The 57671-nt window shown below is 63.1% G+C and carries 49 protein-coding genes and 2 tRNA genes (1 of these 51 cut by a window edge); 35 read left to right on the top strand and 16 right to left on the bottom strand.

All coding sequences use genetic code 11. The features are described 5' to 3' along the window. Positions 1–181 precede the first annotated feature (181 nt). The 6 genes from clpX (at position 182) to EPN80_RS15425 (ending at position 6828) form a co-directional block, all read left to right on the top strand. Positions 182–1462 (top strand): ATP-dependent Clp protease ATP-binding subunit ClpX, encoded by a 1281-nt coding sequence (gene clpX, locus EPN80_RS15450; RefSeq protein ID WP_293029097.1) that lies wholly within the window; start codon positions 182–184, stop codon positions 1460–1462. A 159-nt stretch (positions 1463–1621) separates the two neighbouring features. Further along, positions 1622–4051: an endopeptidase La gene (gene lon / locus EPN80_RS15445; protein ID WP_293029095.1), complete on the top strand. Its 2430-nt coding sequence runs from the start codon at positions 1622–1624 to the stop codon at positions 4049–4051. 280 nt (positions 4052–4331) lie between these two features. Then, positions 4332–4604: an HU family DNA-binding protein gene (locus tag EPN80_RS15440; RefSeq protein WP_047213669.1), complete on the top strand. Its 273-nt coding sequence runs from the start codon at positions 4332–4334 to the stop codon at positions 4602–4604. A 54-nt stretch (positions 4605–4658) separates the two neighbouring features. After that, positions 4659–4734: transfer RNA gene (locus tag EPN80_RS15435), tRNA-Val, on the top strand. A gap of 13 nt (positions 4735–4747) precedes the next feature. Beyond that, positions 4748–4824: transfer RNA gene (locus tag EPN80_RS15430), tRNA-Asp, on the top strand. A 72-nt stretch (positions 4825–4896) separates the two neighbouring features. Beyond that, the gene (locus EPN80_RS15425; protein ID WP_293029091.1) at positions 4897–6828 is read left to right on the top strand and encodes a SurA N-terminal domain-containing protein; all 1932 of its coding nucleotides are present in this window, start codon (positions 4897–4899) and stop codon (positions 6826–6828) included. 103 nt (positions 6829–6931) lie between these two features. Here EPN80_RS15425 and EPN80_RS15420 read toward each other — a convergent pair whose 3' ends face one another. Then, the gene (locus EPN80_RS15420; protein WP_293029088.1) at positions 6932–7600 is read right to left on the bottom strand and encodes an arylesterase; all 669 of its coding nucleotides are present in this window, start codon (positions 7598–7600) and stop codon (positions 6932–6934) included. Here EPN80_RS15420 and EPN80_RS15415 point away from each other — a divergent pair. After that, on the top strand, positions 7599–8300 hold the full coding sequence (locus EPN80_RS15415) for an ABC transporter ATP-binding protein (RefSeq protein WP_293029085.1): 702 nt from the start codon (positions 7599–7601) through the stop codon (positions 8298–8300). The two genes, EPN80_RS15420 and EPN80_RS15415, sit on opposite strands and share 2 nt — an antisense overlap. Positions 8301–8411: 111 nt before the next feature. Here EPN80_RS15415 and EPN80_RS15410 read toward each other — a convergent pair whose 3' ends face one another. Continuing rightward, positions 8412–9956: an NAD(P)H-hydrate dehydratase gene (locus EPN80_RS15410; protein ID WP_293029082.1), complete on the bottom strand. Its 1545-nt coding sequence runs from the start codon at positions 9954–9956 to the stop codon at positions 8412–8414. A gap of 113 nt (positions 9957–10069) precedes the next feature. Further along, positions 10070–11344, bottom strand: coding sequence for a D-amino acid dehydrogenase (locus EPN80_RS15405; protein WP_293029079.1), 1275 nt, complete (start codon positions 11342–11344; stop codon positions 10070–10072). 196 nt (positions 11345–11540) lie between these two features. Here EPN80_RS15405 and purL point away from each other — a divergent pair, with 196 nt between their 5' ends. Beyond that, on the top strand, positions 11541–15587 hold the full coding sequence (gene purL, locus EPN80_RS15400) for a phosphoribosylformylglycinamidine synthase (protein WP_293029076.1): 4047 nt from the start codon (positions 11541–11543) through the stop codon (positions 15585–15587). A 64-nt stretch (positions 15588–15651) separates the two neighbouring features. Continuing rightward, positions 15652–16080: a F0F1 ATP synthase subunit epsilon gene (locus EPN80_RS15395; RefSeq protein ID WP_293029073.1), complete on the top strand. Its 429-nt coding sequence runs from the start codon at positions 15652–15654 to the stop codon at positions 16078–16080. Positions 16081–16136: 56 nt separating this feature from the next. Here EPN80_RS15395 and EPN80_RS15390 read toward each other — a convergent pair whose 3' ends face one another. The 5 genes from EPN80_RS15390 to EPN80_RS15370 are packed head-to-tail and all read right to left on the bottom strand — an operon-like array spanning position 16137 to position 19831. Continuing rightward, positions 16137–16925, bottom strand: a complete 789-nt coding sequence (locus tag EPN80_RS15390) for a peptidylprolyl isomerase (protein ID WP_293029071.1) — start codon at positions 16923–16925, stop codon at positions 16137–16139. 27 nt (positions 16926–16952) lie between these two features. Next, positions 16953–17243, bottom strand: a complete 291-nt coding sequence (locus EPN80_RS15385; protein WP_293029068.1) for a BolA family transcriptional regulator — start codon at positions 17241–17243, stop codon at positions 16953–16955. A gap of 2 nt (positions 17244–17245) precedes the next feature. After that, positions 17246–17779 (bottom strand): septation protein A, encoded by a 534-nt coding sequence (locus EPN80_RS15380; RefSeq protein ID WP_293029066.1) that lies wholly within the window; start codon positions 17777–17779, stop codon positions 17246–17248. A 48-nt stretch (positions 17780–17827) separates the two neighbouring features. Continuing rightward, complete coding sequence (msrB, locus tag EPN80_RS15375; RefSeq protein WP_293029063.1) at positions 17828–18289, bottom strand: peptide-methionine (R)-S-oxide reductase MsrB; 462 nt, start codon at positions 18287–18289, stop codon at positions 17828–17830. Between the two features lie 24 nt (positions 18290–18313). Further along, positions 18314–19831: a YdiU family protein gene (locus tag EPN80_RS15370; RefSeq protein ID WP_293029060.1), complete on the bottom strand. Its 1518-nt coding sequence runs from the start codon at positions 19829–19831 to the stop codon at positions 18314–18316. A 121-nt stretch (positions 19832–19952) separates the two neighbouring features. Here EPN80_RS15370 and EPN80_RS15365 point away from each other — a divergent pair, with 121 nt between their 5' ends. Continuing rightward, a complete protein-coding gene (locus EPN80_RS15365; RefSeq protein ID WP_293029057.1) occupies positions 19953–21602 on the top strand; it encodes a 3-(methylthio)propionyl-CoA ligase in 1650 nt (549 codons plus the stop codon). A 129-nt stretch (positions 21603–21731) separates the two neighbouring features. Here EPN80_RS15365 and EPN80_RS15360 read toward each other — a convergent pair whose 3' ends face one another. Beyond that, positions 21732–25016 (bottom strand): hypothetical protein, encoded by a 3285-nt coding sequence (locus EPN80_RS15360; protein ID WP_293029054.1) that lies wholly within the window; start codon positions 25014–25016, stop codon positions 21732–21734. A gap of 853 nt (positions 25017–25869) precedes the next feature. Then, on the bottom strand, positions 25870–29925 hold the full coding sequence (locus tag EPN80_RS15355; RefSeq protein ID WP_293029051.1) for a DUF11 domain-containing protein: 4056 nt from the start codon (positions 29923–29925) through the stop codon (positions 25870–25872). A gap of 363 nt (positions 29926–30288) precedes the next feature. Here EPN80_RS15355 and EPN80_RS15350 point away from each other — a divergent pair, with 363 nt between their 5' ends. The 5 genes from EPN80_RS15350 (at position 30289) to EPN80_RS15330 (ending at position 35568) form a co-directional block, all read left to right on the top strand. Beyond that, entirely contained in the window at positions 30289–32373 is a 2085-nt protein-coding gene (locus EPN80_RS15350) for a 3-hydroxyacyl-CoA dehydrogenase NAD-binding domain-containing protein (protein WP_293029048.1), read from the top strand. Positions 32374–32520: 147 nt separating this feature from the next. After that, positions 32521–33699, top strand: a complete 1179-nt coding sequence (locus EPN80_RS15345) for an acetyl-CoA C-acyltransferase (protein WP_293029045.1) — start codon at positions 32521–32523, stop codon at positions 33697–33699. A 66-nt stretch (positions 33700–33765) separates the two neighbouring features. Next, on the top strand, positions 33766–34068 hold the full coding sequence (locus tag EPN80_RS15340) for a Dabb family protein (protein ID WP_293029042.1): 303 nt from the start codon (positions 33766–33768) through the stop codon (positions 34066–34068). A 51-nt stretch (positions 34069–34119) separates the two neighbouring features. Next, positions 34120–34551 (top strand): PaaI family thioesterase, encoded by a 432-nt coding sequence (locus tag EPN80_RS15335; protein WP_047213699.1) that lies wholly within the window; start codon positions 34120–34122, stop codon positions 34549–34551. A gap of 15 nt (positions 34552–34566) precedes the next feature. Next, positions 34567–35568, top strand: a complete 1002-nt coding sequence (locus EPN80_RS15330) for an NADP-dependent oxidoreductase (protein WP_293029035.1) — start codon at positions 34567–34569, stop codon at positions 35566–35568. A gap of 55 nt (positions 35569–35623) precedes the next feature. Here EPN80_RS15330 and EPN80_RS15325 read toward each other — a convergent pair whose 3' ends face one another. Beyond that, positions 35624–36757 carry an iron-containing alcohol dehydrogenase gene (locus tag EPN80_RS15325; protein WP_293029032.1) on the bottom strand — a complete coding sequence of 378 codons (1134 nt, stop codon included), beginning with the start codon at positions 36755–36757 and terminating at the stop codon, positions 35624–35626. Between the two features lie 110 nt (positions 36758–36867). Between EPN80_RS15325 and EPN80_RS15320 the strand changes: the two genes are divergently transcribed. The 14 genes from EPN80_RS15320 (at position 36868) to EPN80_RS15255 (ending at position 48639) form a co-directional block, all read left to right on the top strand. Continuing rightward, positions 36868–37857, top strand: a complete 990-nt coding sequence (locus EPN80_RS15320; protein ID WP_293029029.1) for an alpha/beta hydrolase — start codon at positions 36868–36870, stop codon at positions 37855–37857. 188 nt (positions 37858–38045) lie between these two features. Beyond that, entirely contained in the window at positions 38046–38468 is a 423-nt protein-coding gene (locus tag EPN80_RS15315) for a rubrerythrin family protein (RefSeq protein WP_047213704.1), read from the top strand. A gap of 90 nt (positions 38469–38558) precedes the next feature. Then, positions 38559–39902, top strand: a complete 1344-nt coding sequence (locus tag EPN80_RS15310; RefSeq protein ID WP_293029023.1) for a heterodisulfide reductase-related iron-sulfur binding cluster — start codon at positions 38559–38561, stop codon at positions 39900–39902. A gap of 12 nt (positions 39903–39914) precedes the next feature. After that, the gene (locus tag EPN80_RS15305; RefSeq protein WP_293029020.1) at positions 39915–40511 is read left to right on the top strand and encodes a DUF3501 family protein; all 597 of its coding nucleotides are present in this window, start codon (positions 39915–39917) and stop codon (positions 40509–40511) included. Positions 40512–40541: 30 nt separating this feature from the next. Then, complete coding sequence (locus tag EPN80_RS15300) at positions 40542–42032, top strand: hypothetical protein (RefSeq protein ID WP_293029017.1); 1491 nt, start codon at positions 40542–40544, stop codon at positions 42030–42032. 191 nt (positions 42033–42223) lie between these two features. Continuing rightward, a complete protein-coding gene (locus EPN80_RS15295) occupies positions 42224–42493 on the top strand; it encodes a phosphopantetheine-binding protein (protein WP_293029014.1) in 270 nt (89 codons plus the stop codon). Between the two features lie 9 nt (positions 42494–42502). After that, a complete protein-coding gene (locus tag EPN80_RS15290; RefSeq protein WP_293029011.1) occupies positions 42503–42838 on the top strand; it encodes a hypothetical protein in 336 nt (111 codons plus the stop codon). Then, positions 42835–44043 carry a beta-ketoacyl-ACP synthase gene (locus tag EPN80_RS15285; RefSeq protein ID WP_293029009.1) on the top strand — a complete coding sequence of 403 codons (1209 nt, stop codon included), beginning with the start codon at positions 42835–42837 and terminating at the stop codon, positions 44041–44043. Before EPN80_RS15290 ends, EPN80_RS15285 begins: the two co-directional genes overlap by 4 nt. Continuing rightward, entirely contained in the window at positions 44040–44843 is an 804-nt protein-coding gene (locus EPN80_RS15280) for a beta-ketoacyl synthase chain length factor (protein WP_293029006.1), read from the top strand. The genes EPN80_RS15285 and EPN80_RS15280 overlap by 4 nt, the downstream gene beginning before the upstream one ends. Continuing rightward, positions 44806–45261 carry a 3-hydroxylacyl-ACP dehydratase gene (locus EPN80_RS15275; RefSeq protein ID WP_293029002.1) on the top strand — a complete coding sequence of 152 codons (456 nt, stop codon included), beginning with the start codon at positions 44806–44808 and terminating at the stop codon, positions 45259–45261. The genes EPN80_RS15280 and EPN80_RS15275 overlap by 38 nt, the downstream gene beginning before the upstream one ends. Beyond that, positions 45258–45989 (top strand): 3-oxoacyl-ACP reductase FabG, encoded by a 732-nt coding sequence (gene fabG / locus EPN80_RS15270; RefSeq protein WP_293028999.1) that lies wholly within the window; start codon positions 45258–45260, stop codon positions 45987–45989. The genes EPN80_RS15275 and fabG overlap by 4 nt, the downstream gene beginning before the upstream one ends. Positions 45990–46011: 22 nt before the next feature. Next, the gene (locus EPN80_RS15265; protein ID WP_293028996.1) at positions 46012–46836 is read left to right on the top strand and encodes a ferritin-like domain-containing protein; all 825 of its coding nucleotides are present in this window, start codon (positions 46012–46014) and stop codon (positions 46834–46836) included. Further along, entirely contained in the window at positions 46826–48214 is a 1389-nt protein-coding gene (locus EPN80_RS15260) for a carotenoid oxygenase family protein (RefSeq protein ID WP_293028993.1), read from the top strand. Before EPN80_RS15265 ends, EPN80_RS15260 begins: the two co-directional genes overlap by 11 nt. Next, positions 48196–48639: a hypothetical protein gene (locus EPN80_RS15255; protein WP_293028991.1), complete on the top strand. Its 444-nt coding sequence runs from the start codon at positions 48196–48198 to the stop codon at positions 48637–48639. Before EPN80_RS15260 ends, EPN80_RS15255 begins: the two co-directional genes overlap by 19 nt. Here the strand turns inward: EPN80_RS15255 and EPN80_RS15250 are convergent. From EPN80_RS15250 to EPN80_RS15235, 4 genes are all read right to left on the bottom strand, one after another. Beyond that, a complete protein-coding gene (locus tag EPN80_RS15250; protein WP_293028988.1) occupies positions 48625–49293 on the bottom strand; it encodes an alpha/beta hydrolase in 669 nt (222 codons plus the stop codon). The genes EPN80_RS15255 and EPN80_RS15250 overlap by 15 nt on opposite strands. 77 nt (positions 49294–49370) lie before the next feature. After that, entirely contained in the window at positions 49371–50177 is an 807-nt protein-coding gene (locus tag EPN80_RS15245; RefSeq protein ID WP_293028985.1) for an NRDE family protein, read from the bottom strand. Then, positions 50147–50464: a DUF4936 family protein gene (locus tag EPN80_RS15240; protein WP_293028983.1), complete on the bottom strand. Its 318-nt coding sequence runs from the start codon at positions 50462–50464 to the stop codon at positions 50147–50149. Before EPN80_RS15240 ends, EPN80_RS15245 begins: the two co-directional genes overlap by 31 nt. 2 nt (positions 50465–50466) lie before the next feature. After that, positions 50467–51492, bottom strand: coding sequence for a folate-binding protein (locus tag EPN80_RS15235; RefSeq protein ID WP_293028980.1), 1026 nt, complete (start codon positions 51490–51492; stop codon positions 50467–50469). Positions 51493–51693: 201 nt separating this feature from the next. Here EPN80_RS15235 and mltG point away from each other — a divergent pair, with 201 nt between their 5' ends. The 6 genes from mltG to EPN80_RS15205 all read left to right on the top strand — a co-directional run bounded on the left by mltG (position 51694) and on the right by EPN80_RS15205 (position 56514). Further along, positions 51694–52689 carry an endolytic transglycosylase MltG gene (gene mltG, locus EPN80_RS15230; RefSeq protein WP_293028977.1) on the top strand — a complete coding sequence of 332 codons (996 nt, stop codon included), beginning with the start codon at positions 51694–51696 and terminating at the stop codon, positions 52687–52689. Beyond that, positions 52686–53327 (top strand): dTMP kinase, encoded by a 642-nt coding sequence (gene tmk, locus EPN80_RS15225; protein ID WP_293028974.1) that lies wholly within the window; start codon positions 52686–52688, stop codon positions 53325–53327. Before mltG ends, tmk begins: the two co-directional genes overlap by 4 nt. 23 nt (positions 53328–53350) lie before the next feature. After that, positions 53351–54373 (top strand): DNA polymerase III subunit delta', encoded by a 1023-nt coding sequence (gene holB, locus EPN80_RS15220; protein ID WP_293028972.1) that lies wholly within the window; start codon positions 53351–53353, stop codon positions 54371–54373. Between the two features lie 11 nt (positions 54374–54384). Further along, positions 54385–54927 carry a GNAT family N-acetyltransferase gene (locus tag EPN80_RS15215; RefSeq protein WP_293028969.1) on the top strand — a complete coding sequence of 181 codons (543 nt, stop codon included), beginning with the start codon at positions 54385–54387 and terminating at the stop codon, positions 54925–54927. Between the two features lie 61 nt (positions 54928–54988). Continuing rightward, a complete protein-coding gene (locus EPN80_RS15210) occupies positions 54989–55768 on the top strand; it encodes a TatD family hydrolase (protein ID WP_293028966.1) in 780 nt (259 codons plus the stop codon). An 89-nt stretch (positions 55769–55857) separates the two neighbouring features. After that, the gene (locus tag EPN80_RS15205; protein WP_293029149.1) at positions 55858–56514 is read left to right on the top strand and encodes an ankyrin repeat domain-containing protein; all 657 of its coding nucleotides are present in this window, start codon (positions 55858–55860) and stop codon (positions 56512–56514) included. A 54-nt stretch (positions 56515–56568) separates the two neighbouring features. Here the strand turns inward: EPN80_RS15205 and otsA are convergent, their stop codons facing one another. Then, positions 56569–57671 carry the 3' portion of an alpha,alpha-trehalose-phosphate synthase (UDP-forming) gene (otsA, locus tag EPN80_RS15200; protein WP_293028963.1) on the bottom strand. It continues 313 nt past the right edge of the window, so the window shows 1103 of its 1416 coding nt (coding positions 314–1416); the start codon falls outside the window, past its right edge; its stop codon occupies positions 56569–56571.

Below are 57671 nucleotides of genomic sequence, written 5' to 3'. Positions count from 1 at the left end.
ATGCGGGGGCAGGCGCCCCCGTTTTGATTTTCGGATCCTCGACCATCTCAGGGATTTCCCCCGCTGTCGTGCTTCAACCACACGCCGGCGCGTCATGGCGCTACAATGGAAACACTTATGCCCACTTGGTGCGCATCCGATCAGGGCGTAACAGGTCGGCTAACGCTTCAGGCTGACAGATATGGTGGATAAAAAAAGTACTTCCAACGGCGAAAAGCTGCTCTATTGCTCGTTTTGTGGCAAGAGTCAGCATGAGGTCAAAAAGCTGATAGCGGGCCCGTCGGTGTTTATATGCGACGAGTGCATCGACTTGTGCAACGAAATCATTCGCGATGAAGCATCCGCTGCCGATGATGATCAATCCGGCGGTAAATCCGACTTACCTGCGCCCCAGGAGATCCGGGATATCCTGGATCAGTACGTGATCGGCCAGGAGCGCGCAAAGAAGATCCTCGCCGTGGCGGTGTATAACCACTACAAGCGGCTGAAGCATCTTGGCGACAAGCGTGACGAAGTCGAACTGTCGAAGAGCAATATCCTGCTGATCGGCCCCACCGGGTCCGGCAAGACGTTGCTCGCGCAAACGCTGGCGCGCCTGCTCAACGTGCCGTTCGTGATTGCGGACGCCACCACCCTGACCGAAGCCGGGTACGTGGGGGAAGACGTCGAGAACATCATCCAGAAGCTGCTGCAGAACTGCAATTACGAGATCGAGCAGGCGCAGCGCGGGATCGTCTATATCGACGAAATCGACAAGATCAGCCGCAAATCAGACAACCCTTCGATTACGCGTGATGTCTCGGGCGAGGGCGTTCAGCAAGCCCTGCTGAAGCTGGTCGAGGGCACGATGGCATCGGTACCGCCGCAAGGCGGGCGCAAGCATCCGAACCAGGATTTCATCCAGGTCGATACGACCAATATCCTGTTCATTTGCGGCGGTGCCTTCGATGGGTTGGAAAAGATCATCATCGATCGTACCGAGAAGACCGGCATCGGCTTCGGGGCCACCGTAAAAAGCGGCGAAGAGCGCGACGTGAGCGAGATGCTGCTCGATGTCGAGCCGGAAGATCTGATCAAGTTCGGGTTGATCCCCGAATTGATCGGTCGTTTGCCGGTCGTTGCGACGTTGGGGAAACTCGACGAAGATGCACTCGTGACGATTCTTATCGAGCCCAAGAATGCCCTGGTCAAGCAATACCAGCGGCTGTTCGCGATGGAAGGGGTCGACCTCGAAATCCGCCCGGCAGCCCTGCACGCGATCGCTCGCAAGGCGATCAAGCGCAAGGCCGGCGCGCGCGGCTTGCGTTCGATCCTGGAACAATCGCTGCTTGACGTGATGTACGAACTTCCGTCGCTCAAGGGTGTCAGCAAGGTTATTCTCGATGAAAACGCTGTCGCCGGGGACGGCAAACCGCTTTTGATTTATCAGGATACGCCGAAGGTCGCCGGATCCTCCAATTGAACGGTAAATTCAGTCCAGGAACCGTTCATGGCAACGTGAACGGTTCTTTTGCTTCATACTTGACCTTAATGCAATGTGTGCCGAATCCGCCGGACTTGCAATTCCGTCCGCTGGCCTCAAGTAGCAGAAACACAACTGTTTGTAATTATGGGGAACGAGATGTCAGGCACTCAAATTCTTCCGTCTGAAGCGATTCAACTGCCGCTGCTGCCGTTGCGCGACGTGGTGGTGTTTCCACACATGGTGATCCCCTTGTTCGTCGGCCGTCCGAAGTCGATCAAGGCGCTCGAAACCGCGATGGAAGGCGGCAAGCACATCATGCTGGTGGCTCAGAAGGCAGCCGCCAAGGATGAACCGACGGCCAAAGATTTGTATGAAATCGGGTGCGTTGCGAACATTCTTCAAATGCTCAAGCTACCCGACGGCACCGTCAAGGTGCTGGTCGAAGGCATTCAACGGGCGCGCACCTTGCGCGTCGACGAGGAAGAGACCCAGTTCACTTCCGAGGTGATGCCGCTCGAGCCGGACAATGGCAATACATCCGAGAGCGAGGCCTTGCGCCGAGCGATCGTCGCGCAGTTCGACCAATACGTCAAACTGAACAAGAAAATTCCACCTGAAATTCTGACTTCGCTCTCGGGCATCGACGATGCCGGCCGCCTGGCCGACACCATCGCGGCGCATCTGCCGCTCAAGCTCGAGCAAAAGCAGAAGATCCTGGAAATGTTCCCTGTGATCGAGCGTCTCGAACACCTGCTAGCGCAACTGGAAAGCGAAATCGACATCCTTCAGGTGGAAAAGCGCATCCGTGGTCGCGTCAAGCGGCAGATGGAGAAAAGCCAGCGCGAATACTATCTGAACGAGCAGGTCAAGGCGATTCAGAAGGAACTCGGTGAGGGCGAGGAGGGCGCGGACCTCGAAGAATTGGAAAAGCGCGTCAAGACGGCCCATATGCCCAAGGACGCGCGCAAGAAGGCCGATGCCGAACTCAAGAAGCTCAAGCTGATGTCGCCGATGTCCGCCGAAGCGACGGTCGTGCGTAACTACATCGACACGCTCGTCGGCTTGCCGTGGCGCAAGAAGAGCAAAGTGAACAACGATTTGTCGAATGCCGAGAAGGTGCTCGATGAAGACCACTTCGGCCTCGAGAAGGTCAAGGAACGGATTCTCGAGTATCTCGCGGTTCAGCAGCGCGTCGACAAGGTCAAGGCGCCGATCCTGTGCCTCGTTGGGCCGCCGGGGGTTGGCAAGACCTCGCTCGGCCAGTCGATCGCGCGAGCGACCAATCGTAAATTCGTTCGCATGGCGCTTGGCGGCGTGCGCGACGAGGCTGAAATTCGCGGTCACCGCCGTACCTATATTGGCTCGATGCCGGGCAAGATCCTGCAAAGTCTGTCCAAAGTAGGCGTGCGCAACCCGCTGTTCCTGTTCGACGAAGTCGACAAAATGGGGATGGATTTCCGCGGAGATCCCAGCTCGGCCTTGCTGGAAGTGCTGGATCCCGAGCAGAACCATACGTTCTCCGATCACTACGTCGAAGTCGATTTCGACTTGTCCGACGTGATGTTCGTCGCCACGTCGAATTCGCTGAACATTCCGGCGCCGTTGCTTGACCGGATGGAAGTGATCCGGCTGGCGGGCTATACCGAAGACGAGAAGGTCAGCATTGCCCAGCGTTACTTGCTGCCGAAGCAGAAAAAGAACAATGGGCTCAAGGACGGCGAGATTGACGTCACCGAGTCGGCGATTCGCGACATCATTCGGTACTACACGCGCGAAGCCGGCGTGCGCTCGCTCGAGCGGGAGATCTCCAAGATCTGCCGAAAGGTTGTCAAGATGCTGCTGCTCAAGCAAACCGACAAACCGATGGTGACCGTCGAGGCCGACAACCTCGATGCCTTCCTCGGCGTACGCAAATTCGACTTCGGACTTGCTGCCAAGGAAAACCAGATCGGGCAAGTTACCGGTCTGGCCTGGACAGAAGTGGGCGGCGATCTGTTGACCATCGAGGCGGCGCTGATGCCGGGCAAGGGCAACATCCTGCGCACGGGTTCACTGGGCGACGTCATGAAAGAATCAGTCGAGGCAGCTCGTTCGGTCGTGCGCTCGCGCGCTCGGCGCCTCGGCTTGACTGACGACCTGTTCGAGAAGAAGGATATCCATATCCACGTGCCCGAAGGCGCCACGCCCAAGGACGGCCCGTCGGCTGGTATCGCGATGACGACGGCACTTGTATCGGTGCTGTCCGGCATTCCGGTGCGGGCCAACGTTGCCATGACTGGCGAGATCACGCTGCGCGGCGAGGTGCTGCCGATCGGCGGTCTGAAGGAAAAGCTTCTGGCGGCTCATCGCGGCGGTATCAAGCTGGTATTGATTCCTGAAGAGAACGTGAAGGACTTGGCCGAGATTCCGGATAACGTGAAGAACAACATGGAGATCATTCCAGTCCGTTGGATCGACAAGGTGCTCGAGTTGGCACTCGAGCGGATGCCGACGCCGCTGCCCGAGGAAGACTCCAAAACAACGGAAGACGCGGCGCTCGCCAAGCCCTCCGACGCCCCGGGTACGCCGGGAGTCATCAAACACTAAGCGTTGCTGCTGCACCAGCACCAATTCAAGCCCGGGACACCCCGGGTTTTTTATTGTTTTGGTGTCTTGCCGGCGATGCCGTGCGGCAGGAAATTCGGTTGTATCGAACTATGACGAGATCGTCACCGGAATACCCCAGACACGCCCGAAACCGCTTGACATAAGGGTTTGCGGCTAGTTAAATGACGAAGCGCAGCTTACGCTGAGCCGAATTCGACGACCGCGGACGAGAACGCGCGGTTTCGACTCAATCGCCATTTGACCTTGTGAGGGGGTTACAGTGAATAAAACCGAACTGATCGACCATATCGCGGACAAAGCAGATATTTCGAAAGCAGCCGCAGGTCGTGCGCTCGACGCTTTGGTAGGTGCAGTGAAAACGACGCTGAAAAAAGGTGGCAGTGTGACGCTCGTGGGATTTGGCACTTTTGCTGTCGGCAAGCGCGCCGCCCGCACGGGCCGCAACCCTCGCACTGGTGCGGCAATCAAGATCAAGGCGGCAAAGGTACCGAAATTTCGCCCTGGCAAAGCCCTGAAAGATGCGTTAAACTGATCGTCTTGCTTGCAATTTGTCAGTGCGAAGCAAAAGAATAACGTGGTTGAGAACGGGTGCTTAGCTCAGCTGGTAGAGCGGCGCCCTTACAAGGCGTAGGTCGGGGGTTCGATCCCCTCAGCACCCACCAGTTCTTGCCGTGAGGAGTGGTAGTTCAGTCGGTTAGAATACCGGCCTGTCACGCCGGGGGTCGCGGGTTCGAGTCCCGTCCACTCCGCCAGTTAAGAAAAGGCGAACCGAGGTTCGCCTTTTTGTTATACCCGCTCCATCAAAACTTATCTGACGCCAACGTATGCTTGATTCGATTCGCCGTCATCAGCGCCTGGTGCTGCTGTTTCTTATGTTGCTCATCGTGCCATCGTTCGTGATTTTCGGCATCCACGGCTGGCAGGATTTTGCTCAAGGCGGGAACAACGTCGCGACGGTGGGAGGTCAACAGATTACCCGCCAGGAGTTCGATAACGCCGTCCAGGATCAGGTCCAACGCATGAGCCAGATGTTCGGCGATTCGATCGACGTCAGCAAGATCAATACACCGACCCTGCGTCAGGCCATACTCGACAATTTGATTCAGCAGCGGTTGTTGACCGAGCAGATGTTGAACAAGCACCTCACCGCCTCCGATGCCCAGGTGCGCGAGGCGATTCTCGCGATCCCCGCGATTCAGCAATTGCGTCGTCCAGACGGCAGCATCGACCTGAAGGCTTATGAACAGTTGCTCGCCGCGCAGCGCCTGACGCCGAATCAGCTCGATGCGCAAATTCGCTATGAACTGGCATCCCGCCAGATCCCTGAAAATATTCAGAGCAGTGCCTGGTTGCCGAAAGCGGTCGCCGAACGCTTCGCGACGCTGCGCGCTCAACAACGCGACATCCAGGAACTGATGCTGCCGGCATCGGCCTATGCGGCGAAAATCAAGCCGACACCGGATCAGCTGAAAGCCTATTATGAGCAGCACAAAGAGGCGTTCAAGACGCCCGAGACAGCACAGATCAGTTATGTCGTCCTTGATCCCAAGAATGTCCAGGCCACGGTTGCCGCACCCGGCGACGATGTCCTCAAGAAGCTTTATGCGCAGCAGATCGACCATTTCAAGGTTCCTGAGCAGCGCCGCGTCAGTCACATCCTGATCGCCGTGCCTCGTGATGCGACGCCGGCGCAACGCGCCGCGGCGAAGGCCAAGGCCCAATCGATTCTCGACGAAGTGCGCAAGCATCCCGACCAATTCGCCAAACTGGCCAAGCAAGACTCGCAGGACCCTGGGTCGGCCGCCAAGGGCGGTGACCTCGGTTACTTCGGTCGCGACGCCATGGTCAAACCGTTCTCGGACGCCGCATTCAGTCTCAAGCTCAACGAAATAAGCAATCTGGTGCAGACCGACTACGGCTACCACATCCTGATGCTCACGGGGATCAAACCCGCCGAGACCCAGCCTTTCGATCAGGTCAAGGAGCAGTTGCTCAAGGAGTATCAGCAGAAGGAGCAGGCAAAGATCTACGCGAAGCAAGCCGATCAACTGACCAATCTGGTGTTCGATCAACCAGACAGTCTGCAGCCGGTGGCTGACAAGCTTCATTTGAAAATTCAGACGGCAGATGTCCAGCGCACGCCCAATCCCGCGTTGGGCGCCGATAGTCCGCTCAACAATCCCAAATTGCTCAAGGCAATCTTTAGCGACGACACGCTCAAGAAAAAGCACAATACGGAAGCCGTGGATGTTGGGCAAGGCGTGCTGGTTTCCGCGCATGTAATGGCGTACCATCCAGCAGCTGTGCCGCCGCTCGATCAGATCGAGACTCAGGTCAGCAGCAAGTACGTGTCGGAACAGGCCACCGCCCAGGCCAAAAAGGATGGTGAAGCCAAGCTGGCGGACTTGCGCAAGAGCGCGTCGGCCGACGGCTTCGGCCCGGAGCAGACGGTCTCGCGAGATAACCCCGGCAAGGTTCCGCCTGCCGCGCTAAGCGAGATATTCAAGGCGGATACGGCCAAGCTGCCGGCCTATGCCGGCGTCGATCTGGGTGATCAGGGTTACGCGATTTACCGCATCAACAAAGTCTCGCAACCAGCCGCCACACCGGCCGACGCATCGCGCACCGCCGCAGAGGCGCAACAGTTGGCACAGATCATCGGGCAGGCGGAATTCGATGCCTACGTCGCCGAGTTGAGGGCGAATACCAAGGTGAAAATCAATCCCAATGCGATTGGCGCAAAGACGAACCAATAGTGCCAGTCACGTGCACTGATTCAGGCCGCAGTACAGGGGCCGAAGAACGCGAGCGAGAGCTCGCGTTTTTTTGAGCATAATCCGGCATCAAACGATCTTGCGATCATTGCGCGACCGGTTTCGTCGGGGCGGGTTTTCCCAGCAACGGCCGCAATGCCGGCCATACATTGCGTAGCAGGTAGGGCTGTGCGACGGCCAGCGGGTGCATCTGATCCTCCTGAAACAGATCGCGGCGACCGGCGATACCATCCAGCAGAAACGGTGTATAGGCAAGCCGTTGGGCTTTAGCGATCGCACCGAACATATTGAAAAAACGTTCCGTATAGTCGGGGCCGTAATTCGGCGGTATGCGCATTCCGATCAGCATCACGCGACTTTGAGCGCGCCGAGCCGCGCTGACCATATCGTGCAAATTGCGCTCCGTCAGTGACAGCGGAATGCCTCGCAGGGCGTCGTTGGCGCCAAGTTCGATCACAGTAATGGCCGGCCGGTAGCGGCTTAGCAGCGCGGGCAAGCGCGCCATGCCATCGCTGGTCGTGTCACCGCTGATGCTGGCATTGACGACGCTATAATCGAAGCCATCCTTTTTCAACGCCTGTTGCAGCAGTGCGACCCAGCCAGTGCCTCTCGCAATCCCGTATTCGGCCGACAGGCTGTCGCCGAGCACCAGCAGCACTGGCGCGCGCGGCGTCTGTGCCGGCGCGGCGCTGGCCAGTGGCGCGGTCAAACCGAAGATGACTGCGAAACCGATACCTCGGATCCATTTCAACATGCTATCTATTCCCGATACTGTGATCGAAGCCCAGGGTTTGGGCAAAACACTGCACGACGCCACCGGTGATCTTGCCATTTTGCAGGATATCAGCCTGCGCGTGGCGCGCGGGCAGAGTGTCGCCATCGTCGGTGCGTCGGGCTCCGGTAAATCGACGCTGCTGGGCCTGCTTGCGGGATTGGATCTGCCGACCCACGGCACCGTTCGGCTGCTCGGACAGTCGCTGCGTGAGCTCGACGAAGAAGGCCGAGCGGCGCTGCGACGCAAACAGGTCGGCTTTGTATTCCAGTCTTTTCAGCTCATGCCCCATTTGACTGCGCTGGAAAACGTCATGTTGCCGCTCGAATTGCTGGGCGATACGCATGATGTCGATGCACGCGCCAGGCAACTGCTCGAGCGCGTCGGGTTGGCCAGCCGGCTATCGCACTACCCCAAGCAGCTCTCGGGGGGGGAACAGCAGCGCGTTGCGCTCGCGCGGGCCTTTGTGACCGAGCCGGCGATACTGTTCGCCGACGAACCGACCGGTAGTCTCGATACCGCGACGGGCGAGAGGGTCATCGACCTGATGTTCGCGATGAATCGCGCCAGCGGCGCCACGCTGGTGCTGGTGACGCACGATCCGGCGATCGCGCAGCGTTGCGACCGCATTTTCACACTGTCGGGCGGGCGTCTGGTCGTGCCCGCTCAAGCTGCCACGTAGCGCGTAACAGGTTCGCGCACCGGCATCATCGCATCCGGCTGCGCACGCTCGACCGACGTGATCGGTCGGGCCCGGATGCGAGGCAGCCGGCCACGCGCCGCATCGCGGTGGCTACGTTGTTTGCAGCCAGCTATTGAATTCGTCACGCGCCGCGCCAGGCAATTCGCCGGCGGTCAACCCCGCCGGGCCGCGGCCGGCATCTGTCAAGCGCTCAGCAGCGCGGCCATGCAAATAGACGCCTACTGCCGCCGCCGACAGCGGCGGCATGCCTTGCGCGAGCAGGGCGCCGATCATTCCGGTCAGGACGTCTCCCGATCCAGCGGTCGCCAGTCCGGCATTGCCGGTCGGATTGATCAACGTATATTCGCCGTCGTCGATGATGGTGCCTGAGCCCTTGAGCACTGCAACCACGCCATAACGCTGCGCCAGGTCACGTGCCGCGCTCAGTCGATTCGCCTGCACCGTGGCAGCGTTGCAACCCAGTAGACGGGCGGCTTCCAGAGGATGCGGCGTGAGGACGGCGGGTACCGCGCGCTGTCGCAACAGCTCGGCGAATTCGGTGCGCGCCGGCAGCAAATTCAATGCGTCGGCGTCAAGTACCAACGAGCTATGCGGATGACCCAGCGCATCGGCCATGCAAGCATGTGCGCTCTCGTCCTGGCCCATGCCCGGGCCTGCCGCCAGCGCCTGCATCTGGGCGTGCTCGATGGCCTGCGCACCCCGAAGCATCAATTCGGGCTGCCAACTGTCATAGGGTGGAAAATCAGGCGCAACGAAGCCAACGTGAACGCGCCCGGCGCCCAATTGAAGTGCGGCGCGTGCGGCCAGAACAGGCGCGCCGAGCATGCCGCGATTGCCGCCCAGCACGGCCAGCGCACCATAGGTGCCCTTGTGACTGGCGTGTCGGCGGCGCGGCAAATGGGCAGCGAACAGCGCCGGCGTATTCAGCCAGGCGCGCGGTGATTCGCCGGCGGTTGCGCCCGATTCGTCGAGATCGACGCCCAGCGTGTCGACCGAGACCGTGCCGGCGCAATCCCGTCCGACGCCGGTATAGAGCCCTGGCGTGGCGCCCAGGAAGGCAATCGTGGCATCGGCCCGGACGACATGTTCGCGACAGCCGGCTGGCTGGCCTGCATCAGCGAGGAGGCCGCTTGGCACGTCCAGGGCCAGCCGGCGAAACGGCTGCCTGTTGAACCACGCCACCAGCGCGCCGGTCGGCTCGTCCAAGGCGCGCGACAGGCCGATGCCGAACAGCCCATCAACCCCCCAATGATAGGGGAAGCCGGTATCGGCATGGCTCGGCAGCGATGCGGGCACCGGCGCGATCGTCACGCCGGCCGCCTGCGCCTCGGTCAACGCCCAGCGGGCGTCGTCGGTGGCGGGCGGTGCCAGCAACCAGACCTCGACCGGCACGCCGCGACGAGCAAGCTCCGCCGACAGCACCAGGGCGTCGCCGCCATTATTGCCGGGGCCGGCGAGAATCAGGATCGGTCGGGCATCGGCCGGTGTGCGCGCCAACTCGCCATAGAGCCAGTTGGCTGCCGCGCGGCCGGCGTGCGCCATGAGCGTGTGCGGCGCGAGATGGGCCTGAGCCCGTTGTTCGATGCGACGCAACCGGGCGACGTCATACAGGGGCAGGAATGGCGGTTTCGGCATGGGGGCAGGAGAGGGAATCGACTACCCGACATTATGCGCTCCCACCCGGCCTCACCGGAATCTATTGCCACCTCGGCATTGACCCGATGCGGCAAAAGGGGAATATAGGGCCGTCATGCGCGCCGATAGCGCGCCAGGGTCAATCCGTCGAGATCGATCTCGGCAGGCCGGCCACTGATCAGATCGGCAACCACCCTGCCGGACCCGCAGGCCATCGCCCAGCCGGTCGACCCGTGACCGAGATTCAGAAACAATCCCGGCAAATGGGTCGGGCCGAGCAGCGGCGGGCCATCAGGCAGCATCGGGCGAGCGCCGACCCAGGCGCGCGCTTCGTGGTATCGGGCCGCGCCGGGGAACCAGTCGGCCGCCACCTTATGCAGCGTGTTGATGGCGCTTTGCCGCAAAACCAGTTGCCGATCGCCCAGTTCCGCAGTGCCGGCAATGCGCAGACGATTGCCTTGCGGTGTGATGGCGACCTTGTAGGACTCGTCCATCACCGCGATGCGGGGCACGAACAGCTCGCCCCTGACCGTCGCCGTCAGCGAATAGCCTTTGATCGGCCAGAGCGGCAGGCGAATACCGAGCGGCGCGAGCAATTCGGCGCTGGCGACCCCGGCGGCCACGACCACCGCGTCGGCGTTTTGAATCGCTGTTTGTCCGGTCGTCGCGTGTTGCGTCTGAACCTGCATGCGATGCTCGCCGGCGTGCGACTGAATCGCGGCGACGCGAGTCTCGCACTCGATAGCGACTCCGATGTTGCGCGCTATCTGCGCCAGACGCTTCGCGAACAGCGGACAATTGCCGGTTTCGTCATTCGGCAAATGCAGGCCGCCGGCAAGCGGCGCGTCGGGCGACAGCGCGGGCTCCAGGGTGCGGCACTCCTGCGCACTCAGCAGTTTGTGCGCAACGCCATTTTCGGCAAGCATTTCGCGGCCCGGCTCCGAGAGCCTGATCTCACGTTCGGTGCGGAACAGCTGCAGGTAACCGCGCGTTTGTTCGTAATCGAGCTCGAGTTGCTCGCGCAGCTCGTGCAGGCACGTCTGGCTGTAGAAAGCCAGGCGCTGCATGCGGCTGCGGTTGCGCCGGTAGCGCTCGAGCCTGCACTGGCCCAGCCAGCGCAAGGCCCAGCGCCAGCTGCCAACGGACAAGCCGGGGCGAAATACCAACGGGCTGGTGCTGCTGAACATATAGCCGAGCAGCTTGCGCGGCATGCCGGGGGCCGCCCATGGCGTCACGTAGCCCGGCGCGATGACACCGGCATTGCCGAAGCTGCTCTCCTGCGCAACGGTACTGTTGCGCTCGAGCAGCACGACTTCATGACCGGCCTGTGCAAGATAATAAGCGCTGCAGGTGCCGATAATGCCCCCGCCGATGACGATAACCTTCATGCTCTGGTTCGTGGCCGTGTAGTTAGACTAACCGCCTGGAATTCTTATGAATGCTGCGGTTGATGCGGCCGCTAGCTTACCAGAGACGGCCCGGCCACGCTGACGGCGCGCGGAAAAGAGCGGTCAGGCAAGGTATAATTGCGCTTCGTTGTTTGCCCTCCCGCCATTTGCTATCGCTCGCGTGCCTGCTGCTTTCATGACCACCCATATTGCTTGCTTCGCCGGCGCCGCCGCGCTATCCGACTTTCGCCAGCAGCGTTTGCTGCAAAGCCTCCAGGCGATCGAATCCAGTATTCAGAGCGTGCATGCCCGCTACGTCCATTTCGTTGCCTGTGCCACACCGCTTGATGCCGCACAGACCGAGCAGATTACCGCGCTGCTGACCTATGGCGAGCCGGCACAGGAGCAGGCGACCGGCGCCAGACTGCTTGTCATTCCCCGCTTCGGCACGATTTCCCCGTGGGCCAGCAAAGCCACCGATATCGCCCACAACTGCGGACTGATCAATGTCCGGCGCATCGAGCGCGGCATCGAATACACCCTATCGGTCAAAAGCGGCCTGCTCGGCGGACGCCGCGCGCTGGACCAGGCAGTATTGCCGAGCGTGGCGGCACTGCTGCACGACCGCATGACCGAGACCGTGGTGAGCAGCCGCGAGGATGCCTATGCGCTGTTCGAGGACCTGCCCGCCAAACCGCTGCAGACAGTGGACGTGACCGGCAAGGGGCGCGCCGCGCTGGAGGATGCCAACCTCGCCTTGGGCCTGGCGTTGGCCGACGACGAAATCGATTACCTGGTCGAGGCGTTCCGAGGGCTCGGCCGCAATCCGACCGACGTGGAGCTGATGATGTTCGCGCAGGCCAACAGCGAGCATTGCCGCCACAAGATCTTCAACGCGCAATGGACCATCGACGGGCAACCGCAGGACAAATCGCTGTTCCAAATGATCAAGAACACCCACGCGCTCAACCCGCAGGGGACGATCGTTGCCTATTCCGACAACGCCGCGGTAATGGCCGGCGCGGTGGTGGAGCGCTGGTACCCGCGTGAAGCGGGCCACGGTGCCCGGCACTACCAGCGAGTCGATGCGCTCACGCACACCTTGATGAAGGTCGAGACGCACAATCATCCGACCGCCATTTCGCCGTTCCCCGGCGCTTCCACCGGTGCCGGCGGCGAGATCCGCGACGAAGGGGCGACCGGCCGGGGCGCCACGCCCAAGGCGGGCCTGTGCGGGTTCACGGTCTCCAACCTGAACCTGCCTGAGACGAACGCCGCGTGGGAGAGTGCGCAGGACGTCACGCAGCCGCTGGCCGAGCGCCGGCCGGACGCGGCACCGGGCCGCTATGGGCAGCCCGATCGCATCGCCTCGCCGCTGCAGATCATGATCGAAGGCCCGCTGGGCGGCGCGGCATTCAACAACGAATTTGGGCGGCCTAACCTGGGCGGCTACTTTCGCGCTTACGAGCAGAACGTCGGCGGACGCGTGCGCGGCTACCACAAGCCGATCATGATCGCTGGCGGCATCGGCAATATCGATGACGCTCACACGCACAAGCAAGATCTGCCCGCCGGCTCGCTGCTGATCCAGATCGGCGGCCCCGGCATGCGCATCGGCATCGGCGGCGGCGCGGCCAGCTCGATGGCGACCGGCACCAACGCGGCCGAACTCGACTTCAACTCGGTGCAGCGCGGCAACCCGGAAATTCAGCGCCGCGCCCAGGAAGTCATCAATGCCTGCTGGGCGCTGGGTGAACGCAATCCGATTTTGTCCATCCACGATGTCGGCGCGGGCGGCTTGTCCAACGCATTTCCCGAACTCGTCGATGGCGCCGGGCGCGGCGCGCGCTTCGACTTGCGCCACATTCAGTTGGAAGAGAGCGGCATGTCGCCCGCTGAAATCTGGAGCAACGAAGCCCAGGAACGCTACGTACTGGCCATCGCACCCGACGACCTGCCGGCGTTTCAGGCCATGTGTGAACGCGAACGCTGTCCGTTTGCGGTGGTCGGCGTAGCCACCGAAGAGCGGCAATTGCAACTGATCGACGCCGAGGCGCCGGCCGGCAGCGCGACACCGGTCGATATGCCGATGGACGTGCTGCTCGGCAAGACGCCGCGGATGCACCGTGACGTCACGCGTGTGGCTACCACGGCTGCGCCCGTGGACGTCACCGGCCTGGCGCTGGCCGACGTTGCGCAAGAGGTGCTCAGGCATCCGACGGTGGCCAGCAAATCCTTTCTTATCACGATCGGCGACCGCGCCGTCGGCGGGCTGACAGTACGCGACCAGATGGTCGGGCCATGGCAAGTGCCGGTGGCCGACTGCGCCATCACCGCCATGGACTTTGCGGGTTACCGCGGCGAAGCCATGACCATGGGCGAGCGCACGCCATTGGCGGTGATCGATGCGCCAGCGTCCGGCCGCATGGCAGTGGGTGAGGCGATCACCAATATCGCCGCTGCACCGATCGAGTCGCTCGCGCAGATCAAACTGTCGGCCAACTGGATGGCCGCGTGCGGTGCGCCGGGCGAAGATGCGCGGCTTTTCGATACCGTCAAGGCAGTCGGTATGGAGCTTTGTCCGGCGCTGGGCCTGTCGATCCCGGTCGGCAAGGATTCATTGTCGATGCGCACGCAATGGCGCGAAGGCGACGCGGCGAAGGAGGTGGTCGCGCCGGTCTCGCTGATCATCTCGGCATTCGCCCCGGTCGCCGACGTGCGCAGGCACCTGACGCCGCAACTGCATCGTATCGATGCCGTCGGCGATACCGTGCTGATCGCGATCGACCTGGGCCGTGGCCGCAACCGTCTGGGCGGCAGCATCCTCGCGCAGGTAACCCAGCAACTGGGAGACGTCACGCCGGACGTCGACGATCCGGAAGATCTGAAGCGGTTCTTCTCGGCAATTCAGCAGCTCAACGCCGAGGGCAAGCTGCTCGCGTATCACGATCGGTCCGACGGCGGGCTGTTCGCCACGGTGTGCGAAATGGCGTTTGCGGGCCATGCCGGCGTGTCTCTCAACGTCGACATGCTGGTGCTCGATCAGGCGCATGAATTCGATTACGGCGACGCCAAGGACTGGGCGCGTCAAACCGCCGGTCGACGCGAAGACATGACGCTGCGGGCGCTGTTCAACGAAGAGCTGGGCGCCGTGGTCCAGGTGCGCGCCGCGCACCGCGACGAAGTCCTGCAAACGCTGCGCCAGCATGGCCTGTCACAATGCAGCCACGTGATCGGCAAGCCCAACGCCAGCGACGTGATCGAAATCTATCGTGACGCCAAGCAGATATTCAGCGCGTCGCGCATCGAACTGCAGCGCGCATGGAGCGAAGTGAGCTGGCGCATTGCGCGCCTGCGCGACAACCCTGCCTGTGCTGACGCCGAATACGATGGACTGCTCGACGGTAACGATCCTGGCATGTCGCCTAGGCTCACGTTCGATCCGGCCGAAGACGTCGCCGCGCCGTTCATCGCCAGCGGCGCGCGTCCGAAGGTTGCCGTGCTGCGCGAGCAGGGCGTGAATTCGCATGTTGAGATGGCTTACGTGCTCGACCGCGCCGGCTTCGACGCGTATGACGTGCACATGAGCGACCTGATCGGCGGGCGCGCCAGCCTGCAGGACTTCCGCGGATTCATCGCGTGCGGCGGCTTCTCCTACGGCGATACGCTGGGTGCTGGCGAAGGCTGGGCCAAGACGATCCTGTTCAACAATTCGTTGGCTGACATGTTTGCATCATTCTTTGATCGTGCCGACACATTCGCGCTCGGGGTCTGCAACGGCTGCCAGATGATGAGCAATTTGGCCAACATGATTCCCGGTGCAGCCGCCTGGCCCAAATTCACACATAACAAGGCGAAGTACGAAGCCCGTCTGGCAATGGTCGAAGTGCTCGACTCGCCGTCGCTGTTTTTCAGGGACATGCAAGGCACGCAGGCGCCGATCGTGGTCGCGCATGGCGAGGGGTTTGCCAATTTCGCGCACCAGGGCGACATCGAGCAGGCGATCGGCGCCATGCGCTTCGTCGATCATCGCGGCGCGGTGACCGAGACCTATCCGTTCAATCCCAACGGTTCACCGCGAGGATTGACGTCGTTCACCACGGCCGATGGCCGTTTCACGGTCATGATGCCGCATCCGGAGCGGGTGTTCCGCTCCGTGCAGATGAGTTGGCATCCCGACTCGTGGGGCGCGGACAGCCCCTGGATGCGCATGTTCCGCAACGCTCGGCGCTGGGCGGCCTGAGCGCTTGCGGCCTGAGGCCTGACGCGAAGCCGCCTGCTGGCGATACGCTGAACAGGAGGCGGCAATGGGAACCTTCAAAGTCGATCTGGTCAGTGCCGAAGCCGAGATATTTTCTGGCCAGGCCGAGTATGTATCGATGCCCGGCGCGCAGGGCGACTTCGGTGTGCTGACCGGTCACGCGCCATTTCTGACCACGCTGCGGCCCGGAACGGTGCATATTCGACAAACGTCTGGCGAGGAGATATTTTTCTACATCGCAGGCGGCTTCGCCGAAGTGCAGGCGAGTATCGTAACCGTCATGGCCGACACGGTGATGCGCGCCGATGATCTCGACGAGAGCAAAGCCGAACTTGCCCGTCAGGCGGCTACCGAAGCGCTCCAGAATCAGACTTCGCGCATCGAATATGCGAAGGCGCAAGCCGAGCTGATGGAAGCCGCGGCGCAGCTTGCTGCCATCAGCCGGTTTCGCAAGCGCAAATCGGTGTCTTCATGAGCCAATAAAAAACCGCCCGGAAAGGCGGTTTTTTTGCATCCGGGTGGGCTCCCGGCTTATTGAATCTTGGCTTTGTCGCGCAGATTCATCTCGAATTTCTGCAGCTTTTCCTGGCGCATTTGCTGCTCCAGCTGGGTTTTGACTTCGGACAGCGGCGGAATTTGCGCGGGGCGCACGTCTTCCAGTTCGATGATGTGGTAGCCGAACGACGTCTTGACCGGCTTGTCGGTGTATTCGCCTTTTTTCAGCTTGGTCAGTGCCGCCGCGAAAGGTTCAACATAGGCGCTCGCGGGTGACCAGTCGAGATCGCCGCCATTGGGCGCGGAGCCCGGATCCTTCGAGTATTGCTTGGCCAGATCGGCAAAATTCGCGCCGGCCTTGAGCTTGGCGATCAGTTGCTCGGCTTCGGCTTCGGTTGGCACCAGGATATGACGGGCACGATATTCCTCGGCGCCGTACTGCTTCTTGAGCTCGTCATATCGGGCTTGCACTTCGGCGTCGGTGACCGGCGATTTTTGCAGCTCATCGTTGATCAGGGCGCGAATCAATACCGATTGACGCGCCAGCGCGAGCTGGTTCTGCACGTCGGGCTGGGTTTGCAGACCGCGCCGGATCGCTTCCTGCGTGAGGATTTCGCGGTTGACGAGATCTTCCCGCACTTGCGCCTGCAATTCGGGAGAGTTCTGCTGCCCCTGCTTGACCATCTCCTTGACCATGGCATCGGCGCGCGAGACGGGAATCGGCGTGCCGTTGACCACGGCGACATTCTGCGCGTGGGCAGGCAGGCCGACGAGCGCTGCGAGGACCGGCGCAATGAGAGCGATGCGGATAGATTTCAAAGCCATGCGAATTCCTAACAATCTGAATGGAGGTCAATGCGAAATGGGGGGCAAACCGGCTTCATCCGGCGTCAGCGCGGTAATGGCCAGCGCGTGAACGCCGTTCTGCATCAAATCAGACAGCGCATCATACACCAAGCGATGGCGCGCCACGCGGTTCTTGCCGGCGAACGCGGCGGCCACGATGGTCAGGCGGTAATGGCCGCCGGCCGAGGCGCCGGCGTGGCCGGCATGCAACGCGCTGTCATTTTCGAGCGCAAGTCTTTCGGGCGAGAGCGCAGCGCGCAGGCGCTGCTCGATGACGGATTCGGGTGTGGCGGGCATGGTCAATCGTCCTGTTTCATATATTTGCCGAGCCACAGGCTCTGGATGATGATGAACACCACCATAAGCCCCATGCTGCCGAACAGTTTGAAATTGACCCAAGTGCTGGTCGAGTAATGATAGGCGATGGCAATATTGAGCGCGCCCATGGCCAGGAAAAACAATGCCCAGCTGACGTTCAGCGTGCGCCAGACAGGCTCGGGCAATGCCATCTGCTTTTCCATCATGGCGCGGATCAGATTGCGGTCGAACATCAATTCGGAAATGAACAGCGTGCCGGCAAACAGCCAGTACAGCACGGTAGGCTTCCATTTGATGAAGGTATCGTCGTGCAGCACCAGCGTGGCACCGCCGAACACGACGATGATCGCCAGACTGACCCACTGCATCGCCTCGACCTTGCGGTGGCGGAACCACACCCAGCCGATCATGACCACGGTCGCGGCGATCGCCACGGCGGTTGCCGCATAAATGCCGGCGACCTTGAAGGCGACAAAAAACAGGATGATCGGGAACAGATCGAACAAAAATTTCATGGGCGTGGCGGGCTCGCTGAGATCGGAAAAAAAGTTGCCGGCGGCAGTTTAGCGCACCGGCTTGTCGGACGCACCCGGAAATGCGGCGTCGTCGCCCGGCGACACCGCCTGTGAGTCTGCTCCGGCCTGGAATTTCAAAGCGGCCGAATTAATGCAATAGCGCAGCCCGGTCGGCGCAGGGCCGTCTTCGAACACGTGGCCCAGGTGCGCGCCGCAATGATGGCAGCGGACCTCCACGCGCTCCATGCCGTGGCTGTGATCGGCAATTTCATCGATGTCGGTTTCATCGAGGGGGCGAGAGTAGCTTGGCCAGCCGCAACCGGCGTCGAACTTGCTGGCTGACTCGAAGAGCGGCTCGCCGCAACAGACGCAACGATAGACGCCGTTCTCCCAGTGATCCCAGTAGCGCCCGGTAAACGGCCGCTCGGTGGCGGCATGGCGGGTCACCTGGTATTCGATATCGTCGAGTTCGGCGCGCCATTCGGCGTCGGTCTTGTGAATAGAGCTCATGGGTGTCTCCAGAAATCGGTGGGATTACGACGAACAGCTCACCTCGAGCTGAGCAGCCCAGTCGGGCGGCAAGGCGGCGTAATGGTCCATCCCGGGTTGTTCGTCAAAGGGATGCTCCAGCAGGCGCAACAGGGCGGTCACTTCGGAAAAATCCTTTTCATTGGCTTTTCGGATAGCGGTTTGCGCCAGATGGTTCCGCAACACATATTTGGGATTGACCAGATTCATTTCGGCTCGGCGCGCAGGATCGTCGCTGCCCTCATGACGCAACCGGGCGCGGTAGTCGCTCGCCCAGGCGTCGAACGCAGCGCGATCGATGAACATGTCGCGCAACGGCGCGTCGTGCTCAGGGCTCTCAATGCGCAGTTGCGCCAGACGGCGAAAGAACAGCGTGAAATCAACCCTGCCGGCATGCATGATGTCGAACAACCGGTTCAGCAGCGCTTCGTCGCCAGGGTGCGCTTCACGCAAGCCGAGCTTCGCGCGCAAGCGCAGATCGATCTCGTCGGCGAAGCCGGGTTTGTAGCCTTCGAGCGCGGCCTGAGCCGCCTCGACGCCGGCCTGGCCGTCGCCGATAAGAGGCAGCAGGGCCTGCGCCAGACAAAACAGATTCCAGTAGGCGACGTTGGGCTGCATGCGGTAGGCGTAGCGGCCCTGGCTGTCGGAGTGATTGCAGATATGGTTGGCGTTGAAGCCGTCCATGAATCCGAACGGGCCGTAATCGATCGTCAGACCCAGAATCGACATATTGTCCGTATTCATCACCCCATGACAGAAGCCGACTGCCTGCCACTGCGCCATCAACTCGGCGGTGCGCGCCGATACCTCAGCCAGCAACGCCTGATACGGATTGGCTACCTCACGGCAGTGCGGATAGTAACGCTCGATGACATAGTCCGCCAGTTGGGCCAGCAGGTCGTGCCGCTCGCACGCGGCGAAGTGCTCGAAATGACCGAAGCGGATAAAGCTGGGCGACAAACGGGTGACGACCGCGGCGCTCTCGATGGTTTCGCGGCGCACCGGCGCGTCCGAACCGACTACGCACAGCGCACGCGTGGTGGGAATGCCGAGGTGGTGCATCGCCTCCGAGCAGAGAAATTCGCGGATCGACGAACGCAACACGGCCCGGCCGTCGCCCATGCGGGAGTAGGGCGTCAGGCCACTGCCCTTGAGTTGAACCTCCCAGTCGCCGCCGCGCGTATGCGCCTCGCCCAGCCAGTGCGCGCGTCCGTCGCCGAGCTGACCAGCCCACACGCCGAACTGGTGGCCCGAATACACGCTGGCAAGCGGCTCGGCGCCGGGCAACGGGCGGTTGCCAGCAAATGTATCGATGAAATCGGGGTGGGCCGCGACCTCGCCGGACCAGCCCAGCAAGCTCGCGGCCTGGGCGCTGAAGGCTACCAGATAGGGCGCTGGCAGCGGCGCGGGCGCGAGGCGGGTGAAAAAAGCCTCGCCCAAGCGAGCGAAACCGTTGGTCAGCGGCAGCGTGAGCGCCTGGGCGGCGGCTGCCGAGGCAGCATCCGCGCTCGGGGAATACGACATATTGTGGGCCCTCGGATTTCCCGATATTTTACTTGAGCAGTGCATTCGCTGCTCGTTAGTATGTAGCGACGGCCGGGTGCCGCCAAAACGGCAAAATAATCACATCCAGGAGACTGACCCCATGGCAAGCACCATACCGGGGCAAATGATGCAAGTGCCGCTGCTGATCTCGTCGATCCTGCGGCACGCCGCGCGACATCATGGCGACACCGAAATCGTGTCGCGTCGCATCGAAGGCGATGTTCACCGTTATACCTACCGCGGCCTGCAGCAGCGCGCCAAGCAACTGGCCAGGGCGCTGCTGGCGCTCGGCGTCGAGCCGGGCGAGCGCGTCGGCACGCTGGCGTGGAATGGCTATCGGCATCTCGAAATTTATTACGCGGTCTCGGGCATGGGGGCGGTCTGCCATACGATCAACCCGCGTCTGTTTCCGGAGCAGATCGAATACATCGTCAACCATGCCGAGGACCGTTATGTGTTTTTCGATCTGACTTTCCTGCCGCTGGTCGAACGACTGGCGCCGCGTTGCCCCGACGTGCGCGGCTGGGTCGCAATGACGGATCGCGCTCACATGCCGGCCAGTGAAGTCGGCCTGCTGTGTTATGAAGAACTGCTCGATGCGCAGGACAGCGACTACGCCTGGCCTGAGTTCGACGAGAGCACTGCGTCGAGCTTGTGTTACACGTCGGGCACCACAGGCAATCCGAAGGGCGTGCTGTATAGCCATCGTTCAACCGTGCTGCACTCCTATGGCGCGGCGCTGCCTGATTCGATGGCGCTCTCGGCGCGCGACAGCGTGCTGCCGGTCGTGCCGATGTTTCACGTCAACGCCTGGGGACTGCCCTACGCGGTGCCACTGACCGGCGCGAAACTGGTGCTGCCGGGCAAGGATCTCGACGGCAGGTCACTGTACGAACTGTTTGAGGCCGAGGGCGTGACTTTTTCGGCCGGTGTGCCCACCGTGTGGCTGGGTCTGCTCGACCATGTCAAGAAAAACGGGCTGCGCTTCAGCACGCTGAACCGCACGGTCATCGGCGGCTCCGCTTGCGCGCCGGCGATGATCCGTACCTTCGAGGAAGATTACGGCGTGCAGGTTATCCATGCCTGGGGCATGAGCGAAATGTCCCCGTTAGGTACGCTATGCAAGTTGCGTGTCAAGCATGCCAACTTGCCGCGTGAGGCGCAGCGCGCGCTGCTCGAGAAACAGGGCAGTGCGATCTATGGCGTCGATTTGAAAATCGTCGGCTCCGACGGCCAGGAGCTGCCCTGGGACGGCGAGTCGTTTGGCGATCTGCTGGTGCGCGGGCCGTGGGTGATCGATACGTATTTCAAAGGCGATAAGTCACCGCTGATCAATGGCTGGTTTCCGACCGGCGACGTGGCGACGATCGATGCGGATGGATATGTACACATCACCGACCGCAGCAAGGACGTGATCAAATCAGGCGGTGAGTGGATCAGCTCGATCGATGTCGAGAACGTCGTGATGGCGCATCCCGCAGTGCATGAGGCCGCGTGTATTGCGATCTCGCATCCGAAGTGGGACGAAAGGCCGTTATTGGTGATCGTCAAAAAGCCGGGCGCTCAGGTGACGCGCGAGGAAATCCTGAAGTTTTACGAGGGGCGCGTGGCTAAATGGTGGATTCCGGACGACGTTGTTTTTGTCGACGAGATTCCGCATACCGCCACCGGCAAAATGCAGAAACTGAAGTTGCGTGAACGCTTCAAGGACTACGCCGGACCCGAAGGCGTTTCGGATGCGTGCAAGTGATCTGCAAGACCGCATCCGGTCCATCAAAGCGGCGGGCCCTCGATGCCAGATGAGGCCCGATGCCAGTCGGCGGGTCCCGTTCCTTGCAGACCCGCTGACACCTCGTGATTTTCCCCACGCGCCGGGCTGTCAGCGCTCGTCAACCCGCACGATAAAGCTGACGCTACCGGAGTCTCCGGGACGCAATTTCCCTTTGAGCAGCCAGTGGATGCGTGTTTTACCACCGCTTCCGTTGCCGCCGTCGGCATCATTGGCTGCTGCCCGAGTCGCGGTAGATGAGCACATCAGGCCCGGCGGGAGCGGGGTGTCGCAGTCGGCCCGGACGAGGGAAGTATGCGGTGGCACCAAATGGTACAGCTCGAGGTCGGTAAGCGGCTGATCGCTCCGGTTGGTGTAGCGCGTGACGTAGGTCAGCATGGCACCCGGCTTGACTCGCTGATGGTCGACCGAATGCTCCAGTCGGAGCGGGCCATCGACGCGCGGCACGTCGGCAATCGGCAGCAAGTGCTCGACCACCTGTGTGCCTCGCACATTGGCGGCGCGAGCCGTTGCCTGGCTATGTATCAGACCGGGCTTGACGTTCTCGCGCACCTGGATCGGCACCAGGACGATCAGGCGCTGGCCCGCCGGCAGCGAGACACCATCGGCCAGCAAATGTCCGCGCCCGGACCACGTCGTGCTCAAACCCTGCTGGACGTGGCTCTCCGGCGCGAAGGCGAGCGCGCGCGACGGATCTTTCGCCAGTCCGGCGGGCAGCACGAAATCGAGCTGCGCACCGTCCAACGCCCAGCGTCTGGCTTCCAGTCCGACTCGATAATGCAGCGTGTCGCCAGGATGGGGGCTGGCGTTGTCCGGCACCGTCGTGAGCGTGGTTGAAAGCGCAGCCGGCGCCAGGAAGCCGCTCGTTTGCAGCGTGAACGTGTCGCTGACGCTTTGCGCTGTGGCGATCTGACTGGCAGTGGCCGTGACGGTACTCGCGATGTCGTTGCCAGGCTGGGTGCGAGCGACGATTTTGACGGGAATATCGACGATCACGGTCTGCCCCGCGGGCAGCGAGACCTCGCCCTGCAGCAATTGCGACTGGTTGGCGCCGTCCCAGGCCGCGTTCAGCCCGGCCTTGAGATCACTGTGCGCGGCAAAGACCGGTTGACCGTTGGGCTGCAGGCCGTTTGGCAGGGCGTAGGCCAGCGCCAGATTATCGAGTTTTGTGTGAGCCGGAGCGCTTCCCTGCAACCGGTAGACGAAAGTGTCGCCGGTCGTGAATCCACCGGATGCGTCGTTGTCCCGAACGTTGCGGCGCGCCAACGAGAAGTCGCTCAGTTGACCCATCTTGCCGTTCAGGGTCACCGTGGCGGTTTTCCTGTCGTCCTGTCCATGAAGGTGCCAAATGGTGGCGGTAACGCTGAGCGGGCCATCGGAAGCATCGTCGCTGACCTTGACCGGCAGCTTGAGGACGACGACCTCGTTGTGATTCATGCTGGGTGTCTCGTCCCACCGCGTGGAAGTCAGATTGATGCCCCGATCCTTGCCATCCCAGGAACTGGAGAGCCTGTCCTGGATTCTCCAATAGCCGCTACCGGCACCGCTGCTTTGGTCGGCATCGAATCTGATCTGGCCGTTGCCCTGCAATCCGGCGGGTAGCGGCACCTGAATGCGTACGCCTTCCGCGGTACCGAGGTTCTTGATGCGCAGGCTCAGCTCGAATGCATCGCCCGGTTTGATGCTGCCCAGGCCGGCCGGCGCCGTGAGCGTGAATTCGTCGAAGGGCCGGGAAACGCCCTTGTTGAAAGAGCGGGTGATCTTTTTCGCCTTGTCGCCGTCGGCGTTGATGACCTCGATTTCGGCCCTGAAGGCCGAGCCGTCTTTGATGCGGTTGAAGTCAGACAGGCGCGGCGTGAAAATCCACTCGCCCGGGTGCGCGCTGTCCTCGGTCAGGTTGTTTGTCCCGCTGGTTTCTCTGCCGTACCGGTCGGTATAATAAACAGTGATGCGCGCACTCTTGATGCTGGTCTTTTCATCGGTGATCTTCACGCGATATGTGGGCATACCCAGATGCGTGCTGTTTTCCTCGGGCGCTATCCATTGCGCCACTGGGTAGCTGCGCTGGACCTCGATCTGCCGCGTTTCGCTCCATGCCGAAGGGTTGCCGGCTTTGTCGAAGCCCCGCACGCGCACGTCATAGCGATAGGGGCGATTGGCGTTGCCGCTGACCTTGAAGCTATGGCTGAAGTTGCCGTCGCCGTCCACATAGGCCCTTCCGCCATCGCTCCAGGTGCTGCCGGTGTCGCGCTTGTATTGAACCCGTGCCCATGACGGTCCGCTCAGCGCGTCGGTCACCTTGCCGGTGGCGGTGATGGTCCGGGCGGCGGCAGACAGGCCGCGCCAGTCAAAGGTGGGCGGCGTTGTGTCGACGCGGAACGTGCGGGATGCGCTGGGCTCGCTGTCGGTGCCCAGACGGCTGACCTTGAACCAAACCTCATAGTCGCCCTCGTGCCAGATAAACGAGCCGTAGATCGGAACGGTGACGTTGCCGTTGGCTTCCTGGGTGAAGTCGGTGATGTCGTGGCTGCTCCAGTCGGTGCCGTCCTTGCGGCGCTGAACCATGTAGATGCGTTGAATGCCGGCAACGGCGTTGGCGGTGATCTGGATGTTCTCGCTGTCGATGCGTGGGTTGTACCAGCCGTTGTCGGCGGGCGAGATCCAGGTGGGCGTGGGGGGCGCGGGATGTTTGATCCGCGTGACGGTCAGGTCCTGGATGTGCTGCCAGTAAACGCCGCCGCTGTAGACCAGTGCTGCGTTCACGCCCAGCGTCCATTTTTCGCCCGGTTTCAAGGCGGTGACGTCGATGTCGCCAATGGCCTCACCGCTACCGGGCGAGATGGCGAATCTGCCGACCTCCTTGCCTCCCCGAAAGACGCCCATGTGGGTGGCGCCATCATGGAACCGGCCGCGGACGGTAATGCTGTTGGTGCCGTAATTCACCGTATACGCCGACTGCGTGATCATGCCGCTCATCGGTTTGATGCGGATCGTGACTTCGTCCTTGAGGAACCCGCTGGAGGCGAATTTGGCCCAGCCCTGGAGTTTGTACGATTTGCCCGGCTGATATTTGCCGGGTGTGGCCTTGAAGGACGCCCAGGGCCGCGCGACGCCGACATCGTGCCCGCATTGATCACGACTTCCGCCGTAGGCGACTCTGTCGTTGCCATTGTTGTGGTGAGCAACGATTTCGCATTCGCGCACCGGATCGTAGGAGCTGTCATCGCCAGTGGAGAGTTCTGCCGTGATGGTGTCGTTGATACGGATATCAGAGGTCGGATACTTTCCCAGGCTCACGCTCGCGGCATGCGCTGCCGGAGTCCAGAGCATTGGCGCAATCGATAGCATCAGCGCCAGCCATCGACGCTGCGGCATCGCGGCCCTCATTGATGAAAACAGCGCCGAAAGCATCGCAGTCATCAATCGCAGCACGGTGCAGCGGACGATGGAAGGAGCGTACGCCGATACTGGGCCGGCACACGGGGTGATTCGGGTCTGGCGGAAAAACGGCATGAAGCGGGCACTCCTCAAGAAGCAAACAGAGATCGCCTTAGCGACGTTGGGAAACGGTTCATTTTTCCCGGCCCGAATGCGCAGCCCCATTCAGATGGAGCAACGAATTGACCGGGATTTTCTTGAGTAACAAATATTTATCGTGAGTCGAGAGGGCGCGATTTGCGGATTCGTGATCGGCGGTCAGCGAGTCGGGAACGACGAATTTTTTTCGGTCTGGCCGTTGACCGAACGTGCGTACATGTTTCAGACACATAGTGGGTCGGGAGGTCGTCACGCCCCGGCGTGTCGCAGCCGGGAGGGGAAAACGGATTGAAACGACAGCTTGCCGCCCGATAATAGGCAGATCGATCACGCGGACCTATCGGAAAAAAGCTGCGTGAGTACGAGAATTTTCTTTATTCGATCGCGTAGCGATTGGCGTGGCCGGCTCACCGATGCAGGCTGGCGCAAGCCGGTGCGATTATCGCGGCCTGGCAGGATGTTGAAAAACTACCGCACGTGCCTGACCTGGGGTGGGCGGCACGGCGAATCCTCGCACATACCACGGATGCTCCGCTTGCTGTGCGCTGCTCTATTCTGATTCAACTCCGCTCGCTACGCCTTTCGACACCCTCTACTCAGGAAAAACCGCAAGGGCCGGGTTTGGCGGTCTTGCGGTCTGGGTGGTGGGGGCAGCGTGCATTGACGTGACGCACCATTCCGGTTGAAAGCCTTACCCCCGGATTTGTACCGTATAGCTGACCCGCCCGCTGGCACCGGCCGGGAGGTGGCCGTCGAACTCCCACCGCACGCTATGTTCGCCCGACTCGCCGGTCTTGGGCGAACACTTCAGTGCGGCCGGCATCGGACTGCCGCAAGCGGCGCCAAGCAGGCGCGTATGGGCGGGGGCGGCGTCGTGAATGTCGATATTGTTCAGCGGCTCGACTCCCAGGTTCCTGAAGTGAATGGTATAAGTCAGCGTCTGGCCGGGCTGTGCGGTTTCACGATCGACGTGCTTGACCAGACTCAACTGGCCGGTCTCCGGCGGCTGGCCGCTCAGCGTCAGCAGATGTTCGGCGAACTGCATGCCGCGCACATTGGTCGCGCCCGCGGCGACGCGGCTGACCAGTGGACCGGGCACTGCCTGGTCTCGCACTTGCACGGGCACCCGCACGACGATCGTCTGGTCGGCCGGCAGCGCCACGCCCGGCGCCAACAATTGACCGCTGCCGTCCCACTGCTGGTTCAAGCCGGTATTGACCTGGCTGGTCGGGGCGAAGCTGAGCGCGCGCGCGGGATCCCTGGCGAGTCCGGCCGGTAAATCGAAAGTCAATTGAGCATCGACCAGCGCCCAGCGCCGGGCGCGTAAAGTCGCCTCGTAGGTGAGCGACTCGCCAGGGCGGGGCTGGGCGTTGGCCGGAAGCACCGTCAAGCCGGTCTGCAGCGCGGCGCTGGCCTCGAAGCCGGCGTTCTGCCACGCGAAGGTATCGCTCAGGATCTTATAACCGCTGGCATTGCTGGCTGTCACGCCGACGTTGCTGGTTACCGTCGACCGTGCGTCACGCGGGGTGATCAGCCTGACCGGTATGTCGATCATAAGCGTTTTACCGGCTGGCAGCGTGACGCCTGCGCCCAGCAACTGGGGGTTGCCCGTCGTGCCGTCCCAGGCCGGGTTCAGCCCCGAGGTCACGTCGCTATGGGGAGCGAATGCCGGTGTGCCGTTGGCTTGCAGACCGTCGGGCACGGCATACTCAAGCCGCAGTCCAGCAATTTCGGCATCACGCACAGCGCTCAGACTCAACCGGTAGATCAGGGTATCGCCCGGCGTGAAGCCGCCCGATTGGTCGACGTCTTGCCCCTTGTGGCGTAGCAATGCGCCATGGCTGATCACGTCGCCGACGCGCGGCACCACGGTGAGGGTCAGTGCTGACGAGCGCTCGTTTTGGTGAGCTGCGCCGCCGCGCCAGCCCTTGGCGACCACCGCAACGCTGCCGGGCTGGGCCTCGTGGCTGACTCTCACCGGAATGCTGAGGATCACGACATTGCCGGCTGCCATCCCTGGCAATCGCGTAGGATGTGTCAGCAACGGGCGGCTCGCGCCATTCCATTCGGTGTTCAGGTGTTGCGCCACCGCCAGGTTGTTGCCCGTCTCGTCGGTGCCGGCCGCGATGCGGGGTGCGCCGTTGGCCATCAGCCCGGCCGGCAGCGGCAATTCGAATTGCACGTCGCGCATCGCCACGTCGGCTTTGACGCGCAAGGTGAGATCGAACGTCGCGCCCGGGCGCAGGTCCGGGCTGCCAGCCGGGAGGGTTAGCGCAAACGTCTCGAAATATTGACCCTTGCGGAACGCACGGATGCTTGTCCACTCACTCTGATTGCGAGCGTTATCGGTCGCTTTCATGCGGACTTCAATGGTTTTTCCCGCCGCTATCCCGGTAATGTCGAGCGCATGGATGTACTGATCGCCTGTGCCGCGGCTCATGCTTGCCGGCGTCGTCTGCCACGCGCCGCCATCGACGCGCCAATCGAGTTTGACCTCGTTGATGCCGCTCTTGTCATCGGTGGCGCTCACGGCGATCGGCAGCGCGTCACCATGCACGCTGTTGGCAGCCGGCGAGACCCATGCGAGCTCAGGCGGCGTGTTGTCGGTGCCGATCTGAATAGTGGCGGAGGCGATTTTCTTGTTACTTTCGCCAGGGTGTTGCCAAATGGCCGCTGTCGCCGTGCGCGGCCCATGGGTGGCGCCTTCGCTGACCTTGACGGGCAGCTTGATCACGACGATTTCTTCGTGATCCATATAGGGCTGCGAGTCCCACGGCGCGCTGATCAGGGCGGTTCGGCTGCTTTTCCCGTTCCAGTAGGCGCGGATGTTGGCCGGAATTTTCCATGAGTTTTCGGCGTCGCTGGTGCTGTTTGCCGCGTCATAGCGCGGTTCTCCGTCCGCTTCCAGGCCGTCGGGCAAAGGCAGGTCGATACGCACCCCGCGCGGCATGCCGTCGGCTTTGATGCGCAATGACAGGTCGAAGGTATCGCCCGGTTTGACGCCGCCCAGATTGGCCGGCGGCGTGAGCGTGAATTCGCCGAAGTACTCGACCGCCGCCTTGTTGAAACTGCGTTCGACCTTGACGGATCGGTCCTTGTCCGCGTTGGTGGCGACGACCTCGGCAGTAAACGCGCTGCCGTCCTTGATGTCATGGAAATCGGCCAGGCTCGCCTTGAAGTACCACACGTCGGGCGCCTCGCCATCTTTCTTCATCGCATCGGTTTCGACGTCAGGCTGGCCGTATTTGTTCGTATACCGGACGGTGATATTCGCCCCTGCGATCGATGTCTCGGGATCGGTGATTCTGACCCGGTACGTCGGCGTCGAGACAAACGCGGTTTGCGCCGCCGGCGCCAGCCATTCCACGACCGGCTGGCTGCGCTTGATCGCGATCTTGCGCGTTTCGCTCCAGTCGGACTCATTGCCAGCCTTGTCAACGCCGAAGAAACGCACATCGTAGGTGCGCGTCCCGGAAGCCGGGGCGGAGGCAATGAAGCTGTGCGAGAAATTTCCAGAGGCGTCGACGTACGACCAGCCGCCGTCGCTCCACGTGGTATTGGTGTCGCGTTTGTAATGGACGCGCACCCATGACGGCCCGCTCAGCGTGTCGGTTACCTTGCCCTTGACGGTAATCGTGCGGGCTTTCGCGCTCAGGCCGGTCCAGGCGACCGTGGGCCCGGTGTTGTCGATCTTGAGGGTACGCCAGTCGGAATAGGCGCTCCACGTGCCTTGACGCTTTACCATGAACCTGACCTGGTAGTCGCCCTCGCTCCACAAAAGCGAGCCGTAGATGGGCACCGTGAAATTGCCGTCATTGCCTTGCGTGAAGTTGTCGATGTAATGATAGTTCCACTGGCTGCCGTCCGCGCGCTGCTGGACGACGTAGAGTTGCTCGATGCCGGCCACCGCGTTGCCGGTCATGTCGAGGTTGTTCGAGCCGTGCCTGTGCCAGACGTTGTCGTTGGGCGACACCCAGGTCGGTTTTGGGGGCGGGGGCGAGGCTTGCCGGGTCACGGTGACATCCTTCAGGTGCTGCCAGTGAACGCCGCCGCTATGGACCAATGCCGCGTAGACGCGCAGCGTCCATGAGCCTTGCGTCAGCCCCGAGACATCGACGCGGCCCGACGTTGTAGCGGTGTCTCCCTGATTGGCAAAGCGAGCGACTTCACTGCCATCGCGGTAAACGATCATATGCGTGGCGCCGCTGTTGACGTTACCGCTGATCAACACGTCACGGGTCCCGTAACCGACATTGACGGTAGACTGATCGACCGAGCCACCCAAGGGGCGAACGGTCAATGGATAGAACTCGCGGTAATGCGTGTCGCCGATGACGGCCCAGGCACTCAATGAATAGGCCTGGCCGGGCGCGAACTTGCTTGGGTCCAACCGTCCTTCTCCCTGTAACGAGCCGATATCCGTGTCGGCTCCGCACTCGTCTCTGGAATTTCCTCTGGCAAGCCTGGTGGTCTGGCTGGTCCAGTCGGTAGGCATTGGCTTATTGTGAACCCAGATTTCGCATTCCCGAGTGCGATTGAGCCAGGCGTCGTTGGTACGCAAATTAGCCGTCACTGTCTCGTTGATGGAGACTTCGGTGGGCTGTCCATACAACCATGTACCCGCGGCCGTGGCTTCGCGCATGGGGTAAAGCGCGGCGAGGGCGAGCAGGAAAATTAGCCAATAGGCGCGGCGCCGCCATGTGATTGCGCGTTGCGTTGCAAAGTGCGCGGTACGATGCTCGACCACGGCCGCTCCAAACGACTGAAACGAACGCCTCGCCGCGGTAACTGAGCGACGCAAAAAATTTCGAAGGTCTGGCGAGAATGTCGGCAACACCATTTTGTTGAGCCTGTGATACCTGATGTGGGTGCGAATGAGTAATTGACCGGTGATACAAAAAGCCGGCCGCGACAGCTCCGCCGCGGATTTGCTCCGAGATGGTAGACAAGCCGACACTGGTGCCACAGCAGATAAGGGCGGCAAGACGGTTAGAAATTTCTCTAAAAGCGCACACAAAATAAACCGATCGTGCTATTTTCGTTCCTGTCGAATCGCGCAGGCATAATTCCACCCATTCCTGCAGTAGACCTTTTCAGGCAGAAGCCCCCCATGACTACCGAATACCAGGTTCACGACGGCGTAGCCGTCATCACGCTCAACAATCCGCCCGTCAATGGGTTGGGCCATGCCACCCGCAGCGGCATCGTGGACGGCCTGACGCGCGCGCTCGATGACGACGCGATCCAGGCCATCGTCATCACCGGCGCCGGCAAGGCGTTTTCCGGGGGCGCCGATATTCGCGAATTCAATACGCCCAAGGCGACCCAGGAGCCGACCTTGCGCACGGTGATCCAGGCGCTGGAGGCCAGTACCAAGCCGGTGGTGGCCGCGATTCATAGCGTGGCCATGGGTGGCGGGCTGGAACTGGCGCTCGGCTGCCATTACCGGGTGGCCGCCCCCGGCGCCCAAATCGCGTTGCCCGAGGTGAAGCTCGGCCTGCTGCCGGGCGGCGGCGGCACCCAGCGGCTGCCGCGCGCCGTGGGACTGGAAACCGCGTTGAACATGGTGGTTTCGGGCAACCCGGTGAAATCCGAAAAACTGGCCGATAGCGGCTTGTTCGACCGCATGATCGAAGGTGACCTGATGGACGGTGCGCTGGCTTTCGCGCACGAGGCGGCCAGCCGGCCGGGTCCCCATCCACGCCTGCGCGAGCGGGCGGTCGATCACCCGGATGCCGAAGCCTTCATTCAATTTGCCCGCAATACCGTGGCAGCCGCCGCGCCGCATTTCCCGGCGCCGCATAAATGCGTCGATGCGATCGAAGCGGCGGTAACGAAGCCGTTCGACGACGGTTTGAAATTCGAGCGCGAATGCTTTGTCGCGCTGGTGCAAACGCCCGAGTCGCGTGCCTTGCGCCACGCGTTTTTCGCCGAGCGCGCGGCTGCCAAGATTGCCGATGTGCCCGACGATACGCCGGCGCGCCAGATCGCCGCAGTGGCCGTGATCGGCGCCGGTACCATGGGGCGCGGTATTGCAATGAATTTCCTCAACGCCGGTTTGCCGGTAACGCTGCTCGAGACTGCGCAGACCGCGCTCGACGCGGGAGTGGCGGCGATCCGCACGACCTATGAGCAAAGCGCCAGGAAAGGCAAGCTCAAGGCCGAAGACGTCGAACAGCGCCTGGCGCTGCTGCGCCCGACGCTTGCCTACGACGATCTCGCGCAGGCCGATCTCATCATCGAAGCGGTTTTCGAGTCGCTCGAGGTCAAGGAACAGGTGTTCCGCCGGCTCGACGCCATTGCCAGGCCGGGCGCGATATTGGCGTCGAACACTTCGACCCTGAACATCGATGCGATCGCCGGTTTCACGCAGCGGCCGCAAGACGTACTGGGCCTGCATTTCTTCAGCCCGGCGCATGTCATGAAACTGCTCGAAGTGGTACGCGGGCGCGCTACCGCCAAGGACGTGCTGGTTACCGCGATGAAGCTGGCCAAGAAAATCAGGAAAACCGCCGTGGTGTCCGGCGTGTGCGACGGCTTTATCGGCAATCGCATGCTCGAGAAATACTTCAGTCAGGCATGGCGCATGCTCGAGGAGGGTGCCTTGCCCGAGCAGATCGATGCCGCCATCGAGAAATTCGGCTTCGCGATGGGACCGTTCCGTATGAACGATCTGGCCGGCAACGATATCAGTTGGGCAATCCGCAAGCGCCGCTATGCCGAGCAGCCCGATCTCGATTACCCGCGCATCGCCGACCGCCTGTGCGAGGCCGGCCGCTTCGGGCAAAAGGCCGGTGCGGGCTGGTATGACTATGCGCCGGGCGATCGCACGGCGCGGGTCTCGCCGGCAGTCACCGAGATGATCCTTGGTTACTCCAAAGAGCTCGGCATCGCGCGGCGTGCCATCGACGCGCAGGAAATCGTCGAGCGGCTGGTCTATGCGCTGGTCAACGAGGGGGCGCGCATCCTGGAAGAGGGCATTGCCGCGCGGGCCTCCGACATCGACATGGTGTACCTGACCGGTTACGGCTTTCCGCTGTGGCGTGGCGGCCCGATGCTGTATGCCGACACGGTGGGCCTGTACAACGTGCTGCGTGCCGTGCGCCGCTTCGCCAGGCTGCCGCATGGCGAAGTTTGGCAACCCGCGCCACTGCTCGAGCAGCTGGCGGTGGCGGATAAATCCTTTACTGGCTGAACCACGATGCGGCACGCCCTGCCGGCGCTTGTGCGCCTCGCGGGCACCATGCCCGACGAACCCATGGCCGGCGCGGCGTTTGCCTGGGCCGCCTCAGGATGCGCGACATCGACCGCGCTTTAAATCATTTCTCTGGAGACACCTATCATGCCGGACGCAGTCATCGTATCCACCGCCCGCACGGGGCTGGCCAAATCCTGGCGCGGCGCGCTGAACATGACCCACGGCGCGACGCTCGGCGGGCACGTGGTGCAGGCCGCCATTGAGCGTGCAAAGCTGACGCCGGACGAAGTCGAGGACGTCATCATCGGCTGCGCCAATCCGGAGGGCGCGACCGGCTTCAATATCGCGCGCCAGATCGCCCTGCGCGCCGGCTGTCCGGTCAGTACCGCCGGCATGACGGTCAACCGCTTCTGTTCATCGGGCTTGCAGACCATCGCACTGGCCGCGCAACGCGTCATCGCCGGCGAGGGCGATGTCTATGTGGCCGGCGGCGTCGAATCGATTTCGTGCGTGCAAAACGAAATGAATCGCCATATGGCACAGGAACATTTTCTGCAGGAAGCCAAACCGGCACTTTATTGGCCAATGTTGCAGACCGCCGAGACCGTGGCCAAGCGCTACGGCATCTCGCGCGAGCGGCAGGACGAATACGGCGTGCAGTCGCAGCAGCGCGCCGCGGCAGCGGCCGCCGCGGGCCGTTTCGACGCCGAAATCGTGCCGTTGACCACACGCATGGCGGTGGCCGACAAGGCCAGCGGCCGGCTTTTTACGCGCGAGGTCACGCTCGCGGCCGACGAGGGCATTCGTCCGGACACGACTTACGAGGGCGTCGCGAAAATTCGCCCTGCAGTGCCGGGCGGGGTGATCGCGGCCGGTAACGCCAGCCAGTTTTCCGATGGCGCGGCGGCGTGCGTGGTAATGAGCGAGGCATTGGCCGAGCGGCGCGGCCTGCAGCCGCTGGGGCGCTTTCGCGGCTTTGCAGTGGCAGGCTGTGAGCCGGATGAAATGGGTATCGGGCCAGTGTACGCGGTGCCGAAACTGCTTGCCCGGGCTGGCCTGAGCGTGGCCGACATCGACCTATGGGAGCTTAACGAAGCCTTCGCCGTGCAGGTGTTGTATTGCCGCGACACGCTTGGCATTCCGAATGATCGACTGAACGTCAACGGCGGCGCCATCGCGGTGGGTCATCCCTATGGCGTCTCGGGTACCCGCCTGACCGGCCACGCGTTGCTCGAGGGCAAACGGCGCGGCGCGCGTTACGTGGTCGTGACCATGTGCATCGGCGGCGGACAAGGCGCGGCCGGGCTATTCGAAGTGTTGTGAAGCGCGCTGGCGTGCGCGCCGTTATACTTGGGGCCACCGTCCGTAACCTGTAAGAGAATCATTGTCATGATCAAGCATATCGTCTTCTTCAAATTCCTGGACCATGCCGAGGGTGCCGACAAGGCTGCCAACCTCGCCAAGGCCAAGCAGCTGCTGGACGCCTGCGTCGATCTGGTGCCCGGCATGACGCTGATGGAAACCGCGCTGGCCCAGCCCGGCTTCGACTGCACCTATGACCTGGTGGTCAACAGCGCATTCGAAAATGCCGCCGCGCTCGATGCCTATCAGAATCACCCGGTCCATGTCGCCGCCAAACAGTTCCTCGGCAAGGTCAAGCAGGAACGGCAGTGCATGGACTACGCGGCCTAAGCGGCCTAATCGGCCTGCGTCCCGCGTCGGCGGGCACCTGCCCAGAACCTTATGGCTGAATTCCCTGTTCCATCGCCGTTTATCGAACACCTCGGCATCCGCTTCGTGCGGGCCGAGCATGGCGAATCCGAACTGGCGCTCGAACTGGCGCCTTCTCATTTGAATACCTGGCAGGTCATGCACGGCGGCTTGACCATGACCCTGCTCGACGTGGCGTTGAGCCTGGCCGGCCGCAGCGCGTCGCCCGAGGCCAGCGGCCTGGTGACGGTCGAGATGAAAACAACCTTCATGCAGCCCGGTCATGGCACGGTGCGCGCCTTCGGGCGCGTGCTGCATCGCTCCACCACCATGGTCTATTGCGAGGGCGAGGTGCGCGACGCCGAGGATCGCCTGGTCGCCAAGGCGATGGGAACCTTCAAATATTTACGCCGGCTGGCGGTGGGCCGCGAGATCCATCGCCAGCCGGGCCAACCCAGCGATTGAGCAGAGGAGTCCGCCATGCCTGACGTCAACCGCCAGATCCTGCTGGTATCCCGTCCGCAGGGACAGGCCAGCGTCGAAAACTTCAAACTGGTCGAAGCGCCGCTGCCGGTGACGGGCGACGGCCAGGTGCTGGTGCGTAACCATTATCTGTCGCTCGACCCCTACATGCGCGGGCGAATGAACGACACGAAATCGTACGCGCCGCCACAGCCGCTCAATCAGGTGATGATTGGCGGCACCGTCGGCGAGGTGATCGAGTCGCGCAATCCGCAGTGGCGGCCGGGCGACAAGGTCGCCGGCCTGTTCGGCTGGCAGGAGTATGGCTTGTCGGCCGACGGCCGCGACTTGCGCAAGGTCGATGATGGGCTCGCGCCGTTGTCCGCCTACCTGGGTGTGCTGGGCATGCCGGGCGTCACGGCGTGGTATGGCCTGAATCGCATCTGCGAGCCGAAATTCGGCCAGACGGTGGTGGTCAGCGCGGCCAGCGGCGCGGTCGGCAGCGTTGTCGGGCAGTTGGCCAAGGTCAAGGGCTGCCGGGTGGTGGGTATTGCCGGCGGCCCGGAGAAATGCCGCTACGTGACCGAAACGCTGGGCTTCGATGCGTGCATCGACTATAAGGCCGGCCGCCTGTACGAGGACCTCAAGGCGGCGACGCCGGACGGCGTCGACGCGGTGTTCGAGAATGTCGGCGGCGCAGGGCTGGATGCCGTGTTGCGCCGTATGAACGCGTTCGGGCGGATCGCCCTGTGCGGCATGATCGCCGGCTATGACGGCCAGCCGGTGCCGCTGCAGGCGCCCGCTTTGATTCTCACCAACCGCTTGCTGGTACAAGGGTTTATCGTCAGCGAGCACCCCGATGCGTGGCCGCCGGCGCTGCGCGAGCTGGGCGCGCTGGTCGCCAACGGTCATGTGAAATACCGCGAGAGCGTGGCCTGCGGCCTGGAAAACGCGCCCGAGGCTTTCCTGGGTCTGCTGCAGGGCAGGAACTTCGGCAAGCAGGTCGTCAAGCTGATCTGAGCGGTCGCTGGGCCGGGCCGGGTCATGCCACTCGGCCTGGCCCGGCCGCGCCGTGTTACATCGACTCTTCGAGCATGCGCCGGTAATCGTCGGCGCTGGCTTCGCGCGGATTGGTCTTGTGGCAGTGATCGCGCAGCGCGCCGTGAATCACCTTGTCGAACATGTCGCGCGTGACGCCCATCTGGGCGAGCCCCTTGGGCAGGCCCAGCCGCGCGTTCATTTGGCGAATCGCTTCGGACAGATCGGCATCCGCGGCCAGTCCCATTGCACGTCGCAGCCGCGCATAGCGATGCTCGGCAAGCACCGAAGGCGCCTGCGCATTGAAGCGCAATACCGCCGGCAACACCACCGCGTTGAGCGTGCCATGATGCAGGTGCAGCGGCAGGCCGCCCAGCGGGTGCGACAGCGAATGCACGCAGCCCAAACCCTTCTGAAACGCCATCGCGCCTTCCATCGACGCGCTCATCATGTGCTTGCGCGCCTCGCGGTCGCTGCCGTCGCGCGTGGCCCGCTCGATGTGCGCCCAGCCGCGCTCCAGTCCGTCCAGCGCAATGCCGTCTGCCGGCGGATTGAAGGCCGGCGCCAGAAAAGTTTCGATGCAATGGGCGATAGCATCCATGCCGGTGGCCGCGGTCAGCATGGGCGGCAGGCCCAGCGTCAATTCCGGATCGCAAATTGCCGCCTTGGGCATCAGGTGCCACGAATGGAAGCCGAGCTTGCGGCCGTCGTTGAGCACGATGATGGCGCCGCGCGCGACTTCGCTGCCGGTGCCGGCGGTGGTCGGAATAGCGATCAGCGGCGCGACCGCCGCGCTGATCTTCGGGCTGCCGCCCTCGATCGTGGCATACGTCACCAGTGGGCCCGGATGCGTAGCCAGGATTGCTACACCCTTAGCCAGGTCGATCGAAGACCCCCCGCCCAGGGCAATCAGGCCGTCGCAGCCGTGCGCGCGATATTGTTCGGTCGCCTCGATCACCGCCGCCTCGGTCGGGTTCGGCGGCGTGCCGTCGAATACCGGCACCGGTGCGGGCAGCGCGTCCTGGGCGCGCCGCACCAGGCCGGCCGCTGCCACACCCCGGTCAGTGACCAGCAGCGGCTTGCGAATGCCATTGCGCTCGCATTCCTCGGCCAGCCAGCGCACGGCACCGAAATCGAAACGGATTTGGGTCAAATACAGAATGGTGGACATGAGTCGCGCGTCTCCTCGCTGATGATGGATGTCTGCATTATCGCGTCGATTATGACATCATACGGCCGCATTGCTTGCCCCGAATCCGCCTTCCGGCCCGATCGTTGCCCATGCCGTTGAATCCGAAAGTCGCAGCGCTGCTTCAGATGATAGAGAACTCGAAATATCCGCCGCTGCATACCCTGACGGTTGCCGAGGCGAGGCAGGCTTATGAGCGGTCGGCGCCGATTCTCGACGTGCCGCCCGCGCCGCTGCATCGCGTCGACGACCTGAGCTTGCCGGTGCGGGATGGCGGCAGCATCGACGCGCGCCTGTATCTGCCGCGCGAGGCGAGTTGGGCCGCACCACTGCCGGCGCTGATGTACCTGCACGGCGGGGGCTTCACGGTCGGCAGTCTGGCCACGCATGATGCGTTGTGCCGCCTGCTGGCGCGGGGCGCCGATTGCGCTGTGTTCTCGGTAGCCTATCGACTCGCGCCGGAGCATCGCTTTCCGAGCGCCGTGCACGATACCTTCGACGCCTTGCGCTGGCTGCACGACGAGTCCCACGCGCTCGGGCTGGACGCTGCCCGCATCGCGATCGGCGGAGACAGCGCCGGCGGCACGCTGGCGACCGTCGGCGCCGTGTTGGCGCGCGATGCGGGGCTGCCGCTGGTGTTGCAAATGCTGCTGTATCCGGGCACTTGTGGCTACCAGGACACGGCGTCGCACCGGCGTCTCGCGCACGGCTATTTTCTGCCGGAAGAGACCATCCAATGGTTTTTCGAGAACTACATCCGCACCCGGGACGATCGCGACGACTGGCGTTTTGCGCCATTGGACGGCACGCGCGGCGAGCCGACTCATCACGGCAACGTTGCATCGGCGCCCGATTTCTCGGGGTTGGCGCCGGCCTGGATTGCCGTGGCCGAATACGATCCGTTGCTGGACGAAGGCGTCGCCTATGCGGAGAAACTGCGGCGAGCCGGCAATCGCGTCGAGTTGCACCGCTTTGACGGCATGATTCACGAATTCTTCAAGATGCGCCGGCTCGTGCCGGATGTCGCGCGGGCTCACGATGCGGCGATTGCCGCGCTGCGCCGCGCGTTCGATACGGCATGAGCGCGCCTTGACGGTCATTGCGTGAGACTATCGGACCCATAAAAATCCTTGATTTACAGTCGCGTGGCGATCTCGTAGACTTAAACGGCACGTCTGTCCCACCAAAGCATGGGCGTCGCGGCGACGAGTGCAGGATCGTTCGCGGCCGCAGGCGCCTTCCGTCGTTCCCGCAAAACAGGAGGTGCTCAATGTCGTCTCTCAAAGGTTCCAAGACCGAAGGCAATTTGAAGGAAGCATTCGCCGGTGAATCGCAGGCCAACCGGCGTTATCTGTATTTCGCTGCCAAGGCCGATGTCGAAGGGTACAACGATGTGTCCGCGGTATTTCGTTCGACCGCGGAAGGGGAAACTGGGCACGCGCACGGTCATCTCGAATATCTTGAACAATCCGGCGATCCGGTGACCGGCCTGCCGATCGGGCCGACCCGCGACAACCTCAAATCGGCGGTGGCCGGGGAAACCCACGAATACACCGACATGTATCCCGGTATGGCCAAAACCGCCAGGGAAGAAGGGTTCGACGAAATTGCCGACTGGTTCGAAACTCTCGCCAAGGCCGAACGCTCGCACGCCAACAAATTCCAGCGCACGCTGGACAGCCTGACCGACTGATCCGCCATTCGCATCGGTAGCGCCGGACGGCGGGCTTGCTGCCCGTCGCCGGCTTGGCGCGTGCGCCACAAAAACAAACAGGAGGACGTGATGGCGTCGATTCGCGAAGGCAGTCTGGAGGCGCCGACCCGGCACGCGCTCGACTGGAAGAACGAGGCGTTCTACGACGAGGCGGCTTTGCAGGCCGAAATGGAACGCATCTTCGACATCTGTCATGGCTGCCGCCGCTGTGTCAACCTGTGCGGCGCGTTTCCCACGCTGTTCGATCTGGTCGATGAAGGACCGACCGGCGAGGTCGACGGCGTGCCGAAAGAAAAATACGCCGACGTCGTCGATCAGTGCTACCTGTGCGACATGTGCTATCTGACCAAGTGCCCGTATGTGCCGCCGCACGAGTGGAACGTCGATTTCCCGCATACGATGTTGCGTGCCAAGGCCGTCGCGTTCCGCAAGACCGGCGGTAAATGGCGCGACCGGGTGTTGTCGTCGACCGACGGGCTGGGCAAGTTTGCCGGCATTCCGATCGTCACCCAGGCGGTCAATGCACTTAACCGGACCGCCGTGGTGCGCGAAGCGATGCAAAGCGCGCTTGGGGTGGACAAAAACGCCTGGGTGCCCGATTACGCCGCGCGCAAATTCCGCAGCACCGCACGCGACGATACGGCGCCGGCCGTGCGCGACGGCGAGCGAACGCCCGGCAAGGTGGCGATTTTCGCCACCTGTTACGTTAATTACAACGAACCGGGTATCGGCGAGGATCTGCTGGAAATTCTCCGCCACAACGACATTCCCTACGAAATTGTCGAGAAGGAAGCATGCTGCGGCATGCCGAAATTCGAGCTGGGCGATCTGGCATCGGTGGAAAAGCACAAGGACAAGAATATTCCGGTGCTGCTGCGCTACGCCGAGGCCGGCTACGCGATTCTGTCGGCGATTCCGTCATGCACGCTGATGTTCAAGCAGGAGTTGCCATTGCTGTTTGCCGGCGAAGCGGCGGTGCGCAAGGTGGGCGCCTCCGTATGGGATCCGTTCGAGTATCTGATGGCTCGCTATCGCGACGGCCTGCTCAAAACCGATTTCAAGCAGCCGCTGGGCAAGGTGTCGTATCACATCCCATGCCACGGCCGGGTCCAGAATATCGGCCGCAAGACCGAGGAGATGTTCAAGCTGCTGCCGGAAACCACGATCAATACGGTCGAACGATGTTCGGGGCACGCCGGCACCTGGGGCGTGAAAAAGGCCTATCACGCGATGGCCATGAAAATCGGCCGCCCGGTTTTCAGGGCAATGGCCAAGGACGAGCCGGATTTCATCAGTTCAGACTGCCAGCTCGCGGGGCATCATATTGAACAGGGCATGGGGCAGGCCGAAGGTGCCCGCGTGCCGGAGTTGGCGCATCCGCTCACTCTATTGCGCCGTGCCTACGGAATATAAGGAGTTCGATCGATGTCTATCAGCCGTGAAAGTCTGTGGCCTCTGGAAGAGTATGCGCGCCGTCGCCAGGAATTCCGCGCCGAGGTGATGGCTCACAAGAAGCGGCGCACGGTGGCGGTGGGTGACCATGTCACGCTGATTTTCGAGGACGAGCTGACGGTGCGCTATCAGATTCAGGAAATGCTGCGTATCGAACGCACCTTCGAGGAGCGCGGCATTCTCGATGAACTCGACGCCTACAACCCGCTGATCCCGGACGGGCACAATCTCAAGGCGACCATGATGATCGAGTACGCCGACGAGGCCGTGCGCAAGGTCGAACTCACGCGCCTGTTGGGCGTGCAGGACCGCGTCTATGTGCAGGTCGGCCAGCATCCGCGCGTGTTCGCGATTGCCGATGAGGATCTCGATCGGCAAAACGAGACCAAAACCTCGTCGGTGCATTTCCTGCGTTTCGAGCTGACGCCGGAGATGATTGCCGGGCTGCGCGGCGACCATGGGCAGCGCGCGCCGAGCCTGGCCATTGGCATCGAACACCCGAACTACACCTATCGTGTCGATGCGGTGGCGCCCGAGACCCTGGCCGCGCTGGCGCGAGACCTCGCCTGAGATGTTCTGGGCCAGCCGTGCAGGCGCCCCGTGACGATACCTTCCTCCCCTGACGTCGTGCCGCCGGAACAGGGCGCTCGTAATACCCGCGACCAAGCGCTGCGCGAGCGCCATTGCGCCGCAGCGCAACCGGTGGTGGCTGCGGCGTTCGAGCGCCTGCGCTGGCCCGCCGCACGCCTGCGCGAAGAACGCGAGCGCCGGCTGCGCGCCCTGGTCGCCCATGCCCGGCAGCACTCGCCGTGGCATGCTGCGCGTCTGGCCAGGATCGATCCGACCCGGCTCACCGAGGCCGGATTGCGCGATTTGCCGACCATGACCAAGCACGACTTGATGACGAACTTCGACGAGATCGCCACCGATCGCCGTCTGACATTGCAACTTGCCAACCGTCATCTGGCGGGGCTCGGCGATCGCGACAGCTACCTGCTCGATGCCTGGCATGCGGTCGCCACCAGCGGTGCGACTGGCCGGCGAGGGGTATTCGTCTACGACTGGGACGGCTGGATGGAATGCTATGCAACGGTGCAACGCTATGCGCTTGCCTATGCATTGGCTGCCGGCATGACGCCGTCGCCGCAAGGCGGCTTCGCGATCGCGCAAGTGGCCGCCAATCAGGCCACGCACATGACCTACGCGCTGACCGAAACTTTCAAGTCGCCGCAGTTTCGCTTCCATCAATTCCCGGTGACGTTGCCGCTGGCGCACATCGTGGACGGCCTCAACGCCGCCCGGCCGCTCGTGCTGCAAGGGTATCCGTCGATGTTGGGCCTGCTCGCGCAGGAGGCCGCGGCCGGGCGTCTGACGATTGCGCCGCGCCTGCTGATCGGCATCGGCGAGCCGCTCTACGAATCCACGCGGGAACGGCTCGCGAGCGTATTTCCCGACGCGCCAGTGCAAAACTGGTGGGGCTGCAGCGAGACCAGCGGGCTTGCGATGTCGTGCGGCGCCGGTCCGGGGATGCATTTGAGTGACGACACGCTCATCGTCGAACTGGTCGACGAGAAGGGCGCACCGATTGCGCCCAGCCAGACTGCCGCCAAAATATTCGTGACGAATTTGTTCAACCGGCTCACGCCGCTGATCCGCTATGAGCTGTCGGATCAGCCGACGCTGCTCGATGAACCGTGTCCGTGCGGCTCGGCCCATCGTCGTGTGGCCGATCTGCAGGGCAGGCACGAAGAGAACTTTGTGTACGACGATGTCCGGGGCGGACAGGTGATCGTGCATCCGAAGGTATTCACCTCGGTGCTGTTCAGCGAGGCCGGCATTCTCGACTATCAAGTCTGGCAAACCGCGCGAGGCGCCGAGATCGATTTTCTGCCGAGCGAAGCGCAAGCCGACGCAGTGGATGTCACTGCGGCAGGCAAGCGCGTGGCGCGGGCGCTCGCCGCGCTCGGCGTGCCGGCCCCGGAGGTCGTGCTGAAACCTTGCGGCGAACTGGACCGCCGTCATGGCGGGAAACTCGTCCGACATGTGCCGCTGGATCACCCCAGCGCGCGACCACATATCGAATTTTCGTAGCGGCGGGCTCCCGACCTCCGCCTGCAAGGAAGGTCGCGACGCCCTGGCCAGTGCCGCGCAAGCCAGGCTTGTCGCCGGGCCGCGCGCATGAGCGGGTCGTTTCAAAACTACGCGATTTTGGTCTATTTCCAGCCGGGCGTGACGCGCTAAAGTTCCTCCAAGGTCAACACAGTCGATCTTTGGAGTGCAGCATGATAACCACGCCAACGAAAATCGAAAGCGAGCTTGCCACCCTGATCATCGAGGGGCTCAACCTCGATATCGATCGCCAACACATCGATCCCGATGGACCGATTTTCGGCGAGGGCCTGGGACTGGATTCGATCGATGCCCTCGAGTTGGGCATGCTCCTCTCGTCGACTTACCACGTGATCATCACGCCCGGTGACAAAAAGAACGATGAGATTTTCAAGTCGCTCCGCTCGCTGGGACAGTATGTCGAACAGCATCGGCAAGTGTGAGCGGCGGCGATGACGCTCGATGCGACAGCGGGCTGCGCCCGGTATGTGGTGCGTGACACGGTGCGCGGCGATCATGGGGCGATCCCCGGCCACTTTCCCGGACAACCGGTGGTGCCGGCGGTGGTGATTCTCGAGCGGGTTCAGTCGGCCCTGGCTGCCTGGAACGGCGAGGCGCGCATCGTGCATATCGAACACGCGAAATTCATGCACGTGCTGCGACCCGACCAGGCGTTCACCATCACCTTGGCACGCGAAGACGACGCTCACTTGCGCTTCGAGTGCACCGACGACGACGGCACGCGCGTTGCCGCAGGCAAGTGCATCGTGCAGGGCCTGGCCTTATGAGCGATATCGCCCGGCAAACTCCAATCTATGTGACGGCCTACACGCTGACCAGCGCGCTGGGCGTGGGCAACCAGGCGGCGCTGCGGGCCTTGCAGACGGGGCGAGGTGGACTGCGCGAGGTGCCGCTGCGTGCCGGCGGCCGGACCTGGCTCGGGCTGATAGATGGAGCGGCCGACGCGCCGGTGCCGGCTGCATTGGCGCCATACGATTGCCGCGCGCACCGCATTCTCGGCACTGCGCTGGCGCAAGACGGATTCGCAACGGCGGTGCGGCGCGCCGCCGAGCGCTATGGCGCACAGCGGGTCGCTTGCTTCGTCGGCACCATCGCCTCGGGCCTGGCCGAGTTGGAGTCGCGCTACGTGGACTACGACCCCGCACATGGCGATCTGGGCCCCGACGTGCGCGTGCGGCATACGGCGCATCTGGCTTCGGCCACTGAATATTGCTGCCGCGTGCTGGGTATCGACGGGCCTGCAGCGACCATATCGACCGCGTGCTCGTCGAGTGCGAAGGTATTTGCCAGTGCGTATCGGCATCTCCAGGCCGGCCTGTGCGACGCGGCCGTGGTGGCGGGGATCGATTGCGCCAACGAGGGATTCATCTACGGTTTTCGCTCGCTCGGGCTGCTCTCCGAAGCGCCGTGCCGCCCCTGGGATAAGGCGCGCGACGGCATCAGCATCGGCGAGGCGGCCGGCTTTGCGCTGCTCGAGAGGGTGCTGCATGAGACCGGGCCTGGAGCGATCGCCGTGACGGGCTTTGGCGAGAGCAGCGACGCTTATCATATGACCGCGCCTCATCCGGAGGGCGCCGGCGCACGCGCGGCCATCGAACTGGCATTGCAGCGCGCCGGACTGGATGCCGATGAGATCGATTATGTCAATCTGCACGGCAGCGGCACGCCGTCGAACGACAGCGCGGAAGATGCGGCGATTGCGACGGTGTTCGGCGACGGCTGCCTTTGCAGCTCGACCAAAGGCTGGACCGGTCACACGCAGGGTGCGGCCGGTATTACCGAGGCGGTCATTTCGTTTCTGTCGATACGTGCCGGCCTCGTCCCCGCGAACCTGAATGCGCGCGAGATCGACCCGGCGCTGCGCACGCCGGTGGTGCTGGAGACGCTGCAGCGGCCGCTCAAGCGCGTGCTGAGCAATTCATTCGGCTTTGGCGGCAACAACTGCGCGCTCGTCTTTGAGGCACTCGCATGACTCCCCTGTTCGTCGATGCCGTCGAGATGCTCGGCCCCGGCGTACGCGACTGGGCACAGGGCGCGGCGCTGTTGCGCGAGCCGTGCGACGGCGCACTCGGCGATCTGCCAAGTGGCGAACCGTCGATGCTGGCACCCAACGAACGGCGTCGCACCACCACAGCGATTCGCCTGGCGTTGCGCGTGACCGAGCAACTGGCCGCGCGCGCGCCGCTCGACGTGTCCCGCATCGCCTCGGTGTTCACCTCGTCGGCCGGCGATCTGCAGGTGACCGACCGTGTGTGCATGGCCCTTGGCCAGCCTGGCGCGCCGGTCTCGCCGATTCATTTCCACAACATCGTACACAACGCCACGGCCGGTTACTGGTCGATTGGCGCGCACGCGCAGGCCGGTTCGGTCAGCCTGAGCGCGGGCGAGGCGAGCTTTGCCGCCGGCTTGCTCGAAGCGCTCTCGATCGTCGTCAGCGAGCAGGCCCCGGTGCTGCTGGTCTCCTACGAGCAGCCGGCGCCGGCCATCATCGACCGCCACTTGCCGATCTGCGCGCCGTTTGCCACCGCCATGCTGGTCAGCGGCCAGGCGCCTGGGGCGACCGGCTGGGCGCTGAATGTCGAGCGCATCCCCTATTGCCCGGCCACGCGCATGGCGCATCCGGCCTGGGAGCGACTGCGCGCGGGCAACGCCGCGGCGCGTGCTTTGCCGATGCTCGAATGCATGGCCACGGACCGCCGCGAGCGGATTTTCCTGGATGCGGGAGGAGCAGCGAGTGTCGCTGTCGATATCGCACCGATTGGTCGCGCATGAGATCTACCGCCGCATTCCGCACGACGGCGCGATGCGCTTGCTCGACGCCGTGACGGACTGGGACGACACGATGATCGAGTGCGCGGCCGGCTCGCATACCGATCCCGAGCATCCGCTGCGCTGGCTCGGCCGGCTGGCCGGCGTGCATGCGATCGAATATGCGGCGCAGGCGGTTGCGTTGCATGCCAGCCTGGTCAGCGGCGACGCGCCGCTGCGGCGGGCCTATGTGGCCGCGTTTCGGCGCGTCGATTTGTTTGCAGAACGCCTCGATACGCTCGGCGACGCGCCGCTGGCGGTTCGCGCCATGCTCAAGGCCGAGCAGGGCGGCGGCGCGCAATATACGTTCGACGTGCGCTGTGCGGCGCAAACCCTGACGCGAGGCATGATGACGGTCGCCATCGAGCGAGGCGTGCCATGACATCCGCGACCGCCAGGCGAGCGCTCGTCACCGGCGGCAGCGGCGCATTGGGCGCGGCGATTTGCCGCCGCCTGGCGCGCCAGGGTTGCCATGTGATCGTGCATGCGCACCGCAACCCGGCGCGCGCACAGGCCGTCGCCGACGAAATCGTCGGGCACGGCGGCAGCGCCGAGACGGTCGGCTTCGACGTGATCGACAACGCGGGGGCCGCGCAGGCGCTGGCTTGCCTGCTTGAAGCGGGGCCGATCCAGGTGGTCGTCAACAACGCGGGCGTGCATGACGATGCGCCGCTGGCCGGCATGACGTTCGAGCAGTGGCGGCGCGTTGTCGAGGTGTCGCTGCACGGGTTTTTCAACGTCACGCAGCCGCTGCTGCTGCCGATGATCCGCACCCGCTGGGGGCGGGTGATCAGTGTGTCGTCGGTGGTGGGCAGCATCGGCAATCGCGGGCAGGGCAATTACGCGGCGGCCAAGGCAGGACTGCATGGGGTCACCAAAGCGCTCGCGCTGGAACTTGCCACGCGCGGCGTCACGGTCAATGCGATCGCGCCCGGCTTTATCGCCGCCGGCATGGCCGAGGGGATTGCGCAAAGCGTGATCGACGCGGTGGTGCCGATGAAACGCGCGGGCGGCGCCGACGAAGTGGCCGCCGCGGTCGGTTACCTGGTATCGGACGAGGCGGCTTATGTTACCGGGCAAATCTTGGGCATCAGCGGCGGACTCGGATGAGACGGCGCGAAGGAGGAGGACGATGGCAGATCATCTGGACGACCTGAGCAATCAGCTGGGGTACTACCGGCTGCTCGAATCATCGGAGAAGGCGCGCTGGATTTTTCGCGAGCAGCCGTGGGACGCGATCGACACCAGCAAGGTGACGCCGGCCCTGATCGAAGACGTAAAAATCGCCGCGTATGCGGAATTGACGACGTTTTCGGCCACCGCGGCGTTCATGCAACTGCTGCACGACGATGTGGACTTCACGCAATGGCTGTCGGTGTGGTTCTATGAGGAGACCAAGCATCCGTTGGCGTTGATCCGCTGGCTCGGCCGCCTCGGTGTGCCGATCGCGCAGGAGTTCATTCACCGCGGGCGCAGGATCACGCCGATGACGCATTCGCCCGTCGAGATGCTGACCTCGAACATTTGTTCGGAAATCGCTGCGAACACGGCCTACAACCAATTCGCGAAGACAGTCGAGGAACCGGTGCTGGTGCAGATCGTCAAGGATCTCGCACGCGACGAAATGCGTCATTCGGTCGGTTTTGAGTTTTACTGCAGGCAAACCATCGAGCGCTCGGACGATCCCGAGCGCGATCGCCTGGTTGCGCTGCGCACGGCGTGGTTCCTGCTGCAGCCGGCCAGCGACGGGGTGACACAGCATCCGGTATTCATGACGCTGCTGAAAATGCAGTGCCTGGATATTGCTGAAGTCGAGCGGCGCTACCGCGAGCATATCGTGACCCGGATCGCCAAAATGCTCGAACTCGATATCCCGGGTCCCGATGCGTTCTATGACGTCTATACCGGTCTCAAGAAACGCTATCGCGCCGCGCGACACCCGATTCATGCGACCTGAGCGGGCCGCGCGGCACAGCGGGGTGCTGCAACCGCTGGACGCGGAGATCAGCGTCATCGATCTGCCGGTCGAAGGGGCGATTCCGCCCGAACTCGACGGCCTGTACGTGCGTAACAGCTTCAATCCACACCCGGTGCTCGTCGGCGGCGATGGCGCGTTGCCCCATCTCTTCCTGGGCGACGGCATGATCCATGGCGTGCGCCTGGCGGCAGGACGCGCCTGCTGGTATCGAAATCGCTGGGTGCGCACCGAGAGCCTTGCCGCAGCGACCGGTCAAGCGGCGCCGCCCGGCCCGCCCGACCGGCGCTGGGTCCCGCATAATCCGGCCAACCTGAATGTCATCGTGCATGCGGGGCGTCTGCTCGCTCTATGCGACGTTGGCATGCCGTATGCGTTGAGTGCGGAACTCGAGACGCTGGGTTGCTACGATTTCGGCGGCCAGTTGACCGCCAATATGAGCGCCCATCCAAAGCGCGATCCGGCCACTGGCGAGCTGCATTTCGTGAATTACCGGCCATGGCGGCCGTGGGTGACCTATTTTTGCGCCGATGCGGCCGGGCGCATCGTGCGCAGCCAGGCGATCGACGTCGCAGGCGCCACGGCCATGCACGACTTTGCCGTGACACAGCGCTTCGCGGTGTTCATCGACCAGCCGCTGCTGTTCGAGCGGCCGCCGCGGCCCGGCGGCGGCCTGCCGTTTTGCTGGGATCGCGGCTACACGATGCGTCTCGGCCTGCTCGAGTTGCATCGCAGCGATGCCCCCGTGCGCTGGTTCGAGATCGAGCCGTGCTTTATCCCGCACGTGCTCAACGCTTTCGACGACGGTGACACCGTGGTGCTGCGCGCGGTGGTCAGCGACCCCTACTACATGACCGGCGATGCTCCTGCTGCGCAGGCATGCCTGGGCATGCACGAGTGGCGTATCGACCTGGCCGGCGGGCGGGTCGCGCATGACTGCCTGAGCGACGCGCCGGGCGAGTTGCCGCGTCTGGACGAGCGGCGCGTGGGGCGGCCGCACCGCTTCGGCTATGCCGCGGAGATTCGGCTGGCGCAAGCCTGGCATGCATGCGGAGGATTGTTCAAATACGATTTCGTGCGCGACACGGTGACCAGGCACGAGGTCGGGCCGCACGAGATGGCGGCCGAACCGGTGTTCGTCCCGGCGCGGGCATCGTCGGGCGAGGACGAAGGGTGGGTGCTGAGCTTTGTCTATGACGCCACGACCGATCGCAGCGCGTTGATCGTGCTCGATGCCCGGCGCTTCGCTGGCGCGCCGCTGGCCCGCATTACCTTGCCGCAACGTGTGCCCTACGGCGCGCACGGCAGTTGGGTGTCACAAGCTGACCTGGACGCGCCGCCGTGCCAGTCATCTCGGTAACCCGGCTGCATGTGAGGTCCTGGCGGCATCTGCCGCAGGTGCTCGCGGCCACGCTCGGTTCGGCCATGCAGGCACGCGGCGCGCCGGGCTGCCTGGCCGTGTCGGTGCTCAGCGAAAGCTGGCGGACCTATTGGACTCGCACGGCATGGCAGGACGAGGCGGCGATGGTCGCTTTCGTACAGGCCGGCACGCATCGCAGAATCATGGGGCGTGTGATGCTGTGGTGCGATGAGAGTTCGGTCGTGCACTGGACCGAAGCTGTCGGCGCGCTGCCATCGTGGCGCCTGGCGCATCGCCGCCTGAGCGAGCACGGCCGGCATTTCCCGCCGCCGCGCCGCGCCGGCGATGCGTCGGCTTCAGGCGCATTTCCCGAGCCATTTCCGGCGCCACGCGCGCGCCGCTGGCGCGATTTACGAATCAAATGAACCAAACGGCGCGTGCTCGAGCAGGCGCTGCCAGAGGGCCGACCAAGCGGCCCAGTCGTGTCCGCCGTCGATCACCGCCGTGCGCCCGGCGGGCAGTTGCTGTTGCAGCAGTTCGCTGCCTAGCGCAAACGGATCGCTGCGCGCATAACCCAGGTAGAGCCTGGGCGGGCCGGCAGGGTCGAGCAGCTGCTGCTGGACCCACCGCAGCACGCGCCATTCCATATCGCCCGGCGCATCCTCGCCCGGATGCCACGCGTGCAGGCCACCGGCATCACGCACTTCAGCGACGATGCGCCGGCTGCCGAGGTAGGGCGCCAGCAGGAAGGTGCCCTCGACCCGCCCGGGTCGCGCGCGGCTGTATATCAATGCCCCCATGCCCCCCAGCGATGTGCCCAGAAACCACAGGCGGCGAATGTCGCGCTCGCGCATGACGCGTTCGATGTGCTGGTCGAGCCGATCCACCAGGGTGTCGTTGGCGTAATAGGGGAAGCCTGCTTCGGCCGCGAGGGCATCGACGGGCAAATGCCGTTCGCGCAGTCGCTGCACCACGCCATTTCGAAAAAATGATTCCGCATGGTCGCCGACGCCCGGCAACATCACCAGCAGAATGCGCTCGCCCGAGCGCTCGGGCGTGGGATCGTGCAGCACGTTCATGTTGCGTCCTCGTCGGTGATCCGCGTTTGGGAATCGGTAGGCGGTTGTCTTGTCGCGTCCGGACAAATTCCCGCCGTTCATTGCCGCTGGGGCGTCTGGATCCGAAAATCGAAATCGCGGCGTGCCCGGTCGCCGTCATCGTAGACCACTTCGGTGACACGAACTTCACCGTCGGACATGACTTTGAGCAGGGTCGTGCAGCGTGTGCCGTAGGTTGGTTCTGCGATAAAGGCTGCCGAGAGCATTTGCTCCCAGGCGGCGGCCACGCCCGTGTCGGGCAACAGCGCCGGATCGGCCCGCGCGCTGTCACGCATCAGCGCCAGCAATTCGTCGTCGCTGGCCTCGTCCTGCAGCGCCTCGTGCAAGGCTTGCCTGCGATGCTCGGTTTTGGGCCATGGCGTGTCGAGCAGCGCATTGGATAACGCGTGCATGCCGGGCTCGATGGGAACCGGGCCATGAGCCGCGCGGTTGCCGTACCAGGCCAGCTCGCCGGCAGCGAAGTCTCCGGCCAGGAGATTGAACCCGGCGTAGGCGGTGCTTTGGTGCTCGATGTCGCGCAAATAGGACATCGGCTGCTGCCGAGCGCCCAGGAATCCGGTCACCAGTGCGCCGCGCGAAGGTGCGTCGGCCGCCGGCTTCGGCGCACGGCCGTCGCGGAAATTGGTGAGCGCGGCGAACCTGCCCTGGCGCGTCACGCCAAGCCAGGTGCCGCCGCCGCGCAAATCGCGTCCGGCCAGCAGGTCGGGTTGCGTTTGCCACCAGCGCATGGCTTCGGTGGGGCGTTCGTAGAATTCATCGCGATTGGCCAGCAGCACGAGGCGAGTTGCATGTTCGGGGCGCCAGGCGAAAACGATCAGGCACATGGTGGCACGTCGCAAAAGCATTCGACGTGACGCCCGCCCTCGAGCAGCGACGTCAGGCCGAGGTGCGCGGCTTGCCGCTCGAGTTGCTCGACAAAGCCCGGGGATATGCCCGGATAGTGCTCCATCCAGGTGGCTTCGCCGGCGACACCGGCGGGCTTGCCGGTGGCCGGATCGCAGCGTATCTGCAGGCGCGCAGCGGCACTCGACGCGGTTGCCATGCGTGCGAATAGTGTCTCGACCAATGCCCGCGCGGCGCTTGCCTGCGTGGCGGCGACCCGGTAGTAGACGTAGCAGTGCATGGCGGACATGCTCAGACGTCGGCTGCCAGCGGATCCGGCAGCGCGTAGGGCAGCTCGCCGAAATGCAGCACGGCGCCGTCAACCGTCCCGATGTGTATCGGCGCATCGCTCCCACGCGCCGCCAACTGCAGTTCGACAAGACAGTCCGAGCCGCCGCCGGGCGCCGGTGCGGCATTGACGACCATGCCGCACGGCTGTTCCCCTTCCTGGAAGAGCTCCATGGCGGGCGTCGCCTCGGCGTCCACATGGGCCAGGAACAGGCGGCGCTTGATGGTGCCCCGATATTGGCTGCGCGCGACAATTTCCTGCCCCGGATAGCAACCCTTGCGGAAATTGACGCCGTCGACGACCTCCCAGTTGATCATTTGCGGCACGAACTGCTCCTGCGTGGCCGCGCCAATCCATGGCACCCCGGTGCGCACGTCGAGCCAGCGTGCCACCGCTGTCTCGACCGGCTGCAGTTGCTGACTAAGCGCCGCATGGGCGGCGCTTGCCTCGGCCACGGGTACGATCCATTGGTAACGCGCCTGGCCGGCGGCATCGGGCAGGCGGATCAGCGTGCCGTGCGCATTTTGTGCGATCGCCAGCGCATCGGCCGGCAGCGCGTCGAAGTAGCGGCCGAGCGCGGCATCGGCGCCGGCACCGCCGAGCGCCAGCACGACGTGATCAGGAGTGGCATCTCTGAGTTTCGCCTTGGCGCGCAGCACGAACATGCCCAGACGCTTTTGCACGGCGGACTGTATGTCGGCGGCCACGGCAAGTAAAATTGATTCGTTCTGGCGCCACGCCAGGAAGGTCGCCAGCAGGCGGCCCTTGGGCGAACAGTAGCCGGCGCGGCGGGCGCAACCGGCCGGCAGATTTTCGATGTCGTTGGTCAGTTGATTGTGCAGAAAGCTGGCGGCATCGGCGCCGCTGACTTCGATAAGGCCGGTGTCATCGAGCGCGCAAAAAAAACCACCGCGCCCGACGGCGTCGAACTGGGTCGCGCGCGGCGCGAATGAGAATGGGGGTAAAACATCCTGCCAATGAGCGTGCATGGTGTATCAATCTGCCTAGCATGGGGAAGTCAAAGTATTATATGGGGTCTGAATTTTCCTCGCCCGAGGGCTACCGAGAATGATTCCGACGCTCCGGCGCGATCCTGGCTCGCAATCCGCATGTTTTTGGCCGCCGCGCTCGTCACCGATTGCCGTCTCTCGGGCATGGCGAGCCTTCTGGCCACCGATTCCGCTTACTGAATGTCTGTCTACAAACGTATTTTGCTGTTGCTGATCGTGGCTGCGTTGGCCACCGGAGGCGCTTTTTATTACTGGGCCATGACGCCCGTGCGTCTGGCGCAGCCCACGCTCGACGTGACGATCAAACCGTACAGCCCGTTGCGCAGCGTCGTTGCGCAACTGAATGAGGGGGGCGTGCCGGTCAATGTGACATTGTTCGATGTGCTGGCCCGCCTGATGCGCGCCAGCACCAAGCTGAAATCGGGTAACTATGAATTCCAGACTGGCGTGAGTCCGCTGGGCGTACTGAGCAAACTCACTCGCGGCGACGTCAATCAGTATGCGGTGACCATCATCGATGGCTGGACCTTCAAGCGCATGCGTGCCGAGATAGACTCGAATCCGGCGTTGCGGCACGATACGGCGGGATTGTCCGATGCCGCGTTGATGGACAAGATCGGCCATCCGGGACAGGCGCCAGAGGGCATGTTTTTCCCCGATACGTATTTATTTCCGAAGGGCACCAGCGACATCGACGTCTACCAGCGAGCTTACCGCCTGATGGCGCGCCGTCTGGCCGACGCCTGGGCCACGCGTGTGCCCGGGCTGCCGTACCAGACGCCGTATCAGGCCCTGATCATGGCGTCGCTGATCGAAAAGGAGACCGGCAAGGCGGCCGAGCGGGCGCTGGTGTCGGCCGTGTTCGTCAATCGCCTGCGCAAGCACATGCTGCTGCAAACCGATCCATCGGTTATTTACGGTCTGGGCGATCAATACACCGGGCGTCTGCGCAAGCGCGATTTGCTCATGGATACGCCATACAACACCTACACCCGGCCCGGACTGCCACCGACGCCGATCGCACTGCCCGGGGCCGCGTCGCTCGCCGCCGCGCTCAATCCAGCGCAGTCCGACGCGCTGTATTTCGTCGCGCGCGGCGATGGCACAAGCGTTTTTTCCGACGACCTGCAAGACCATAACCGGGCGGTCGACAAATATGTGAGAGGTCAACCTTGACATTAGCCAATCCATCGGGGCCGCGCGGCAAATTCATTACATTCGAAGGGATCGACGGTGCTGGCAAGAGCACCCACCTGACCTGGTTTGCCGAACAGTTGGCCGAACGGCTGGCGCACCATGGACGGCAGGTGATCTGCACGCGCGAGCCAGGCGGCACGCCGCTGGGCGAGCGCCTGCGCACGCTTTTGCTGGAAGAGCCGATGCACCTGGAAACCGAGGCGCTGCTGATGTTTGCGGCGCGGCGCGAACATTTGGCGCGGGTCATATCGCCTGCGCTCGCACGTGGCGATTGGGTCATCTCGGACCGCTTCACCGACGCGACGTTTGCCTACCAGGGGGGTGGCCGGGGTCTGTCGATCGACAAGCTGACCGTGCTGGAGCAGTGGGTGCAGGAGGGGCTGCAGCCGGACTTGACCGTGCTGTTCGACCTGGCGCCCGAGGTAGCGGCAGCCCGGCTGGCCGGTGCGCGAGCGCCCGACAAGTTCGAGCGAGAGCCGGCCGCGTTTTTTGCCCGCACGCGGACGGAGTATTTGCGCCGGGCGGCGCAGGCACCACAGCGCTTCGCAGTGATCGATGCTGATCAATCGCGCGGAAAAATTAAGGAATTACTGAAAAAATATCTTGCAAGCTTATGATTTATAACAGGGAAATCGCATAGATGCTGTCTTGGCAAACTCGCGACTGGAAAAATTTCGCAGATCGGTTGCCCGAGTTACCGCATGCGCTGTTGCTGCAGGCGGCGCCGGGCACCGGTGAAATCGCTTTCGCCAGGCATATGGCGAATGCGCTGCTGTGCGAACAGCCGCAAGCGGACCGGCAGCCATGCGGCGTGTGCCCGGCCTGCCTATGGTTGGCGCACGGCAATCATCCCGATTTTCGTTCCGTGTGTCCGGAGGCCTTGGCCGAGGCGCCGCCTGCGGCCGAGCCGGAGACCGCGGGCGACAAGAAGGCCAAAACGCCAAGCAAGGAAATCCGCATCGAGCAAATTCGTGAATTGCTCGATTTCGCGAATCTGGGCAGTCACCGGCAAGGGCGGCGAGTTGTATTGCTGTATCCGGCCGAGACGCTCAACCCGCATGCCGCCAATGCGTTGCTCAAGACGCTCGAGGAGCCGCCAGCCGATGTCGTGTTCATTCTTGTGACCACGCAGATCGATCGTCTGCTGCCGACGATTCTGAGCCGCTGCCAGCGCATCGTGCTGACGCGTCCCGACCCGGTAGCGGCGAGCGCCTGGCTGGCCGCCGAGGGCGGGCTGGATGCTGCCGCCAGCGCCGCGTTACTGGCCGAGGCAGGCGGCGCACCCCAGCACGCGCTGCTGTTGGCCCAGCAGGACGAGCGCGCCTGGCGCGACTGGCTGCTCACGCAATTGGCGTCGGGGCCGATGTGTGACGCGCTCGGCTGTGCCGAGCAGTTGCACAAGGGCAATTTGCCTGGCGTGCTCGATACGGTCCAGCGATGGTGCTTTGACCTGCTTGCCGCGCGCATGACGCAGCACCCGCGCTTCTATCCGGCACGCGCTGCCGCGCTCGCGGCGTGCGGTCGGCAGACTGATGACGTGCGCCTGCTCGGCTTTCTGCGCGAGATCGGTGGCCAGCGCGCGGTGCAGAATCACCCGCTCAATACCCGGGTATTGCTGGAGGCGCTGTTCCTGCAATACCGTCGTTTGTTCGATCCAGCCTGAGATTGATCGTCATGCCCGATACCATTTCACCGCAAACCATCGTGCTCAGAGACGCCACATTGGCCGACTTGCCTGCAATCGTGGCGATTTATAACAGTACCGTGGCCTCGCGCCAGGTGACCGCCGACCTGAGTCCGGTCACGGTCGAAAGCCGCGTGGCGTGGTTTCACGCGCACTCGCCGGCACACCGACCGCTGTGGGTCGCGCAGCGCGGCGAGGAAATACTCGGCTGGCTGAGTCTGTCGGACTTTTACGGTCGACCCGCCTATAAAAAAACCGCCGAGGTCAGCATTTATCTTGCACCGGCGGCGCGCGGCCAAGGACTGGGCCGCCACCTGCTGGGCCAGGCGATCGAGCGCGCGCCGGCGTTGGGCGTCGTCACCCTGCTCGGTTTTATATTCGGCCACAACGCACCGAGCCTGGGGCTGTTCGAAGCGTTCGGCTTCGCGCGCTGGGGCGACTTGCCGCGGGTCGCGGAATTGGACGGCGTCGAGCGGGATCTGATCATTCTGGGCAAGCGCCTTGACGCCCCGGCGCCGCGAGCGGCGGCTTGAAGCGCCTGAAGGTTTCGCGCGAGAGAGAGCTTACCCGGCGCATGCCGGTCATCATCACACTATGTTCATCGATTCTCACTGCCATATCAATTTCCCCGAACTGGCCGAACGCCTGCCGGAACTGCTCGCCACCATGGAGGCCAACCAGGTGACTCGGGCGCTGTGCGTATCGGTCGACTTGCCGACATTGCCGGACGTACTGGCGATGGCGCGGCAGCAACCGCATATTTTTGCGTCGGTCGGCGTGCACCCCGATTATGAAGATACGCCCGAGCCGAGCCTCGACGATTTGCTGCGGCTGGCACGCGAGCCGAAGGTCGTTGCCATCGGAGAGACCGGACTCGATTACTACCGGCTCGAAGGGCGCACTGTCGAGAGCATGGCGTGGCAACGCGAGCGGTTTCGCACCCACATTCGCGCTGCGCGCCGCGCCGGCCTGCCGCTGATCATCCACACGCGTGCGGCGGCCGACGATACGCTGCGCCTGATGCGCGAGGAGCAGGCTGACACCTGCGGCGGTGTGATGCATTGCTTCACGGAGACCTGGGCGGTGGCCGAAGCGGCATTGGCGCTTAACTTCTATATTTCCTTCTCCGGCATCGTGACGTTCAAGAATGCGCGCGAGCTGCAGGACGTGGCGCGTCGCGTGCCGCTCGAACGCATGCTGATCGAAACCGATTCGCCCTACCTCGCACCGGTGCCGTTTCGCGGCAAAATGAATCAGCCCGGCTATGTCCGCCATGTCGCCGAATTTATTGCCGAATTGCGCGGCGTGCCGGTCGAGGAGATTGCTCGCGCAACCAGCGAGAATTTCTTTCGGTTATTCGATAAGGCAAATTAAATTATTTATTTTCAAGTAATTATTTGATTTATTTAAACCGAAATATAAGGCTATTTATTATGTTTTCAAAATACATCCGGGTGCTTTTCATGGTGTGTCTGCTGACGTCCTGCGCGACGACTTCAGCCGTCACCCACGACGAATTGATCAAGGCGGTGAAATTCGACGATGTGCAAACGGTGCAGAGCGCGCTGGCGCAAGGGGTCGATCCGAATACTGTCGACGATATCGGCAATCCGCTGCTGTATGTCGCCATGCAGGAGAAATCGGTCAAGGTGGCCAAACTGTTGATCGACGATCCGAAGACGGATCTGGAACAACTCAACCGCGCCCACGAGAACGCCTTGATGATCGCCTGTTTGCAGGGCTTGACGCCGCTGGTCAAACTGATGATCGCCAAAGGCGCCGAGGTCAACAAACATGGCTGGGCACCGCTGCATTATGCCGCGGCCAGCGGTCACGACGACATCGTCAAGCTGTTGCTCGATCATTCGGCCTATATCGACGCGGCGTCGCCCAATGGTACGACCCCGCTGATGATGGCGGCGCGCAGCGATCATGTGAGCACCATTCAGTTGTTGCTCGACCAGGGGGCCGACCCGACCGTGAAGAATCAACTGGGCATGACTGCCGCTGATTTTGCCCGGCAATTCCATTACGATGACCTGGCCAAGGCGCTGGAACAGCAGGAGCAGGTCGTGCTCGATAGGCGCAAGGCGAGCGCCGGCAGCAAAACGGTGCATTAGGCCGGATGCATCACTCGTATCAGTGGCGCACCGACTTGGCCAGCAGGATACGAGTCAAGGCGGGGTGGTGGCTGTGCTCAGCAGGTACGGTGTGCGCGTCGCGTCTGTGCGCAGATCCTGCAAAAACCGGTCGCGCCACCGCGAGAGGTTGTTCTCGCGCAGGCTGCGCATCATGTCCTGGTAACGCGCCTGACGGACTTCGCGCGGCATCGCCAGCGCCTGGTTGAGGGCCTCGGCCATGCCCTCGATGTCATAGGGATTGACAATCAGCGCGCCTTTCAACTCCTGGGCAGCACCGGCAAAGCAGGAGAGCACCAGCACCCCGGGGTCTTCCGGCGGCTGGGCGGCGACATACTCCTTGGCTACCAGGTTCATGCCGTCGCGCAAGGGCGTGACAAACCCGACCTGAGATGCCCGGAACAGCGACATCAGCACATGCCGGTCGTAGCGTTTGTTGATATAGCGCAGCGGCGTCCACGCCAAATCGGAGAACCTTCCGTTGATGTGACCGGCCTCGGTTTCAAGCTGGCGGCGGATCGTCTGGTAGTTCTGCACATCGGAGCGAGACGGCGGTGCCACCTGTACAAAGCTGACGTGGCCCTGATGGTTGGGCGCCATTTCCAATAACCGCTCAAACGCCCGGAACCGCTCGAGCATGCCTTTGGAATAGTCGAGTCGATCGACGCTCATGATCAGCTTGCGGTTTTGCAGTCCCTGCTTGAGGTTGAGAATGTGGCGCCGATTAGATTGCATCTCGGCCTGCGCGAGGATCTCGTCGGGATAGATGCCGATCGGGTATACGCCGGTGCGCAGCGTTTGCCCATGGGCATGCACGAGGCCGTCGTCGTCGATCTTGCCGCCGGCGTTGCGCACGATGTAATCAGTGAAGGCGGTGCGGTCGGGTTCGGTCTGAAAGCCAACCAGATCGTATGCGCACATTGCCTTGACGAGATCCTGATGCGGAGGAATCGTCATCAACACTTGCGCCGATGGAAACGGAATGTGTAGAAAGAAACCAATGCGATTTCGCAGGCCCGCCGAGCGGCAGGCTTCTCCGAATGGGAGCAGGTGATAGTCATGTACCCAGATCAGGTCGTCGGGCTGCAGCAGCGGCTTCAGGGTCTGCGCCAGCCAGGTGTTGACACGGCGGTAGCCCG

The sequence above is a fragment of the Pandoraea sp. genome, from assembly GCF_004297875.1.
GTDB lineage: Bacteria > Pseudomonadota > Gammaproteobacteria > Burkholderiales > Burkholderiaceae > Pandoraea.
The sequence above is the reverse complement of the archived record's forward strand: the minus strand, read 5'-3'. Positions and strand labels throughout refer to the sequence as shown.

Excerpts from the sequence above, each read along its gene's own strand:
- clpX (WP_293029097.1), top strand. The coding sequence starts at position 182 with ATGGTGGATAAAAAAAGTACTTCCAACGGCGAAAAGCTGCTCTATTGC.
- lon (WP_293029095.1), top strand. The coding sequence starts at position 1,622 with ATGTCAGGCACTCAAATTCTTCCGTCTGAAGCGATTCAACTGCCGCTG.
- EPN80_RS15425 (WP_293029091.1), top strand. The coding sequence starts at position 4,897 with ATGCTTGATTCGATTCGCCGTCATCAGCGCCTGGTGCTGCTGTTTCTT.
- EPN80_RS15415 (WP_293029085.1), top strand. The coding sequence starts at position 7,599 with ATGCTATCTATTCCCGATACTGTGATCGAAGCCCAGGGTTTGGGCAAA.
- EPN80_RS15420 (WP_293029088.1), bottom strand. The coding sequence starts at position 7,600 with ATGTTGAAATGGATCCGAGGTATCGGTTTCGCAGTCATCTTCGGTTTG.
- EPN80_RS15410 (WP_293029082.1), bottom strand. The coding sequence starts at position 9,956 with ATGCCGAAACCGCCATTCCTGCCCCTGTATGACGTCGCCCGGTTGCGT.
- EPN80_RS15405 (WP_293029079.1), bottom strand. The coding sequence starts at position 11,344 with ATGAAGGTTATCGTCATCGGCGGGGGCATTATCGGCACCTGCAGCGCT.
- purL (WP_293029076.1), top strand. The coding sequence starts at position 11,541 with ATGACCACCCATATTGCTTGCTTCGCCGGCGCCGCCGCGCTATCCGAC.
- EPN80_RS15395 (WP_293029073.1), top strand. The coding sequence starts at position 15,652 with ATGGGAACCTTCAAAGTCGATCTGGTCAGTGCCGAAGCCGAGATATTT.
- EPN80_RS15390 (WP_293029071.1), bottom strand. The coding sequence starts at position 16,925 with ATGGCTTTGAAATCTATCCGCATCGCTCTCATTGCGCCGGTCCTCGCA.
- EPN80_RS15385 (WP_293029068.1), bottom strand. The coding sequence starts at position 17,243 with ATGCCCGCCACACCCGAATCCGTCATCGAGCAGCGCCTGCGCGCTGCG.
- EPN80_RS15380 (WP_293029066.1), bottom strand. The coding sequence starts at position 17,779 with ATGAAATTTTTGTTCGATCTGTTCCCGATCATCCTGTTTTTTGTCGCC.
- msrB (WP_293029063.1), bottom strand. The coding sequence starts at position 18,289 with ATGAGCTCTATTCACAAGACCGACGCCGAATGGCGCGCCGAACTCGAC.
- EPN80_RS15370 (WP_293029060.1), bottom strand. The coding sequence starts at position 19,831 with ATGTCGTATTCCCCGAGCGCGGATGCTGCCTCGGCAGCCGCCGCCCAG.
- EPN80_RS15365 (WP_293029057.1), top strand. The coding sequence starts at position 19,953 with ATGGCAAGCACCATACCGGGGCAAATGATGCAAGTGCCGCTGCTGATC.
- EPN80_RS15360 (WP_293029054.1), bottom strand. The coding sequence starts at position 25,016 with ATGCCGCAGCGTCGATGGCTGGCGCTGATGCTATCGATTGCGCCAATG.
- EPN80_RS15350 (WP_293029048.1), top strand. The coding sequence starts at position 30,289 with ATGACTACCGAATACCAGGTTCACGACGGCGTAGCCGTCATCACGCTC.
- EPN80_RS15345 (WP_293029045.1), top strand. The coding sequence starts at position 32,521 with ATGCCGGACGCAGTCATCGTATCCACCGCCCGCACGGGGCTGGCCAAA.
- EPN80_RS15340 (WP_293029042.1), top strand. The coding sequence starts at position 33,766 with ATGATCAAGCATATCGTCTTCTTCAAATTCCTGGACCATGCCGAGGGT.
- EPN80_RS15335 (WP_047213699.1), top strand. The coding sequence starts at position 34,120 with ATGGCTGAATTCCCTGTTCCATCGCCGTTTATCGAACACCTCGGCATC.
- EPN80_RS15330 (WP_293029035.1), top strand. The coding sequence starts at position 34,567 with ATGCCTGACGTCAACCGCCAGATCCTGCTGGTATCCCGTCCGCAGGGA.
- EPN80_RS15325 (WP_293029032.1), bottom strand. The coding sequence starts at position 36,757 with ATGTCCACCATTCTGTATTTGACCCAAATCCGTTTCGATTTCGGTGCC.
- EPN80_RS15320 (WP_293029029.1), top strand. The coding sequence starts at position 36,868 with ATGCCGTTGAATCCGAAAGTCGCAGCGCTGCTTCAGATGATAGAGAAC.
- EPN80_RS15315 (WP_047213704.1), top strand. The coding sequence starts at position 38,046 with ATGTCGTCTCTCAAAGGTTCCAAGACCGAAGGCAATTTGAAGGAAGCA.
- EPN80_RS15310 (WP_293029023.1), top strand. The coding sequence starts at position 38,559 with ATGGCGTCGATTCGCGAAGGCAGTCTGGAGGCGCCGACCCGGCACGCG.
- EPN80_RS15305 (WP_293029020.1), top strand. The coding sequence starts at position 39,915 with ATGTCTATCAGCCGTGAAAGTCTGTGGCCTCTGGAAGAGTATGCGCGC.
- EPN80_RS15295 (WP_293029014.1), top strand. The coding sequence starts at position 42,224 with ATGATAACCACGCCAACGAAAATCGAAAGCGAGCTTGCCACCCTGATC.
- EPN80_RS15290 (WP_293029011.1), top strand. The coding sequence starts at position 42,503 with ATGACGCTCGATGCGACAGCGGGCTGCGCCCGGTATGTGGTGCGTGAC.
- EPN80_RS15285 (WP_293029009.1), top strand. The coding sequence starts at position 42,835 with ATGAGCGATATCGCCCGGCAAACTCCAATCTATGTGACGGCCTACACG.
- EPN80_RS15280 (WP_293029006.1), top strand. The coding sequence starts at position 44,040 with ATGACTCCCCTGTTCGTCGATGCCGTCGAGATGCTCGGCCCCGGCGTA.
- fabG (WP_293028999.1), top strand. The coding sequence starts at position 45,258 with ATGACATCCGCGACCGCCAGGCGAGCGCTCGTCACCGGCGGCAGCGGC.
- EPN80_RS15265 (WP_293028996.1), top strand. The coding sequence starts at position 46,012 with ATGGCAGATCATCTGGACGACCTGAGCAATCAGCTGGGGTACTACCGG.
- EPN80_RS15260 (WP_293028993.1), top strand. The coding sequence starts at position 46,826 with ATGCGACCTGAGCGGGCCGCGCGGCACAGCGGGGTGCTGCAACCGCTG.
- EPN80_RS15250 (WP_293028988.1), bottom strand. The coding sequence starts at position 49,293 with ATGAACGTGCTGCACGATCCCACGCCCGAGCGCTCGGGCGAGCGCATT.
- EPN80_RS15245 (WP_293028985.1), bottom strand. The coding sequence starts at position 50,177 with ATGCTTTTGCGACGTGCCACCATGTGCCTGATCGTTTTCGCCTGGCGC.
- EPN80_RS15240 (WP_293028983.1), bottom strand. The coding sequence starts at position 50,464 with ATGTCCGCCATGCACTGCTACGTCTACTACCGGGTCGCCGCCACGCAG.
- EPN80_RS15235 (WP_293028980.1), bottom strand. The coding sequence starts at position 51,492 with ATGCACGCTCATTGGCAGGATGTTTTACCCCCATTCTCATTCGCGCCG.
- mltG (WP_293028977.1), top strand. The coding sequence starts at position 51,694 with ATGTCTGTCTACAAACGTATTTTGCTGTTGCTGATCGTGGCTGCGTTG.
- holB (WP_293028972.1), top strand. The coding sequence starts at position 53,351 with ATGCTGTCTTGGCAAACTCGCGACTGGAAAAATTTCGCAGATCGGTTG.
- EPN80_RS15215 (WP_293028969.1), top strand. The coding sequence starts at position 54,385 with ATGCCCGATACCATTTCACCGCAAACCATCGTGCTCAGAGACGCCACA.
- EPN80_RS15210 (WP_293028966.1), top strand. The coding sequence starts at position 54,989 with ATGTTCATCGATTCTCACTGCCATATCAATTTCCCCGAACTGGCCGAA.
- EPN80_RS15205 (WP_293029149.1), top strand. The coding sequence starts at position 55,858 with ATGGTGTGTCTGCTGACGTCCTGCGCGACGACTTCAGCCGTCACCCAC.